Raw genomic sequence first — 48,119 nt, 5'->3', positions numbered from 1 at the left:
TGTTGAGTGGGGCGGCTTCGCCGCGGGCAGCTGCGCTGCTTTGCTTTTGCTTTTGCTTTTGTGGGAGCGAGCCTGCTCGCGATGACGGAGGAACATTCAAATTTAATTTGACCGATATACCGCTATCGCGAGCAGGCTCACTCCTACAAGGTTTTGCGTATCAACCGTCCATCCGTCGTCTGCCCTGAACCTCTGTCGCGCTGTTTTTTCTACCGGGTAAGTCCCTCAGGAGATACCCGTATGTTCGATCAGCAAAAGAAGGCATCACTGGCGGCATGGCGCAGGATGGCGGAGCAGGCCGAGGGCGATCTGGATCCGGAACAGCAATATGACGAGTTGCTCAAGGCTGCGGATCAGATGGAGGAGCAGGGCCTGATCACCAGTGCCGAATGGCGCCAATTGGTGCGTGACGCCGGCAATGTTTTTACCCTGAACGAGGAACAGCCACAGCGCTGACAGCTGCCATCGGAGGAGATCCCATGCTCAGTTATCTGTTTATCGGCGCCAACGATGTCGAGCGTTCGGCGGCTTTTTACAAGGCGATCCTGACGCCGCTTGGCTACCGGCATGACCGTGAAGAACACTACTGTTTCTACTTGCCCGATTGCGCCGACAAGTCCAACGGCCCGGGCAGTGTGCACATCTCGCAACCGTTCAATGGTGAGCCGGCGACACCCGGCAACGGCATGATTCCGGCGTTTCGCGCCGACTCGCGGCACCAGGTCGATCAGGTGCACAAGGCCGGGCTCGACAGTGGCGGCAGCAATGAAGGACCGCCGGGCACGCGCGAAGCCTATACGCCGGACTTTTACGTGGCCTATCTACGCGATCCTGAAGGCAACAAGCTGGCTGTGTTCTACAGCGGCTGATGGATGGAGCCTGTTGATTCGGCCCTGATGGCCGCCCGCGCCCAGTTCGCGATCACGATCAGCTTCCACATCGTGCTGGCGGCGTTCAGCATCGGTCTGGCGAATTTCCTCATGGTGCTGGAAGCGTTGTGGTTGAGGACCGGGCGCCAGGTTTATCTGGATGTCTATCGCTACTGGCTCAAGGTGTTTGCGCTAAATGTCGCAGTCGGCACGGCGTCGGGATTGATTCTGGAGTATCAGTTCGGTCTCAACTGGTCGCGGCTGTCGGTGCAGGCGGGTGATGTCATCGGCCCGCTGATGTTCTATGAAGTGATGGCGGCGTTTTTCATCGAAGCGGGATTTCTCGGCATCATGCTGTTCGGCCTGAAGAAGGTCGGCCCGCGTCTGCACTTTTTTGCCACGTGTGCGGTGGCGGTGGGCTCGCTGATCAGCGCGTTCTGGATTCTTTCCGCCAACTCATGGATGCAAACCCCCGCCGGCTATTCGATTGGCGCGGACGGGCGTTTCCTCGCTGAGGACTGGTGGGCAATCATCTTCAATCCTTCGTTCCCCTATCGCTTGGCGCACATGCTGCTCGCCGTGTTCATCGGCAGCGCGACGCTGATTGCCGGGATCAGCGCCCGGCAATTGCGCCAGGCCCGGGAAAACCCGCGTGCTCGCCTGCAATTCTCCATGGCGCTGTGGGTGATTGCGCTGCTGATGCCGGTGCAGATTGTTGTCGGGGATCTGCATGGCCGGCACAGTTTGCACGCCCAGCCGCAGAAAGTGGCGGCCATCGAAGGCTCATGGACGCGCCCGCCAGAGGGCGCGGGGGAGCCACTGCGCCTGTTCGCATGGCCGGATATGGACGAGCGGAGCAACAATTGGGAAGTCGCCATTCCTCGCATCGGCTCCCTCTACCTGCAGCATGATCTGACCAGCACCATCGCTGCGCTTGATGAGTTCCCGGCTAAGGACATCCCGCCCGTGGCGCCGGTGTTTTTCGCGTTCCGGCTGATGGTCGGGCTGGGACTGTTGATGCTTGGGCAGGGCGTGGTCAGCCTGATCCTGCGCCGACGTAATCGCCTGTACACGGCGCGTCGCTGGCTGGGCGCGTGCGTGCTGCTGGCGCCGGCCGGGTTTCTGGCGATGCTTAGCGGCTGGGTCGTCACCGAAGTGGGGCGACAGCCGTTTACCGTTTACGGATTAATGCGCACGGCGGACAGTCTGTCGTCGGTGTCGAGGGCTCAAGTCGTCGGGTCGACGTGGTTGATTCTGCTGTTTTATCTGCTGATCTTCGGCATCGGTCTGTGGGTGTTGCTGCGCCTGTTGCGCGAGCCGCCGCAGCAGGATCAACCCGGGCCGCAGCCCACGCTGGCCGACGAAACCGGGCACTGAGGAGTCGCAGACATGGACACCGACTGGCTGACTCTATTGTGCGCTGCCGCATTGGCGTTCTCGGTGATGAACTACGTGCTGCTCGACGGCACCGATCTGGGCGTCGGCATGCTCATGGGCCTCACGGCTTGCAGCAAGCAGCGCAGGGTGATGGCGGTGTCGATTCTGCCGGTGTGGGACGCCAACGAAACCTGGCTGGTGCTCGGCGGCGGCGGGCTGCTGGCGCTGTTTCCGCTGGCGTACGCGATCTTGCTGCCGGCCTTGTACGTGCCTTTTATCGTGATGTTCCTCGCCTTGGTCGCACGGGCCATGGCGCTGGAGTTTCGCGATTACGCACCGAACGAGCGACGCAAGCGCATCGTCGACGGCGTGTTGGCGCTGGCTTCGCTGCTGACCGGGTTTGTCCAGGGCATGGTGCTCGGCACTCTCGTGCAAGGCGTTGCCCATCAGGGCGGTCAGTACATTGGCGATGGCCGCGACTGGCTGAATCCGTTCCCTGTGTTTTGCGGTTTGGTGCTGGTGCTCGGTTACGTCTGGCTGGGGACGTGCTGGCTGTACTGGCGCACCCTTGATGAATTGCAGCAGCACTCGGCCCGCCAGGCCCGCGTGCTGTCGCTGGTCGTTGTGGCGTTATTGCTGGTGCTGATCGCATGGACGGCGACATTGCAGCCGCAATATGCCCGGAGGCTCGCCGATATTCGGCTGTGGTTGCCGGCAGGGCTGATCGTCAGCGCTCTAGGATGGGTGTTCAGCAAAGGTTTTCACGAGCGCTTTGACTGTGTGCCGTTGTTCGCCGCATTGGGCGTTTTAGTGCTGGCTTTCGCGGTGATGCTGGTCGCGCTGTATCCCTTCATCATTCCGCCGGATCTGACTTTGAGCGAAGCAGCCTCAAGCCCCACCAGCCAGATCTTCATGTTGGTCGGATTCGCCGTGCTGATCCCCATCACCCTGGCCTACAACACCTTCGGTTTCCGCGTGTTCAGCGGCAAGGTGCGCGTTGCCAACGATGGTTGAGATTCACGTCACCCGACCTTTTTTGCTCACCAGCGACAGTCGCGAAGCTCGTAGCAGATCAGCAAAAGCAACCTTGTCGATCGGCCGACTCATGAAATAACCCTGCACCTCGTTGCATTGATCCTTGCCGAGAATCGCCAGTTGCTCCTCGGTCTCGACGCCTTCGGCCGTCACCGTCAGCCCCATGGCTTTGCCCAGACCGATGATCGCTTGCACCACGGCACGGTCGTTGGTGCCGCTGCTGATCGAGGCGATAAAGCGTTTGTCGATCTTGATCCCGTCGAATGGATAGGCGCGTAGGTAACCGAGCGACGAATAACCGGTGCCGAAGTCGTCCATGTTCAGACGCACGCCGAGCTCCTTGAGCTGATTCATGGTGGTCAGCGCGCCGTCGGTGTCATTGAGCATCACGTTCTCGGTGATCTCCAGCTCCAGACGGCTGGCCGGGAAACGCGTATCCACCAGCACTTCACGAACATCCTCGACGACATCGCTGAGGGCGAACTGCGCAGGCGAAAGGTTGACCGACAGCAGAATGTCATGGGGCCATTCCAGCGCGGTTTCGCAGGCTTCGCGCAGCACCCAGCGGCCCAGCGGTACGATCAGGTCGGTCTGCTCGGCCAGCGGAATGAACACGTCCGGCCCGAGCAGGCCCTGGGTCGGATGCTGCCAGCGCACCAGCGCCTCCACCGAGACGATGTGTTTGCCGTCGACCTTGTAGCGCGGCTGATAGTGCAAGACGAATTCGTTGTGTTTTAGCGCATGGCGCAGGTCATCTTCCATTTGCCGGCGCGTCTGGATCTGGTCGCTCATGTGCGCTTCGAAATAGCACCAGGTGTTCTTGCCGTCGGATTTGGCCTGATACAGCGCGATGTCGGCATAGCGGATCAGATCGCTGGCGACGAAACCGTGCCGACGACTCAGGGCGATGCCGACACTGGCACCGATATGCAGTGGATGCTGCTCGTAGAGGATCGGCTGATGCAGGCTGCCGATCAGCCTCGTGCAGAATTTGTCGATCTCGTTATGGCTGTCCATGCCATTGAGCACCACGACGAATTCATCACCACCGAGGCGGGCGACGAGGTCATGTTCGCGGGTGCATTCGCGCAGACGCGTGGCGACTTCCTGGAGCACCGCGTCACCGGCAGGATGGCCGAGGGAATCGTTGATCGGTTTGAAGTTGTCCAGATCGATCATCAGCAGCGACAGCGGTGGCGAGTGCTCTTTCAATATCAGCACTTCATCCAGATAACGCGCCAGTTTGTTGCGGTTGGGCAGACCGGTCAGGGCATCGTGCATCGACAGATGCTGGATCTGCGCATGGGCGGCGACTTCGTCGGTGATGTCGCTGGCAGTGCCGCGATAGCCGACGACGCTGTCCTTGTCGAAAATCGGCCGCGCCGAGAGCCGGCAGTGGCGTGGCTGCCCGGAGTGATCGCGATAAGTGCAGCGCAAATCGCCGGCGCTGTTTTCTTCGCTGAGTTTGCGCAGCCATAGTTCCAGTGGCGTGGTGTCGCAAGTCAGTAATTCGCCGATGTCCTGGCCCAGCCACAGGGCTTGCGGGTAGCCGGTGACTTCGCTGAAGCGTGCCGACAGATAGGTCAGCGCCAACTGATCATCAACTTCCCAGATCCAGTCTGACGCCGCTTCGGCCACGGCGCGAAAGCGTTCTTCACTGGCTTCGAGGGCATGATTGGCTTTCTCGAGTGCCTGATTCGAGGCCTGCATGGCATGGATACTGTTGTCGACGTATTGCGAAGAACGCAGGGCGTGGCGGAAGAAGTATGCCGTCAGCAGCATCAGCACCAGAAACGTCGCGCCGAGCGGCGGCACCAGCGTCCATAGCAATTGCTGGCCGGGTCGTTGCAGGTCGGCAACCAGACTGTAGCCGGTGCTGTCGAGGGGCACGCTTGGATGGCCTTTCTCAATGGTGCCGTCCGGGACCAGGCTCAGGTTCGTCAGGCCATAACCGCTGCCGATCTTGCGCAGTTTGGTCGGGGTCAGCTTGTCGACGAACACCAGCACCGAGGTGTTTCTCAATTCATCCAGCGGGCGCTCGTCATTGGGAATGATCGCGGCAGCGGTGATCAGCGCCGGCCAGCCTTCGAACAATGAATAGCGGCTGATCGGCTTGGTCAGATCAGGCTGGCTCAGCACCTGCTCGACCAACGCCGAGGCGGGCGCTTGCAGTACGCTGGATACGTCGGTTTCAACCATCTGCCCGCGAATCACCGCGTACTTGGTGCGATTGCGATCAAGGACGAACACGCCGTCGTAGCCGTCGCTGGTGAACAGGGTCTTGCCCATGTTCTGTTCGGTGTAGGCCCAGTTGACGTCGATCGGCCCGCTCAAGGCCTCATAGGCGCGGGTCCAGTAGGCATAACTGGTGATGTAGTTTTTCGACGCGGTGATGCGGTTTTCCACGGCGCGCACGGAATAGAACTGGTTCTGTTCCAGATCCTTCGCGTCAAGGGTATTGGCGATGCCAAGCAGGGTGCTGATCGCGGCGATGACACCCGCAACGAACAGTGCGCCAACGGCGATGGCCAGGCGCCGGGTCACGGCGCGTTGCGGGGTCGGGATTGGCTGCGCAGGGAGAGTAACGGCCATGTGCTCGTCCTTGATCCGGTGTCTTCTGAATCTAGAACAATGGCGAGCGCACAATGTTCAGATTGTTGTTATTGGTATCGCCTGGATTTTTTCAAAGTGTAGCGAATCCGTTGGAATTTCCAGCAGCGCCGGCCAGCGGCGAATCCCGAAAGGGCGAGACTTCCCGCACAAAAACCGGATAATGGCCGCCATTCGTTTAGCCGTATTCTGGTAATCCCGCATGGAAATCAAGGTCAACTTTCTCGACAACCTTCGACTTGAAGCCAAGTTCGACGACTTCACGGTGATCGCCGATCAGCCCATCCGCTACAAGGGCGATGGCTCGGCACCGGGGCCGTTCGACTACTTCCTGGCGTCGTCGGCCTTGTGCGCGGCTTACTTCGTCAAGCTGTACTGCGACACGCGCAACATCCCGACAGAGAACATTCGCCTGTCGCAGAACAACATCGTCGACCCGGAAAACCGCTACAACCAGATCTTCAAGATTCAGGTCGAATTGCCCGCCGACATCTCGGACAAGGATCGCCAGGGCATCCTCCGTTCCATCGACCGCTGCACCGTGAAGAAGGTGGTGCAGACCGGCCCCGAGTTCATCATCGAAGAAGTCGACAACCTCGACGCCGATGCCCAGGCCTTGTTGATGCCGCAGTCCGATTCCCAGGCAGGCACCTACATCGCCGGCAAGGACCTGCCGCTGGAACAGACCATCGCCAACATGTCGAAGATTCTTGCCGACCTCGGCATGAAGATCGAAATCGCCTCGTGGCGCAACATCGTGCCCAACGTCTGGTCGCTGCACATTCGCGATGCGCATTCGCCGATGTGCTTCACCAACGGCAAGGGCGCGACCAAGGAAGGCGCACTGGCGTCGGCGCTGGGCGAGTTCATCGAGCGCCTCAATTGCAACTTCTTCTATAACGACCAGTTCTGGGGCGAAGACATCGCCAACGCCGAATTCGTCCATTATCCGGACGAGAAGTGGTTCAAGCCGGGTCCGAAAGACGAATTGCCTAGCGAAATTCTCGACGACTACACCCTCGGCATTTACAACCGCGACGGCGAACTGCGTGGCTCGCACCTGTACGACACCAACTCCGGCAACACCCAGCGCGGCATCTGCTCGCTGCCGTTTGTGCGCCAGTCGGACGGTGAAGTGGTGTACTTCCCGTCCAACCTGATCGAAAACCTCTACCTGAGCAACGGCATGAGCGCCGGCAACACCTTGGCCGAAGCGCAGGTGCAGTGCCTGTCGGAAATTTTCGAGCGCGCAGTCAAACGCGAAATCCTCGAAGGCGAAATGGCCCTGCCGGACGTACCGCAAGAGGTACTGGAGAAATACCCGAGCATCCTCGCCGGCATCAAAGGCCTGGAAGAGCAGGGCTTCCCGGTGCTGGTCAAGGACGCCTCGCTGGGCGGTGAATTCCCGGTGATGTGCGTGACCCTGATGAACCCGCGCACTGGCGGCGTCTTCGCCTCGTTCGGCGCGCACCCGAGCCTGGAAGTCGCGCTGGAACGCAGCCTGACCGAACTGCTTCAGGGCCGCAGCTTTGAAGGACTCAATGACTTGCCGCAGCCGACTTTCTCCGGGCAGGCAGTGACCGAGCCGAACAACTTCGTCGAGCACTTCATCGATTCCAGCGGTGTGGTGTCGTGGCGCTTCTTCAGCGCCAAGCCAGATTTCGAATTCGTCGAGTGGGACTTTTCAGGCCAAGGCGAAAACTCCAACGCCGAAGAAGCCGCGACCCTGTTCGGCATCCTCGAAGACATGGGCAAGGAAGTCTACATGGCGGTGTACGAGCACATCGGCGCCAAAGCCTGCCGCATCCTCGTGCCGGATTACTCGGAGATCTACCCGGTCGAAGACCTGATCTGGGACAACACCAACAAAGCCCTGCAATTCCGCGCCGACATCCTCAATCTGCACAACCTCAGTAAGGTTGGCCTGCGCAATCTGGTCCAAGGCCTGGAACGCAGCGAGCAGGACGACTACACCGATATCACCACGCTGATCGGCATCGAGTTCGATGACAACACACCGTGGGGCAAGTTGACGATTCTGGAACTGCGCCTGCTGATCTACCTCGCGCTGCAGAAGTTTGACGAGGCCAAGGATCTGGTTGAGGCATTCCTGCAATACAACGACAACACTGTTGAGCGCGGCTTGTTCTATCAGGCTGTGAATGTGGTGCTGGAGATGGAGCTGGACGAGGATCTCGAGCTGGAAGACTACGAGGCCAACTTCCGTCGGATGTTTGGTGACGAGCGTATGGATGCGGCGATTGGTTCGGTGAATGGCAGTGTGCGTTTTTACGGTTTGACGCCAACGAGCATGAAGCTGGAAGGGCTGGATCGGCATTTGCGCTTGATCGAGAGCTATAAAAAGCTGCATGCGGCGCGGGCGGGGGTGGCGGCTTTGTCGCGTTGAAGAGCTGGCTCAGAACGTTTCGCTTTCGGCTTGAGTGGGCTGCGTGACTTGAACCGCAGCCCCTCACCCCAGCCCTCTCCCGAGGGAGAGGGAGCCGATTTTCAAGCTTTTCAGAATTTGAGTTCGACTCGGTTTCCCAGGTCGGCCTATTTCCACCAGACACTGCGGTCAGTTCCCTCTCCCTTTGGGAGAGGGCTAGGGTGAGGGGCTTTGGCTTTTGCGGCCATGCGCTGCATCCGCCAACTGCCCCGTATCCACTCGCACAAACACCGAATCACCCACCGCTGTCAGCACTTCCCCCGCATACACTTCGCAAATCACCCGGGTCTTGCGCCCGACTTCGCCTTCGACCCGTGCGCGCAAGAGCAGCGGTACGCCCATCGGCGTTGGCTTGATGAACTTGATCCCGAGGTTACCGGTGACGCAGTCGATGCGCGGCAGGCTGCCGGCTTCGCGGTTTTCTGCGCGGTAGTGCCAGGCCATGGCGGTCCAGTTGGAGTGACAGTCGACGAGCATGGCGATCAGCCCGCCGTAAACCAGATCCGGCCAGCCGCAGTATTGGGCGTCGGGCAGATGCTCGGCGATGACGTGGTTGCCATCCTCATCCCACCGACTTTTCACGTGCAGGCCTTGCGGATTGCGGCCGCCGCAGCCGTAACAAACGCCTTCGGGGGCGGCGAGGTCTTGCAGCGGGGTGTCGTGGCTGGACATGGCGGGTTTCATCCTGGAGTGGCGAGGCCGGACAGGCGCAAGCGGTTGCGGCCGCCGCGTTTGGACTCATAGAGCGCGGCGTCGCCAAGTTCGATCAGCGCCGCGAGACTGGCCGGCGGTTTGTCGAACAGGGTGGCGCCGATGCTCAAAGTCACCGCAGCGGACGTGGGATAAGTGTGCGACGCCAAGGCCAGAAACTGTTCGCGCAAGGCATTGCCCAGTTCAAGGATAGCTTCGGCTGAGGCGTTGTTGAGCAGCATCAGAAACTCATCGCCACCCAGCCGCGCCGTCAACGCATGGGGAGGCAGCTGGGCGCGGATCATCTCGCTCAGGGCAATCAGCAAGCGATCACCGGCGATATGCCCGTACTGGTCGTTGACCAGTTTGAAGTTGTCGATATCGATCAACAGCAGCGCCCCTGGTTTTTGCGCGGAAACGCCGGCCAGCAGGCGAGGCGTGCGTTTTTCCAGGGCGCGGCGGTTGTAGAGGGCCGTGAGCGGATCGCGCTCGGCGAGGCGGGCGATCTGCTTTTCCCGGCGATAACGCTCGGTGCCGGTCATCGACAGGGCGATCAACATGATCGCCATCGCGCCTTCGACCAGCGAGATCTGAATGATCTCGCCACGAAACGCCGCCAGATCGATCAGCGTGCCGGGGATCACCACGGTCAGGGCCTTGGCCACATAAAAGATGCCGTGGCCGAGCAGCACATAGCGCAGTTGCACCGCGCCAACGCTCAACGACTTGCCGTGTGGACGCAGCAGCGAACTGGCCTTGAGTGTCGGGATCGCCACCAGCAGCGAGTTGGCCACCAGCATGGCCTTGGACCACAGCGGGCCGTCCGGCAACATCAACATGATCAGCCACGTCGCGAAAATCAGGTACCACGCCGGCGACAGTCGGGTCTGGGTGAAGCGCGCCACGCCGAGGAGGAAGAAGAAGTGCGCGGTCACCAGCAGGCCGTTGGCGAACCAGATGCCCAGCAGCAGAAAACCGCTGCTGCGCAGCAGAGCGAGGGTGGAACCGATGGTGATGGTGGCGAAACCGGCGCTCCAGAACAGTAGCGAAGGCTCACGGATGCTGCGCCACTCGACCGCCAGGTACAGCGCGGCAGCGGCTGCGAGGGCGATCGTGATGGTCAGCATCGTTGGCGGGTCGAGCGGCATTTCCGGGCAGGCCTGTCTGTATGGCAATAGGCCTGCGATTGTAAGCGTTTGGTCAGGTTTTTCGCAGGGGGCGCGTTGCCGGGCAGACCACTGGCGCTCCAGCGGTCACTCTTGCGGGCTTAGCCAGGTGTCTACCACGCGGCGATCGAGCTCTTCCCAATAGGCCATGCCCAGCACCCGCGTGGTGTTGAGCCCGCGCAGATAACCGCGCAGTTGCTGGGCAGTGTCGCGGATCAATTGCGCATCGCGGGCGTTTTTGTCCAGCAGGATGCTTTCGTACTGCATCAGGTATTCGGCTACGCGGTCGCGATATTCGGCCAGCACGGCGTCACGGATCAGATCAAACGTTCTCAAGGCGAGACCCTCATCATTTTTCTTGAATGTGCTCAGTGTGCATCAGTCTGCGCGACGCGCAACTATTGCTGGAAGTAATAGTGACCATCAAGAAACGCAAGTTCTGCTTTGCCGGCGATCGGCGGAAAATCGCCTCCATCGAAGACGCAGCTCAAGGAAATTGCGCGATGAACATTCTGACTCGACTGGCAATGATCGCCCTGCTGATGGGCGGGGTGGTTACTGCACCGGCTTACGCAGACGACGCCCGGTCGTGTCATCTGCAACCCATCGCCGCCAGCGCCTCGGCGTTGCAGCACACGCAGACCGTGGGTGTGTTGTTGAGCGAAAACACGTTGCAGAACCTGCAATACCTGGAGCGCTACCACGACATGGCGCTGAACGGTGCGAAAGACGCACTGGACTCGCGAATCCGCGACGCCTTTGTCGGCAGCTCCGACCCGGAACTGGCCCTCGACTGGCTGGTGAGTTCGCTGCAACAGCAGTTCGTCTCGGTGACCGTCTACGACAACCTCGATGCGCTGGTTCAGGCCCATCCGGACGTGGTGGTCAAGCTCGACACGTTCAACCGCTTGCTGACTCAGCGCAACAGCCTGGTCGAGGCGCGCTTCTCTGCACGGTTCTACGACGCCGATCTGCAGTACATCGGCAAGGCCGAGGGGGCGATCGAGCAAGAGTTGCCTTCGGTGTGGGTGCACAACCAGGCGGCGCCGCAGATCGCCGCCCAGATCAATCAGCAACGTGATCTGCAACTCAATGCGCTGAAGCAATTCGATGTGTCGCTCAAGGCCCTGGTGGCGTCGAGCTGATTTTTAAAACGTAAATGGCAACGGCGGCACCGTGAAGTCGAACCGTTGCCGGTTGAACCGGACCTTTATTTTTCAGGATTTACTCCATGCGTACTTTATTCGTGCCAGCCATGGCTTTTGTTTCCCTGTTGCTCGCCGGTTGCGCTTCGGCGCCGAACGATCCGACCCTGACCTTGCAGACCAGCAAGACGCCGGCGCAGTACGCCGATTGCGTGGTGCCGAAGTTGCAGGACAGTGCGTTGAATCCGACGGTTTCGCAGAGTCAGCGCAGTTATCGGATTGTGGTGCCGAGCAAGGTGTCGGCGGATAACGTGCTGGAGGCGTACAAGGCGGGGAAGGGCGGCAAGGTGTTCATTTATGAGCGGCATTTGCTGGCGTCGAATTTGTTGCCTTCGAGTTTTGAGCGGGCGGCTCAGGAGTGTATTTGATCTGAGCGCTTGACGGGTTTTGACAGAGCTCCTTTGGTTGGCCGCAACCAACCAATTTTTTCGCCCCACACTGGTTTTCGGTTGTGGGGTTTTTTTTGGGGACTTGGCGGCCTTTGGGCCGACCATGCTTCGGGGTTTTTGGGTGTATATCCTTTTTTGGTGGTGTTGCGGCTGGCGGTTTCGCCCTTACGGCGAGGCACTTTTTCCAGACGCCGAAAAAGTACCCAAAAAGGCTTCGCCCTGACGTTCGGCCCGCTCGCTGGAGCTCGGGGTTCCTTCGCTCCGGGATCGATCCGGGCGCAGCGGCTACGGTTTGCTTCGCTGCACCTCCTTCCGCTGTGTCTGGCTGCGCCAGACGGTCGCTGCGCTCCCACACCCGGATCAATCCCTCCACTCAGCCTGCCGACGGGCTCCAGGATCAAAAGCTACTCGAGCTTGCGCTCATCGTGTGTAGGAGCTGCCGAAGGCTGCGATCTTTTGATCTGGCCTTTGCTTTTGCTTTTCTGTTGAGAGCAAGCCTGCATTGGACGTTGGGTGTTGACCAATTCCTGTTCACGCCACAAAAACCTGTGGGAGCTGGCTTGCCAGCGAAGGCGGCCTGACAGACGCCCTATTTCTCACTGAATGTACGCAATCAAACCTGTGGGAGCGAGCCTGCTCGCGAAGGCGGTGTGTGCCGCGATCACGAACAGCGCTCCGGAACCCGTTCACCCCGTCACACACCCAACCGGCACTTTCCCCGCAAACGTATCAACCAGACTGGCCACCACCATTTCCCCCATCCGCGTGCGTGTCTGAAGCGTGGCGCTGGCCCGATGCGGTTGCAGCACCACTTGTTCATTAGCAAACAACGCTTCGGGCACATTCGGTTCATCGACAAACACATCCAGCCCCGCCCCGGCAATTTCCCCAGCCGAAAGCGCGGCAACCAGATCCGCTTCGTTCACCAGTTTGCCCCGGGCGACGTTGACCAGGTAACCGTCCTTGCCCAGCGCTTGCAGCACTTGCGCGTCAATGATCGCTTCGCCCTTGTCCGCCGCGGCGGCGAGGATCAGGGCGTCGCTGTCGCGGGCCAGTTGTTTGAGGTCGGCGACGAAGGTGTGGGGGACGTCGCTCATCGGTTGCAGGTCGGTGTAGCTGATCGGGCAGCCGAAGGCGGCGGCGCGGGTGGCGATGGCGCGGCCGACGCGGCCCATGCCGACGATGCCGATGCGCATGCCGGAGACTTGTCGGGCCAAGGGCAGCGGGGCGAGTGGGGTCGGGCTTTGTGGCCATTGGCCGGAGCGCACGTAGCGGTCGCTGGTGCACAGGCCGCGACAGACCGAGATGAGCAGGCCGATGGCGAGGTCGGCGACGTCTTCGGTGAGGGCGCCGATGGTGGCGGTGACGCGGATGCAACGATCGCGGGCGTAGGCCAGATCGACGGCGTCGGTGCCGACGCCGTTGACCGCGACGACTTCCAGGTTCGGCAGTTGCGCCATCAGCGCCTGGCTGATGCCGGTGTGACCGCCGGTGATGACGCCGCGAATGCTGGCGCCGTGTTCCTTTATGTAGGCGGGTTTGTCCGCTTGCTGGAAGTAGCGGCGTACGGTGAACAGTTGGTCCAGACGCGCGTTGATTTCCGGGATCAGGATCGGGCTCAGTTGCAGGATTTCTGGCTTCATGGCTACCTCGTTACGCAATAAAAAGGCCGGCTCAACCGCGGCCGGCAAACGGCATGGCGCTGGCCATGACGGTCATGTTCAGGACGTTGGCCGACAGCGGCAGGCCGGCGATGTAGCGCACCGCATCGGCGACGTGTTTGACGTCGACCATCGGCTCGACGGCGATGCTGCCGTTGGCCTGGCGTACGCCTTTGGTCATGCGCACCGACATTTCCGTCAGGGCATTGCCGATGTCGATCTGGCTGCAGGCGATGTTGAATTCGCGGCCGTCCAGCGCCAGCGATTTGGTCAGGCCGAGCACGGCGTGTTTGCTCGCGGTGTAGGCGCTGCTGAACGGGCGCGGTGTGTGTGCGGAAATCGAACCGTTGTTGATGATTCGTCCGCCCTGCGGCTGTTGTTTGCGCATCAGCCCGAAGGCGCCGCGAGCGCACAGAAAGACACCGTTGAGGTTGGTGTCGATCACGTTGCGCCACTGCTCGAAGGTCAGCTCGTCCAGCGGCACGGCGGGGGCGTTGACGCCGGCGTTGTTGAAGACCACATCGAGGCGGCCGTAGACCTCGGCAATGGTCGCGAACAGCACGTCGACACTGGCCGGATCGCGCACGTCGGTGGGTACCGCCAGCGCTGGGTGACCCTGGCTCTGCGCCAGTTCGACCAGCGCTTGCAAGGGCTCGGGCCGGCGTCCGGCGAGCACGAGGGTGAAACCATCGGCCATCAGGCCCAGCGCCACGGCGCGGCCGATGCCACTGCCGGCGCCGGTGACCAGCGCGACTTTCAAAGAGGTCGTCATATTGTTGTTCTCCTTTTTTCTCAATCCGCTGGAATCAGGGCCGTGGGCCGACGCGCATTTCCAGGTGGCCGATGCCGTCGATGCCGGCGCTGATCACGTCGCCCGGTTGCAGACTGTCAACGCCGGCGGGGCTGCCGGTCATGATCAGGTCGCCGGCGCGCAGGGCCACGGATTGCGAGATGCGCGCGATTACTTCACTGACCGACCAGATCTGGCTGTCGAGGTTGTCGCGTTGGCGTTCTTCGCCGTTGACGTTCAGCCACAACTCACCCTCGGGATGGCCGCTGCGGCTCACCGGGACAACGGCAGTCATCGGCGCGGCGCCGTCGAACACCTTGGCGCCTTCCCACGGCAAGCCGTTGCTCTTGGCCGCGCGTTGCACATCGCGGCGGGTCAGGTCGAGGCCGGCGGCGTAGCCCCACACGTAGGCGAGCGCTTGATCCTCGGGGATATTGGCGCCGCCTTCACCGATGGCCACGACCAGTTCGATTTCGTGAACGAAGTCCTCGCACACTGTCGGGAAGGCGATGTCGCCGACGGCATCGACCACGCAGCTCGGCGGTTTCATGAAAAACACCGGCGGCTGGCGCGACTGGCCTTGAGTGTCCGGCCATGGGTAGTTGCGGCCGACGCAGAACACCCGGCCAATGGGGAAGCGCTGCTCGGTGCCGAGTACCGGCAAGGTCACGGGCAGATCCGGGGTAAAGACGTATTCAGTCATGTTCATCCTGCGGGTCATCCTGTTTGAAAGGGCAGCGTACGGCGGCTGGCGTCGGTGAAGTTGGACGAAAGCCGCCTGCGTTTGGACAAATCCGGGTTCTTGCCTCAGCGCACCTTCAGCTCGATGCGATACAGGCGTCCGAGCAGTAACGAATAGGAGAGGGTGCCGATCAGCGCGACGCCGCCAATGAACCAGAAGGCATAGGCGAAGGAGCCGGTGGCGTGGACGATGGCGCCGATCACGATCGGCGTGACGATGCCACCGATATTCGCCGCCAGGCTGGTAATGCCGCCGGTGAGGCCGATCAGCTCTTTCGGCGCGACTTCCGATACCGCCGCCCACGACGAGGACGCGATGCCTTGGGCGAAGAAGGCGATGGTCAGCACGGCGATGCAGATCAGGTTGGAGTCAGTGAAATTCACCAGCACGATCGACATGCCCAGCATCGAACCGACCACCAGCGGCAACTTGCGCGCAAACGACATCGAGTAGCCGCGACGGATCAGCAAGTCGGAAACGATGCCGGCCAGCAGAATCCCCACCGTGGCACCGACGAAGGGCAGCACGGCGAAGATCCCGGCCTTGATCATGGTCAGTTTGCGTTCTTCGATCAGGTAGGTCGGGAACCAGGTGAGGAAGAAGTACAGCGCCGAGGTGCTGGCGAATTTGCCGATGCAGATCGCCCAGATCTGCCGATAGCTGAACAGCTCGGCAATCTGCCGCCAGTTGAAGCGGGTGCGCTCCTGGCTGCTCTTGACCAGACCGCCGCCGGTTTCGATGTACTTCAATTCTTCCTGGCTGACTTTCTTGCAGTTCAGCGGATCGCGATACAGGTACAGCCACAGCACACCGAAGACGATGCCGAGTGCGCCGGTGCTGTAGAACACGTGGCGCCAGTCAAAAGTGGTCGCCAGCCACAACAGCGCGCCGGTGAACAGCGCCGTGCCGAGGTACTGACCGCACACGTAAATGCTGCTGGCCATCCCGCGTTCCCGCGCCGGGAACCACACCGTCACCGCGCGGCTGTTGGCCGGAAAAGCCGGGGCTTCCATGGCGCCGACCGCCAGGCGCAGGCCGAACAGCGAGGCAAACCCCGTGGCGAAACCCTGGCAAACGGTGACGGTCGACCAACTGATCAGCGAAACGCCGTAGGTGAAGCGCGAGCCAAACCGGTCGGCAATGAAGCCGGCCGGCACCAGCGCCAAGGCATAGGTCCAGGCGAACGCGGAAAAAATCAGGCCCATCTCGATCTTGTCCAGGCCCAGGTCCTTGGCCATGAACGGCGCGGCGATCGAGATGTTCACCCGGTCGATGTAATTGATGATCGTCGCGATCAGCAGCAAAGACAGCATGAACCAGCGCCGCCGCGTAGGCAGGCGCTGCGCCGTAACGGCATCGCGTGCGCCGGCAATCACCGGCGGCACCGTGGCACTGGAAGAATGGGAGTTGGACATGCGGAGACCTCGTTATTGTTAGAAGAGTCGAGATTTTTCGAGCAGCCGATGCCGTTGCCCGCAATGTGTGGGGCAAGGCAATCGAACGGGTTGCAGCCTGGGTTTCAGACGTTCAGGAACGTCTTTGTGCGATTGATTTCAAGGGGAGGTCGGGCGGGGCGGCGAGGGGAAATAGCAGGATCATGACGTGCGCACCTTTGATTGTTTTTGAAAGAGGTTGGGCTGCGTTGGTCATTACAGTGGTCGTACAACGGTTCTAAATCAACCGATGGGTTAGAACGTTTTTTCTTGAAAAAAGTGGATTTGGCGAACGTGTCCAAAAAGATAAATACGATTTGTCTTGAGAATAAAGATCAGATTTAAATCGCAAGCAACTGAAAAATAACGATTATCACTGTTTTTAAGCTAATGCGATTTTTGGACAGGCTCATCGCGAGGCTTCTTTCAAAAAAGCCAATGTCATCGTATGACTCATTGCCGCCCACCGCCCAACCCTGCAAGATGACAGGCGCTACCTCACTGCCCGGAGGACCTTCTGCCCATGTCTTCACCCAGCCGTATCCCGACTTACGTCATGCAGCAACGCAGCGAATTAACCGATTTCTACATTCGCGACAAAAAGGGTCGTCGCGCCGAAACCGCGCCTCACCGGCACGAGTACTTCCAGATCCAGATCAACCTCGGTGGCGACACCGTGCAGCACATCGGCAGCGTGCAGCGGCCGTTCCCGCGCAACACTCTGGCGTTCATCCTGCCTCATCGGGTGCATGTGATTCCGCATCCCGAGGACAGCAATTTCATCGTCATCAATTTTTCCCAGACGTTTCTCTTGCCGCACCTGCAATGCGACCCGATGGATCTGGAAGAGGTGTCGATCCTGCTCGCGCCCGAGCTGTCGCCGTTCCGCTTTCAGGAACATCTGGATTTCATTTTGGGCGATGAGGATTTCGCTCAGGTCTGCGGCCTGATCGAACAGATGCGCGCACTCGATGAGAACCGTCAGTTCGGCACGCGGGAAATGCTCAAGGGCTTGTTGCTGCAGATGATCGGTAGCGTGTGTTTTCTCTACGCCGAGCCGCTCAAGCGTCTGGCGGAAGAGAATGCCGCCGAGAACAGTCGTCGCGACGCCTTGAGCCGCATGTTCGAGTATTTGCGGAAAAACATCGCCGATCCTGATCTCAACCTGATCAAAGTCGCCGCTGCGACCTATCTGTCACCGACCTACCTGACGCACTGGCTGCGCAAAGAGATCGGCAAGACCTTCACCGAGCTGGTGCTGGAGCGGCGCATGCACGCGGCGCGCAACTTCCTCCTCAACAGTACGCGCTCGGTGGGCGAAGTGGCGCGGTTGTGCGGGTTCGCCGATGAGGCCTATTTCTCCCGGCGGTTTCGCCAGATTCATGGCCAGCCACCGGGGCAGTTCCGCCGCCGCCAGCTCAACCCGGACACGCCGCAGACGCCACTGAATACTTAGAGCGGCGCTCAGACCCACTTGAAGCGGGCAGGGAAGCGCGCGACAAAACAGGTGCCCGTTTCACGGTCGGATGTCACGCTCAAGGTGCCGTTGTGCGCATTGGCAATCTGCCCGGCGATGTACAAGCCCAGTCCCAACCCTTCATGACGCTGGCCTGCTTCGGAACGGGAAAACGGTTCGAACAGCAGCGGCATCAGCGCAGGCGGGATCGGCGTGCCCTGATTGGTCAACGAAATAACGATTTCGTCGCCCTCGGCAAAGGCTTTGAGCACGATCGGTTCGGCGGTGGAGCCGTGGGTCACGGCGTTGCCCAGCAGATTCGACAACAACTGGCTGATCCGCAGCGGGTCGCAATAGACCCCGGCCGGCACCTCCAGCGAATCGATGAACTTCGCCTGCGGGTAGGCCACCTGGATTTCTTCCAGGGTCTGGCGCAGCGTTTGCTGCAAGTCATCGACCAGTTTGCGCTGTACCGGGATGCCACTGCCGAGCCGACCCCGAGCGAAGTCGAGGATGTTTTCGATCAGCACGCCCATGCGCACCGAGCTGGTGCGAATCGCCGACAGCAGCGTGCGCGAGCGCTTGTCCTCGACTTTGCTGTCCAGCAGATCGGCACTCATGCGGATGGCACTGAGTGGCGTGCGCAAGTCATGGCCCAGAACGGCGATGAACTGCTCGCGCAGACGGCCCATTTCGTTGGCATCGGCCAGCGCGGTTTTGGTCGCGTGCAAATGGCCTTGGGTATCCAGGCTCATCGCAATCAGTTGGGCGAAGAGGGTGAGGGTCTTTTCGATGGCCGGGTCGTCAAGGTTCGCCGGCACCGAATCAATGGCGCACAGCGTGCCGAAGAATTCGCCATCGGCCTTGATGATCGGAATGGAGATGTAGCTTTCCAGACCGTAGGTTTTCGGCGTGTGGTGCGTGGAGAACAGCGGGTGCTGGCTGGCATGGCCGAAGATCACCGGCTGATGGTGCTGACGGATCTCATGACAAATCGTCGATTCCAGCACCAGTTCGCCGCCGGGCAACAAGCCGAAGTCTATCGAGTCATCCACGGCGCAGGCGATCCACTTGCTCTCGGTGACCCGCGCTACGGCGGCGAAGCGCATACCGGTGATGTGCTTGACCATGCTCAGGATCACCGGCACAGCGTCGATGCTGCCGATGGCCTGGAGGTCGGAGGAGAAATCTGTCTGGGGCATGGCCGGTGCTTCGCGAAAGTGTCGCAAGAGACTATCGGTAAACGTTGGACATGCCTAATGAACCTGCAAAAAAGGGCACCGGGAAAACTCCCGGCGCCCTGTGTGGTGCTTGCTGAGCGCTATCGCCTCAGAACTTGTACTTGGCCGTCATCATGTAGCTGCGCGGGGTGCCGTAGTTATCGGTCGAGCCCCAGGTCACGTCGGTGCCGATGGAGGAATAGTACTTGCGGTCGAAAATGTTGTTGGCGTTGACCTGCAGGTCGAGGTGCTTGTTAACCTCGTAACCGGCCATCAGGTCGGTGACCGCGTAGCCGCCCTGTTCGAGGCGATAGCTGCCGCCATTGGCCAGAGCGATGTCGTTGTACATGCGGCTCTGCCAGTAGACGTTGCCGCCCACGCGCAGTTTTTCCAGCGGGCCTTTGAAACGATACACGGTGGAGACCTTGAACAGGTGCTCGGGCATGTCGGTGTCGAATTTCTGGTTATTGTTGGCCGGGTTTTCGTCCTTGATGTAGTGGGCGCGGGTGTAGGTGTAGCCGGCGCCGACTTGCCATTGCTCGGTCAGCGCACCTTGCAGTTCCATGTCCACGCCTTGGGCGCGAACCTTGCCGGAGGTTTCGTAACAGGTCAGTTCCGGGCAGCCTAGCTGGGTCGCTGCCTGAGTGGCGCGGTTGGTCTGGTCCATCTGGAACACTGCCACGCTGCCGTTCAGCGCGCCGTCGAAATATTCGCCCTTGATACCGACTTCGTAGTTTTCACCGACGATCGGCTCAAGCACTTTGCCGCCGAGGTCCTTCTGGGTTTGCGGGGTGAAGATGTCGGTGTAGCTGGCGTAGACCGAGTGATGGTCGTCGAGTTTGTAGATCAGGCCGGCGTAACGGGTCAGGTTGCGCGTGACCTTGAAGTCACCGTCGGCACTGCGATCGTCGTAGTCATACCAGTCCAGACGACTGCCGAGGATCAGCGTCAGCGGGTCGGCCAGGCTCAAGCGCGTGGTCAGGTAAACCGCGTCCTGGGTGGTGACGTTGCGCGACTTGCCGCTACGGACGAAGTCCGGCTTGGGCGCGGCGATCGGCAGGCCGGTGTCGTAGGGCGCGTATTCCTTGGTGGTGGCGTCGTACACCCGATTGCTGGCGCCGACTACCAGTTCGTGGGTACGGCCGAACGCTTCGAACGGGCCGCTGGCGAAACCATCGAAGGCGCGTTGCTTGTCGGTGTGGTGCGATTGGTAGGCGGTGGTTTCCAGCGGGCCGTCGTAACGCGACAGGTACGTGCCGGAGAATTCGCCTTCGGTTGTCGAAGTGGAACCGCCAACATGCAGTTTCCAGTCGTTGTCGAAACGGTGTTCGACTTCACCGAATACGGTGTCGACTTGCAGCTTGCGGTTTTCCCAGTCGGTGCCCGGGTAAGTGGAGCGGGGCAGATCAAGGTGGTGGCCGTCTTCGCCGATCGGCAGGCCGCCCCAGAAATAATTGGTCTGATCGTTCTGCCGGGAGAAACCGAGGGTCGCCGTGGTGCTGTCGCTCAGGTCGGCTTCACCGATGGCGTAGAACAGGCCGTGATCGTTTTCTTCCTTGTCGCGAAAACTATCGGCGCCCTGATACGACGTCACCACCCGGCCACGCAGGGTGCCGCTGTCGTTCAGCGGGCTGGAGGCGTCGACTTCACCACGGTAGTCATCCCAGCTGCCGGCGGCGCCGGTGAGGGTCACGCGCTGATCGGCGGTCGGGCGTTTGCGCAACATGTTGATCGCCGCCGACGGGTTGCCGGCACCGGTGACCAGGCCGGTCGCGCCACGGACGATTTCCACCCGGTCGAACATCGCCAGGTTCGGTTGCACGGCCAAAGTGAACGGCGAATACGAGCTGGGCAGGCCGTCGTACATGATGTTGTCGATGTCGAAACCGCGCGCCTTGTAAGTCTGCCGGCCCGGGCCGCTGGCCTCGCTGAGGAACAGCCCCGGCGTGCCGCGCACCACGTCGTTGACGCTGGTCATGTTCTGGTCGTCCATGCGCTGGCGAGTGATCACCGTCACCGCCTGCGGCGTTTCGCGCATGGTCAGCGACAGCTTGGTCGCGGTCTGCATCGGGCCGGTGGTGTAGGACTGCGTGTCTTCGGTGGTGCTGCTCATCTGCGTAGCGCCGATTTCGGTCGCTTGCAGTTCCAGCGGGCCATTGGTGGGCGCTGTGGCTGCGGTTTCTTCAGCCAACGCAGGAGCGATGCTGGCCATGCCGATGGCGATTGCGAGGAGGTTAGGTGAAAGGTTCGAGCGGCGGTGAATGGTGTGAAACGACATCTATCTGCTTCCCCAAGATTTACCCAAACGAAACGAATGCGAGTGCATGTAAGAATTATTCGCATTAGTATGTCGGAAGTTTCCGGGGGAATAAACCCGTACGAGTCAGTTAGTTAATGATTTTTTCACAATTGGATTCGATGGCTTTCGGACGCAAATGTGGGAGCGAGCCTGCTCGCGAAGGCGGTGGGTCATTCAACAGATTCGTTGTCTGATACTCCGCTTTCGCGAGCAGGCTCGCTCCCACAGGGTGATGCGTTTTTTCTGAAATCAGTCCAGATCCTTCGCCCCATGCCGCTCCGGCACCTGACTGTCTTCATCACCCCAGGTGCGATTCACTCGCTGCCCACGCATGACCGCTGGCCGCTTGGCGATTTCTTCCGCCCAGCGCTGCACATGGGTGTACTCATGCGCGGCGAGAAATTCCGCCGCCGAGTAAACGTTGTTGCGCACCAGTTGCCCGTACCAGGGCCACACGGCGATGTCGGCGATGGTGTAATCGTCGCCGGCCAGATAGGCGTTGTCGGCGAGACGGCGGTTGAGCACATCCAGCTGCCGTTTGGCTTCCATGGTGAAGCGGTTGATCGGGTATTCGAGCTTCTCCGGCGCATACGCGTAGAAGTGCCCGAAGCCGCCGCCCAAGTACGGCGCCGAGCCCATTTGCCAGAACAGCCAGTTGAGGGTTTCGGTGCGACCGGCCGGATCCTTGGGCAGCAAGGCGCCGAACTTTTCCGCGAGATACAGCAGGATCGAACCGGACTCGAACACCCGGATCGGCGGCTCGACGCTGCGATCCAGCAGCGCCGGGATTTTCGAATTCGGGTTGACCTCGACGAAACCGCTGGAGAACTGATCGCCCTCGCCAATGCGGATCAGCCACGCGTCGTATTCGGCCTCGCTGTGGCCGAGTGCGAGCAACTCTTCGAGCATGATGGTGACCTTGACGCCGTTGGGCGTGGCCAGCGAATACAGTTGCAGCGGATGCTTGCCGACCGGCAGTTCCTTATCGTGGGTCGGCCCGGCGATCGGCCGGTTGATGCTGGCGAAGTGGCCGCCGGAAGGAGCTTCGTGTTTCCAGACCTTGGGCGGAACGTAAGACGCTTTGCTCATGAAACGGACCTCGTCGATGCTGGGAGAGAACAGGTAGACACCGTAGGGAAAATTTCCGGCGGGTGCCAGCGGTGAGTGCGGTTATTCATATTGAATGATGCAAACCGATCTGCCGCCTTCGCGAGCAGGCTCGCTCCCACAGGGGTATGTATTGGACAGAGAAACAGGGTTCACCCGTATTCATTGTGGGAGCGAGCCTGCTCGCGAAGCGTCGGCAGGGTCGCCGCGCCTAACAGCTCCAATACCGCCCAACCGCACCCCCGAGTCCCTGCACCGGATCTGTCTCAGGAAACGCCAGCCCCGCAATCCGCGCCAACTGCGCATCACTCGGCGCGGCCCGGCAAATATCCGCCTGCTGCCCCGGCGGATAAGCACCCACCACCAGAAAATCCTCGCTCGAGCCCAGATTGCAGTGCCCGGTTCCCGCCGGCAGCAACAACACATCCCCAGCACCGACGTCGACGACTTGCCCATCAGGCCCGCCCAACATCAACCGCGCCTGACCGGCCGCCACGCCAAGCACTTCGTGGCCTTCAGTGTGATAGTGGTGATAGTCATAAATGCCGTAGCGCCACTGCGCCGGCCAGCCATTGGCGCCGAACGTCTGCTCGAAGCGCGCCGCCGGATCGTTGCCCTCGATGGCCACCGCGCGGCGGTAGATCAGCACCGGCAGACGCGGATTGTTCGGCACCCAGTCATTGCGTTCCAGCAGCAGGGTTTGCACTTCAGTCATGGCCAATCCTCCTTCGCTCGATTTATCAGTCGACCGCAGCGCAGGGCAATCGCCTCAAAAAATCATTGCCGCGCAAACACGGTGCCTGAGCCCATGCCCGGACAATCCAGCGAAACTTCATCGCGCACCGGGCTGTCCAGACCCTTATATGTCCATGCAGCGGTAAATGGCGAGGGTCAAGATGACGATGACAGTTGGTGATTTTCTGGTTGAGCGGCTCAGCGAATGGGGCGTCACGCGAATTTTTGGTTATCCGGGGGATGGCATCAACGGCGTGTTCGGCGCCATGAGCCGGGCCAAAGGCAAGATCGAATTCGTTCAGGCACGGCACGAGGAAATGGCTGCGTTCATGGCCTCGGCCCACGCCAAGTTCACCGGCGAGCTGGGCGTGTGCATCGCCACCTCGGGTCCCGGCGCCTCGCACCTGATCACCGGCCTCTACGACGCGCGCATGGATCACATGCCGGTGCTGGCCATTGTCGGTCAGCAGGCGCGTACGGCGCTGGGCAGTCACTACCAGCAGGAACTGGATCTGGTGTCGATGTTCAAGGATGTCGCCGGTGCGTTTGTGCAGCAGGCTTCGGCGCCGTCGCAAGTGCGCCATCTGCTTGATCGCGCGGTGCGCACTGCGGTCGGCGAGCGCCGCGTCACCGCGTTGATTCTGCCCAATGACTTGCAGGATCTGCCTTACGAACAACCGGCGCGCGCCCATGGCACCGCGCATTCCGGCGTCGGCTACAGCAAGCCGAAAGTCGTTCCTTATGCCGCCGATCTGCAACGCGCCGCCGAGGTGCTGAACAGCGGCGAAAAAGTCGCGATTCTGGTGGGTGCCGGCGCGCTGGAGGCGACCGATCTGGTCATCGCCGTGGCGGAAAAGCTCGGCGCGGGCGTCGCCAAGGCGCTGTTGGGCAAAGCAGCGTTGCCAGACGATTTGCAGTGGGTCACCGGCAGCATCGGCCTGCTCGGCACCGAGCCCAGCTACAAGCTGATGAGCGAGTGCGACACCTTGCTGATGATCGGTTCGGGCTTCCCGTATTCCGAGTTTCTGCCCAAGGAAGGCCAGGCGCGCGGGGTGCAGATCGACTTGCAGCCGGACATGCTCAGCCTGCGTTATCCGATGGAGGTCAACCTGGTCGGTGATTCAGCGGAAACCCTCGCCGCGTTGCTGCCCTTGCTGGAACAGAAAACCTCGAACAAATGGCGCAAGAAGATCGAAGGCTGGCGCAGCAGCTGGGAGAAAACCCTGGAAAAACGCGCCATGGCCAAAGCCGATCCGGTCAACCCGCAACGAGTGGTCTACGAGTTGTCACCGCGCTTGCCTGAGCAGGCAATCATCACTAGCGATTCCGGCTCCTGCGCCAACTGGTTCGCCCGTGACCTGAAAATCCGTCGCGGTATGAAATGCTCACTGTCCGGTGGCCTGGCCTCGATGGGCGCGGCGGTGCCCTATGCGATCGCGGCCAAGTTCGCCTTCCCGGAACGCCCGGTCATTGCCCTGGTCGGCGACGGCGCGATGCAGATGAACAACATGGCCGAGCTGATCACTGTCGCCAAATACTGGCGGCAATGGCAGAGCCCGAAATGGATCTGCGCGGTGTTCAACAATGAAGACCTCAACCAGGTCACCTGGGAGCAGCGGGTAATGGAGGGTGATCCCAAATTCGAAGCGTCGCAGAGCATTCCTGATGTGCCGTATCACCTGTTCGCGATTTCCATCGGCCTCAAGGGCATTTTCGTTGATCGCGAGGAAGAGGTCGCCGCTGCGTGGGAACAGGCACTCGCCTCGGAAGTGCCGGTGCTGATCGAGTTCAAGACCGACCCGAACGTGCCGCCGTTGCCGCCGCACATCAAGCTTGAGCAAGCGAAGAAATTCGCCACGACCCTGCTCAAGGGCGATCCGGACGAAGCCGGGGTGATCGTGCAGACCGCCAAGCAGGTGTTGGGCGCGGTGTTGCCCGGGAAGAAATGACGGTGTGCGCTTGAACGAGTCAACCATCTACATCGGTTGCGCCGGCTGGAGTCTCGGGCGCGAGCACTGGCCGGCATTCCCCGCCGAAGGCACGCACCTGCAACGCTACGCCGCGCGCTTCAACTGTGTGGAAATCAACAGCTCGTTCTATCGCCCGCATCGGCGTCAGACCTACGAACGCTGGGCCGACTCGGTAGCGCCGGACTTTCGCTTCGCAGTGAAAGTGCCGAAGCTCATCACCCATGAACAGCGGCTGGCGGACAGCGCGGCCGCGCTCGATGAGTTTCTCGGGCAATGCCAGGGCTTGGCTGATCGACTCGGCTGCCTGCTGGTGCAACTGCCACCCAAACTTGCCTTCGATGCGCCGGTGGCCGAGGCGTTTTTTCATGCCCTGCGCGAGCGGTTCAAGGGCAGTGTGGTGCTGGAACCACGACACGAATCTTGGACTGAGGCTGAGGCAATGCTGGTGGAGCTGCAGATTGCCCAGGCGGTGGTCGATCCCTCGCGGATCAGCAGCGACACCGCACCGGGTGGCTGGCAAGGCCTGCAGTATTGGCGCCTGCACGGCTCGCCACGGATTTATCACAGCGCTTATGAAGCGGCCTATCTGCAACAGCTTGCTCAGAACCTGCGGCGCGCAAATGCCGAAGACAGGGACATCTGGTGCATCTTCGACAACACCGCCAGCGGCGCCGCCACCGCCGATGCGCTGGCTTTGAGGGCGTTGATCGAAGGCGTTGAACGCTGAACGACGACGCTCTCGCCACCCACACAAACGATCCGGCTACAGGTAAACTCCGCGCACTTTTTCAAGGAGTTCACATGAGTTACTACCAGCCGGGCATTCTCGCTACCCCTGTTCCTGCGCAAGCACGTCATCTGTTTTTCGCCCTGGCGTCGGTTGAAGCCTTGCCGCAAGCGATCGACAGCCTGCTGATGCTGGTGGATGGCAAGTCGGCGGTGGTTGGCTTTGGTGAGTCGTTGACCAAGGCGCTGAATGTCGAAATCGCCGGCCTGCGCAGCTTCCCGGCGCTGACCGGCGTTGGCGTGAACAACCCGTCGACCCAGCATGCCCTGTGGATCTGGCTGCACGGTGTCGACCGTGGTGAACTGCTCAACCGCTGCAACGCTATCGAAGCCGCGCTGGCCCCGGCCTTGCGTCTGGTCGAGATGCAGGAAGCCTTCCGCCACATGGACGGCCACGACCTCACCGGGTACGAGGACGGCACGGAAAACCCGCACGATGATGCCGCTGTCGCCGCCGCGCTGCTGAGCAGTGGCGCGGACGGGCTGGTCGGTGGCAGCTTCGCCGCGATCCAGCAGTGGCAGCACGACCTCAAGGGTTTTCATCGCCTGTCTGCCGGCGCCAAGGACGACATCATGGGACGGCGCTTGAGCGATAACGAAGAAATCGACGACGCGCCGATCTCCGCCCACGTCAAACGCACCGCGCAAGAGAGCTTCGCCCCGGAAGCGTTCGTCGTGCGCCGCTCGATGCCGTGGATCGAAGGCGATCGTGCCGGTTTGATGTTCCTCGCTTTCGGTTTTTCGCTGGATGCCTTCGAGGCACAGCTGCGGCGCATGAGCGGCCTGGAGGACGGTATAGCCGATGGCTTGTACCAGATCAGCCGGCCAATCACCGGCGGCTACTACTGGTGCCCGCCGCTCAAGGATGGACGCCTTGATCTGCGCGCGCTGCGCATCGGCTGAGGACTGCCTATGAACGTGGTGCGCTGGGGCATGATCGGTTGCGGCAGTGTCGCTGAACGCAAGAGCGGGCCGGCCTTCTACAAGGCGCCCGGTTCGGCGCTGATTGCAGTGATGGGCCGTCGCCTCGAAGCGGTGACCGACTACGCCGCGCGCCACGGCATCAGCCGCGTCTATACCGATGTCGATGCGCTGATCAACGATCCCGAAGTGGACGCGGTGTACATCGCCACACCGCCCGACAGCCACCATGCCTACAGCCTGAAAGTCGCCGCCGCCGGCAAGCATTGCTGCGTGGAAAAGCCCATGGCGCTCAACGCCGGGCAAAGCCGCGAGATGCAGCAAGCGTTTGCCGCTGCCGGTCTGCACTTGTTCGTCTCCTATTACCGCCGCTCGCTGCCGCGCTTCGCTCAGGTGCGGCAATGGCTGGAGGAGGGGCGCATTGGTGATGTTCGCCATCTGAGCTGGACACTGACCAAAGCGCCGTCGCCGGCTGATCTTGAGGGTCGCGATAATTGGCGCACCGACCCGGCGGTGGCGGGCGGCGGCTACTTTGCCGACCTGGCCAGCCATGGCTTGGACCTGTTCCAGTATCTGCTTGGCGACATCGTTGAAGTCGCCGGTTTCACCGCGCGTCAGGCAGGTTTGTACGCGGCGGAAGATGCGGTCAGCGCCACTTGGCGATTCGCTTCCGGAGCGCTGGGCATGGGCTGCTGGAACTTTGTTGCGGACCGCCGTGAGGATCGCGTCGAGATTATCGGCAGCAAAGGGCGCATCGGGTTTTCGGTGTTTGACGAGCATCCGGTGCAGCTGGATGCCGATGAGCAGATCAGCCTGGAGATCGCTCATCACGAGCATATTCAGTGGCATCACGTGCTGGGGATGAATGCGCATATTCGGGGTGATTCACAGCATCCCGCCGTGGCCGAGCAAGCCGTCAAGACCGATTGGGTCATGGACGAGATCCTCAAACGCTGAATAGCTCACGATCCCCTGTGGGAGCGAGCCTGCTCGCGAAAGCGGTGTGTCAGTCACGGAGGTATTGACTGACAGAATGCTTTCGCGAGCAGGCTCGCTCCCACAGGTCTTCCGGCGCAACGCGCATCTAAGGTTATGCCCAAACAATATTTCTCAACCTCGCCATAACGTCTCTAAGATCACGTCATAACTCGTTATAACAAGTGATCTGACGATGACCGATAACGTTCTCTCCCTCAGTAGCGTTCCGCTGCACACCCAACTGCGCGACGTGCTCCGTGCGCGGATTCTCGACGGTGAATACCCGCAAGACAGTCAGATGCCTTCCGAAAGCGAACTGGGTGCGCTGTTCAAAGTCAGCCGCATCACCGTGCGCCAGGCACTCGGTGATCTGCAAAAGGAAGGGCTGATCTTCAAGATCCATGGCAAGGGCACCTTTGTCGCCAAGCCGAAAACCTTTCAGAACGTCAGCAGCCTGCAAGGCCTCGCCGAGTCGATGACCGGGCGCGGCTACGAGGTGATCAACCGCCTGCGCAGTTTCAAATTCATTCCGGCCGACAAGCGTGTCGCCGAGCGTCTGCAGGTGACCGAGGGTGAAATCGTCGCGCAGATCAAACGCGTACGGCTGATCAATCGCGAGCCGATCTCGCTGGAAATCACCTACCTGCCCAAAGCGGTCGGCGAGCGACTGGAGAAGGCGGATCTGGTCACCCGCGACATCTTTCTGATCCTCGAAAACGACTGCGGCATCGCCCTTGGCCACGCCGATCTGGCCATCGACGCAGTGCTGGCCGACAGCGATCTGACCCAGGCGCTCAACGTCGAAGCGGGCTCGCCGATCATGCGCATCGAGCGCCTGACCCATGACGCCCAGGGCCAGCCGCTGGATTTTGAACACCTTTATTACCGTGGCGATGCGTTCCAGTACCGCCTGCGGATCGACCGGCAAAAAGGGGAGCAGGCATGACCCGCAACGTTCTAGAACAGGAATACGACATCGTCGTGATTGGCGGCGGTACGGCCGGGCCGATGGCGGCGATCAAGGCCAAGGAGAAGAACCGCGATTTGCGCGTGTTGCTGGTCGACAAGGCCAACGTCAAGCGCAGCGGCGCGATCAGCATGGGCATGGATGGCCTGAACAACGCGATCATTCCCGGCCACTCGACACCGGAGCAGTACACCAAGGAAATCACCATCGCCAATGACGGCATCGTCAATCAGGCGGCGGTCTACGCCTATGCGACGCACAGTTTTGAAACCATCGAACAACTCGACCGCTGGGGCGTGAAGTTCGAGAAGGACGAAACCAGTGACTACGCGGTGAAAAAGGTTCACCACATGGGCGCCTATGTGCTGCCGATGCCGGAAGGGCACGACATCAAGAAAGTCCTGTATCGGCAGTTGAAACGTGCGCGGGTGAGCATCACCAATCGCCTGGTCTGCACGCGTTTGCTGACCGACGAGGAGGGCGCGGTCAACGGAGTGATGGGCTTCGATTGCCGCACCGCCGACTTCCATGTGATCAAGGCCAAAGCGGTGATTCTCGCCTGCGGCGCGGCCGGGCGCCTCGGTCTGCCGTCGTCGGGCTACCTGATGGGCACTTACGAAAACCCGACCAATGCCGGTGACGGCTACGCGATGGCCTATCACGCAGGCGCCGAACTGGCCAATCTTGAGTGCTTTCAGATCAACCCGCTGATCAAGGACTACAACGGTCCGGCCTGCGCCTACGTCACCGGCCCGCTGGGTGGCTACACCGCCAACAACAAGGGTGAACGCTTCATCGAGTGCGACTACTGGAGCGGGCAGATGATGTGGGAATTTCACCAGGAACTGGAAAGCGGCAACGGCCCGGTGTTCCTCAAACTCGATCACCTGGCCGAGGAAACCATCCAGAACATCGAGGAAATCCTGCACAGCAACGAGCGCCCGAGCCGTGGCCAGTTCCACGCCAACCGTGGCACCGACTACCGCACGCAGATGGTCGAAATGCACATTTCGGAAATCGGTTTTTGCAGCGGCCACTCGGCGTCCGGTGTGTGGGTCAACGAGCGAGCCGAGACGTCGGTCAAGGGCTTGTACTCGGCCGGCGACATGGCTGCGGTGCCGCACAATTACATGCTCGGCGCGTTCACTTACGGCTGGTTCGCCGGGCACAACGCCGCGGAATTTGTCGCCGGTCGCGAGTTTTCCGCACTGGACAGCGAGCAGATCGCCAAGGAGAAAGCCCGGGTCTACGCGCCGCTCGATCGCCAGGACGGTCTGCCGCCGGCGCAGGTCGAATACAAACTGCGGCGCTTCGTCAACGACTACCTGCAACCGCCGAAAGTGACCAAGAAGATGCAGATCGGCCTGCAACGCTTCAGCGACATCGAGCGCGATCTCGAGCAGATGAAAGCCAACAACGCTCACGAACTGATGCGAGCGATGGAAACCAGCGTGATCCGCGACTGTGCCGAAATGGCCGCCCGCGCGTCGTTGTTCCGCGCCGAAAGCCGCTGGGGCCTGTACCACTATCGCGTCGATCATCCGCAACGCAACGACGCCGAGTGGTTCTGCCATTGTCATCTGAAGAAGGGCGAGGACGGCAAGATGACCAGTTTCAAGAAAGCCGTCGAGCCTTACATCATCCCGCTCGACGCCGAGGAAATGCAGGCCTACGACCGCCTGCGCGTCGGCGCTTTCGCCGCTTGAGACATCATTTTTCAGAGAGTCCGAACCATGGCTTACCAAGCTCAGGAAATCTTCTTCCGCTCCAACGCCCCGGTCACCGTCGACGAGGACAAATGCATCGCCGAAAAGGGCTGCACCGTGTGTGTCGACGTCTGCCCGATGGACCTGCTGGCGATCAACCCGGCCACGCAAAAGGCCTACATGGCGTTCGATGAATGCTGGTACTGCATGCCGTGCGAGAAGGATTGCCCGACGGGGGCGGTGAAGGTCGACATCCCCTATTTGTTGCGTTGACCCCAAATCCATTGTGGGAGCGAGCCTGCTCGCGAAAGCAATCGTTCATTCAACAATGATGGTGACTGACCCGCCGCCTTCGCGAGCAGGCTCGCTCCCACGTTGCAATTGTGATTATCCAATAGCCATCCGGTGAACCCCGGACGCTGAATGCAAAACACCCCTCGTTTCCCACCGCGCCCCGATCGCGGCGGAGACGAACTTCAAACCAATGATTCGAGGGGAAACACTCATGTTGCGTGCAGCACTCGCTGGGCTGGTCCTGGCCTCATTCACCTTGTCGGCCTCGGCCGAAACCATCCGCATCGCCATCGGCACCCAGGACACCACTATCAATTGCGCCGCCGGTGGCCTGTTGATCCGTGAACTCGGTCTGCTGGAAAAATACCTGCCCCACGATGGCGCCTACAAAGACGCGAAGTACGACGTGCAGTGGAAAAACTTCACCAGTGGCGCGCCGCTGACCAACGAGATGGTCGCCGGCAAACTCGACTTTGGCGCCATGGCCGATTTCCCCGGTGCGTTCAATGGTGTGGCGTTCGAAACGGCGGGCAAGCACAGCCTGTTCATCAGCGTGCTGTCGGGCAGCATCAAGGGCAGCGGCAACGGCATCGTCGTGCCGAGCGCTTCGTCGGTGCAAAGCCTCAGCGAACTCAAGGGCAAGACCATTTCGGTGCCGTTCGCCTCGACGGCTCACGGCATGTTGCTGCGCGCCGTGGCAGAGCAGGGCTGGGACCCGCTCAAGGATGTCAACATCATCGCCCAGCCACCGGAAGTCGCCGGCTCGGCATTGCAGGCCGGCAAGATCGACGCCCACGCCGATTTCGTGCCCTTCGCCGAGCTGTTCCCGAGCCGTGGTTTCGCCCGCAAGATCTACGACGGCGCCCAGGCCAACGCGCCGACTTTCCATGGCGCACTGGTCGATCAGGCCTACGCGAAAAAGTATCCGGAAATCGTCGTCGCCTATCTGCGTGCGAGCATCGAAGCCAACCAACTGCTCGCCGCCGAACCGGAGAAGTACAGCGAACTGATCGCCAAAGTCACCGGGGTCGATGCCGAGGTCAACTACCTGTTCCATGGCCCGCTCGGCGTACAGACCCGTGACCTGAGCTGGAAGCCTGAATATCGCCAGGCCGTCGGTACCGCCATCGATACCCTGAAGCTGCTGAAGAAAGCCGATCGCGGGCTCGACCTGAACAGCTTCATCGACGACCAGTACATCCGCGCCGCGTTCAAGGCTGCGAACCTTGATTACACCGCGCAACTGGCCAACTACGCGCAGACGCCGTTGCCGGGTGTGGATGCGGCGACGGGCAAAGCCATCACCGATGTCAGCCATGTCGCGGAGATCTGGGTGCGTGGCGAGGAAAAAGTCCGCCGTTATGGCTCGGCTGAAGCGGCGTTCACCGCGTTGGCGGCGTTGAAGCAGGAGGGCAAGAACATTCGTGCGGTGTATGCGCAGGCCAGCGACAGCGGGATCAAGTTGCTCGCTGAACAGGCGTGGTTTGCCAGCGACGCCAAGGGCCGCCTCAGTGCATTTCTGCTCAAGGGCCAGGCCCAGCAATACGCTGCGGGGCAGGGTGGCAAGGTGTTCGACTTCAGCGATGCCACTGCGCAGGTTGTTGCTGCGCGCTGAAGATCAAAAGCCCCTCACCCTAACCCTCTCCCGGAGGGAGAGGGGACTGACCGAGTTGTTGGTAAGAGATACGCCGACGTGAAGTACCGAGTCGAACTCAGGTCTGCAAGCGCTGAAGATCAAAAGCCCCTCACCCTAACCCTCTCCCGGAGGGAGAGGGGACTGACCGAGTTGTTGTTGAGAGATACGCCGACGTGAAGTACCGAGTCGAACTCAGGTCGTGAAAAGCACGCAAATCGGCTCCCTTTCCCCCTCGCCCCCCTGGGGGAGAGGGCTGGGGTGAGGGGGTAAATCACAGCCATCACACAGAACCCGAACTGGAAACCGGACTATGAAAACACCGTTGCGCTGGATATCAAGAGCCGCCTCACTGCTGCTCTGCCTGCTCTTCTGGCAACTCGCCGCCAGCCACCACTGGAACCTCGGCCTGGTCACCTTTGCCAACGTGCCGACGCCACTGGCGGTGATCGAAGCCGCGCTGGGCCTGGGCGACTCGGGCAAACTCTGGCAGCACCTGAGCAGCAGCCTCGGCCGCGTCTTCGCCGGTTACGTGGCGGCGTTGATCATCGGTATCGCCCTGGGCCTGGCCATCGGCCGGTCGAAATGGGCCGAAGACATTCTGCTGCCACCACTGGAGGTCCTGCGCCCGATCCCCGCCGTGGCGTGGATTCCGCTGGCGATCCTGATGTTTCCATCCTCGGAATTGTCGATGGTCTTTATCACCTTCACCGGCGCGCTGTTCCCGATCCTGCTCAACACCGTGCACGGCGTCGAAGGCGTCGATCCACGCCTGATCGCCTCGGCAAAAAGCCTCGGAGCAGGGCGTCGGGCGATTCTGCTGGAGGTGATTCTGCCGGGCGCTGCGCCGAGCATCATTACCGGCCTGGCGATCGGCATGGGCACTTCGTGGTTCTGCCTGGTGACGGCGGAAATGATCTCCGGGCAGTTCGGTATCGGTTACTACACCTGGGAGTCCTACACCATTCAGAACTACGCCGACATTGTCGTCGGCATGCTCCTGATCGGCGTGTTGGGCATGGGCAGCAGTTGGCTGATCAAACGCCTGGGCGGCTTGTTCACGCCTTGGCATCGACCGCGAGGCAAAGCCTGATGAGCGTCATGCAAACCCCGGAAGGGCGGATCGACATTCGCCAGTTGTCCATCGTCCTCGGCCAGGGCCGCGAAGCCTTTGAAGCGGTGCAGGGTCTCGATTGCCAGATCGAACCCGGCCAGTTCGTGTGCATTCTCGGCCCGTCCGGTTGCGGCAAGTCGACCTTGCTTGGCGCCCTGGCCGGACACTTGAATGCCAGTACCGGCAGCTTGAAAGTCGACGGCAGCGCGGTGACCGGCCCGTCGCCGCAACGCGGCATGGTGTTTCAGCACCACACGCTGTTCCCATGGCGTACGGTGCGCGACAACGTCGCCTTCGGCCTGAAGATGCGCGGGGTCGGCAAGGCTGAGCGGCATCGAGCCGCTGACGACATTCTCAAACTGGTCGGCCTCGAAGGCTTTGCCGAGCGCTGGCCCGATCAGCTCTCCGGGGGCATGCAGCAACGGGTAGAAATCGCCCGGGTGCTGGTCAATCGCCCGCGCCTGTTGCTGATGGACGAGCCGTTCGGCGCGCTGGATGCGCTGACCCGCTTGAACATGCAGGAACTGCTGCTGGACATCTGGACGCGCATCCGCACCACGGTGGTTTTCGTCACCCACGACATCGACGAGGCGCTGTTTCTAGCCGATCGCTTGCTGGTAATGAGCGCCCGGCCCGGGCAAATCATCGAAGACCTGCGTCTGGACTTTCCACGCCCGCGTACCAGTGAACTGGTGACCAGCCCCGAGTTCGCTCGCCTGAAACGCCATTGCCTCGACCTGCTGCGCCACGACAACGACCGACCGCTGCCGCGCCTCAATCCGCTCGGCCTGCCTCCTGAAAACCCTTTGCCGCGATTTGCCCTATGACCTCTATTTTTGCTGTGACCGACAACGAAGACATCCTCGCCCTGCAACCGCGCCTGACGGCTGAAGACGCTGGCGTGCGGCGCATTGCCCTGATTGATCTGGCTGATCTGGAGGAACCGGATGGTTTGCTCTGGCTGGTTGATCGACTTCGTCAGGATCCTGCCGAGGATGTTCGCGCTGAAGCTGCGCGATTGCTTGAAGCGTGGGAGGATGAAGCGGTCGTGCAAGCCTTGTGCGAAGCGCTGACGGATCCGGCGCCCGCCGTGCAATCGGCGGCGGCGCAAAGCCTGAGCCTGCTCAAGACTGCAGCGGCGGGGCGGGTCATTCTGCCGTGGACCGCACATGCCGATGTCAGTGTGCGCATCGCCGCCTTTCGGGCGTTACGCGAATTGCGCTTCGCCGAGGCCGCGTCGGCTGCCGTCGCCGCGTTGGAGGACACCGATGCCAATGTCCGTCGCGAAGCGGTCGGTGTGCTCGGCTGGCTCAAGCAGCTCGACGCGCTGCCAGCTCTGGCGCAACTGGCCAGCGACGACCCGGACACCGAAGTGCGCCGCGCCGCGACAGGTGCGCTGGGTCTGGCCAGTGGCGCCGAAGTCTTGCCGGCGTTGCGCCAGGCTTTGCGCGACCCTGCCTGGCAAGTGCGCGAAGAAGCTGCGACCACGCTGGGCAAGGTTGGCCACAGCGACGCCGGCCCGACCTTGGTCGAAGCGCTGAGGGATGATTACTGGCAAGTGCGCCTGCGCGCCGCTCGCAGCCTCGGTCGTCTGCGTTTCGTCCCGGCGCTGGACGCGCTGATCGACACCCTCGGCCACCGCATCAGCAACCTGCGCAAGGAGGCCGCGCTGGCGCTTGGAGAGTTGAACGATCGCGGCGCCGTGGCCGCGTTGCAGGCAGCGCAGGACGACGGCGACCCGGAAGTGCGCAAAGCCGTGCGCATCGCTCTGAGTCAATTGCAATGAGTCCGCTGGCGGTGGGCAACTCGCAGAGTGCACGCACGTTGCGCCTGAGCTGGCCGGACGGGCGCGAATCGTTGCTCAGGCATGCCGATCTGCGCCGGCAATGCCCATGCTCGCAATGCCGCGCATTTCGCCTGCGCGGCGTCACGCCGCTGGTTGATGATCGCGTGCGCCTGATCGAGGTAAATCCACAGGGTTATGGTGTGCAACTGGTGTTCAGCGATGGCCATCAACGCGGGATTTACCCGTGGGAGTACCTGGCGCAACTGGCTTACTGACCTTATCCGATGATCGTTCCCACGCTCCGCGTGGGAATGCAGCCCGTGACGCTCCGCGTCACTGGACGCGGAGCGTCCCTTGAGTCATTCCCAAGCAGAGCGTGGGAACGATCAGATCGCAGCCTTCGGCAGCTGCCTGCGTCGGCTTGCGCCGACTGGCGGTTCTTGTCAGGCATTTCCCACAGGAGTACAAATGTACTCCATGACAAACCTCACTCCCCGCCGTACCGCCATTCTGACCTTTATCCGCGATCGCATCGCCGAGCACGGTCAGCCCCCAAGCCTCGCTGAAATCAGCGAGGCTTTTGGTTTTGCCTCGCGCAGCGTGGCGCGCAAGCATGTGCTGGCGCTCACCGAAGCCGGTTTCATTGAGGTCAATCCGCATCAGGCCCGGGGCATTCGCCTGCTCGGTCAGCCACCGCGTCCGGAGTTGCTGGAGATTCCCGTACTCGGTCGCGTGGCTGCCGGCGCACCGATTGGCGCCGATGCCGATATCCATAACCGTTTGCTGCTCGACCCGGCGCTGTTCTCCCGCACCCCGGATTACATGCTGCGGGTGCAGGGCGACTCGATGATCGAAGACGGCATTCTAGATGGCGATCTGGTCGGTGTGCGGCGCAATCCCGAGGCGCTGAACGGCCAGATTGTCGTTGCGCGTCTGGACGGTGAAGTCACCATCAAACGCTTCGAACGGGTCGAAGATGAAGTGCGCCTGCTGCCGCGTAACCCGGCGTACAAGCCGATTGTCGTGCGTAACGATCAGGATCTGGCCATCGAAGGCGTGTTCTGTGGTCTGGTGAGGCAAGGCTGATGGGCGCCGTCGTTGCGTTGGATACGCTGTTCAATGGCGGCCAGGTCTGGCGCGGCAGGCCTGCGCCACCGGCGGCGAGTCCGCAGCCGACCGGGCATGCGGGACTGGACGCAGCTCTGCCCAGCGGCGGCTGGCCGGAAGCGGCGCTGAGCGAAATCCTTCTCGCCGGCCCCGGTGTCGGCGAGCTGCAACTGGTCTGGCCAACCCTGGCGCGATTGTCCGCGGCCGGTGAGCGCATCGTGCTGGTGGCGCCGCCGTTCGTGCCATACCCGCAGGCCTGGGCCAATGCCGGAGTCGATCTGCGCCAGTTGTCGGTGATTCAGGCCAGCAAGCGCGATGCCTTGTGGGCGGCGGAGCAATGCCTGCGCTCGGGCAGTTGCGGCGCGGTGCTGTGCTGGCCGAACAAGGCCGATGACCGAGCCTTGCGGCGTTTGCAGGTAGCGGCGGAAACCGGCCAGACCCTGGCCTTTGCCTGGCGCCCGTTGAGCGAAGCGGTCAACCCGTCACCGGCAGCGTTACGGATTGCCATCGATGCCAAACCGGCGCAGCTACGCGTACTCAAATGCCGTGGCGGGCTGGCGCGTGCTACGCCGATTGCCTTTGCCGTGGGGCACTGATTGTCATGCGCTGGGTATGTATCCTGTTTCCGCAATTGGCCCTCGATGCCGTGCTGCGTCAGCGGCCCGACCCTGAAGAGCCGCTGGTCCTGCTCAGCGGCCCGGCCCAGCGGCGGGTGCTGCAAGCGGTAAATCCGGCGGCACGCAAACTCGGCCTGCGCCCTGGCATGTCGATGACCGCCGCGCAAGCCATGAGCAAAGGCTTTGCCACCGCCGATTATGAGGTGGCCGAGGTCGAGCACTGGCAGCAGTTTCTCGCCGCGTGGGCCTATCGCTTCAGCGCTCAGGTCAGCGTGCATTACCCGCGTACCGTGGTCTTCGAGATCGAATCCAGCCTCGGACTGTTCGGTACCTGGCCGCAATTTGAAGCTCGCCTGCGCCAGGAATTGAAAGATCTGGGCTTTCGCCATCGAATCGTCGCCGCGCCGAACCCGGTGGCGGCGCGAGTGCTGGCCAATGCCTACGATGGCCTGGTGGTGCCGGACGGCGAGGCTCTGCAGCATCATCTCGGGCAATTGCCGGTCGACCGCGTCGGGCTGGAACCGAATGTCGCTACGGCGTTGTCGCGCATGGGCCTGCGCAATCTCAGCCAGGTGCAAAGCCTGCCACGCCAGGCACTGGCCCGGCGTTTCGAAGCGCAGATGCTCAAGCACTTGGATACGCTGTTCGGCGCACGCCCTCTGGCGCTGGCGTTCTATCTGCCGCCCGACCGTTTCGATATCCGCATCGAACTGAATTTCGACGTGCAATCCCATCAAGCCTTGCTGTTCCCGTTACGGCGCTTGACCGGCGATTTGTCGGCGTTCCTCTGCGGGCGCGACAGCGGTGTGCAGCGCTTCGATTTGCTTCTGGAACACGCCGGGCTGCCGGACACAGTGATCAAGGTCGGCCTGCTCAGCGCCGAGCGTGACGCGGCGATGCTCTTCGAACTGGCCCGTGGCCGGCTGGAGCAAGTCCAGGTCGAAGCACCGGTGCGTGGTTTTCGCTTGCGCGCCGAAGACCTGCCGAGTTTCGTTCCGCAGTATCAGGAGCTGTTCGACGACCGCCCGCAGCAGACCTTGCCCTGGGAGCAATTGCGCGAACGTCTGCGCGCACGGCTGGGTGATGACGCGGTGCAGGGGCTGCGCTTTCAGGCCGATCATCGCCCTGAGTGCGCGTGGCAGAACGCTGCCGATAAACAGCTTTGCACGGGGTTGCCCAGCGTGCAGCGTCCGGGCTGGCTGCTCAACGAACCGCAAAGTGTGCCGGAAGGTTCGGCGCGGATTCTCATGGGGCCAGAGCGCATCGAATCCGGTTGGTGGGACGGTGGCGACGTGCGGCGTGATTACTACCTGATCCAGAACCGCGCCGGTCAGCAGGGTTGGGCCTGGCGGGCGGTGGGTGAGGGCGGTCCGCTGTGGCTGCAAGGCTGGTTCGCATGAGTGCCGATTACGCCGAACTGCATTGCCTGTCGAACTTCAGTTTCCAGCGCGGAGCCTCGAGCGCGCTGGAACTGTTTCAGCGGGCGAAAAAGCACGGCTATCAAGCGCTGGCGATCACCGACGAATGCACCCTGGCCGGCATCGTTCGTGCGTGGCAAGCGGCGAAGTCCGTTGAGTTGCCGTTGATCATCGGCAGCGAGATACGCATCGACAACGGCCCGAAACTGGTGCTGCTGGTGGAAAACCTTGCCGGTTATCAGGCCTTGTGCGGCTTGATCACCCAAGCCCGGCGGCGTACGCAGAAAGGCCAGTATCAGGTGCTGCGCGAAGACTTCGCCGAAGCGCTGCCGGGTTTGCTGGTGTTGTGGGTGCCGGATTCAGTGGATGACCGGGAAGAAGGGCGCTGGCTGAAACGAACCTTCGGCGACCGCCTGTGGCTCACGGTGCAACTGCATCGCGGGCAGAACGATCAGCAGCGACTATCGGCATTGTTGGCTCTGGCGGCTGAGTTGCAGATTCCAGCCGTGGCCAGCGGCGATGTGCACATGCACGCCCGGGGGCGCCGTGCCTTGCAGGACACCATGACCGCGATCCGTCATCACGTCCCCGTGGCCGAAGCGGGTCTGCGCCTGCACCCCAATGGCGAGCGGCATTTGCGTTGCCTCGATGAGCTGCGCGCCCTGTATCCGCCGGACTTGCTCGAAGCGTCGCTAAAACTGGCCAGACGCTGCACCTTCGATCTGAGCGAGCTGCGCTATCAATATCCGAAAGAGCTGGTGCCCGAGGGCCACAGTGCCAGTTCCTGGTTGCGCCATCTGACCGAGGAGGGCATTGCCTGGCGCTGGCCGCAAGGGCCTCAGGCCAAGGTGCTCAAGCAGATCGATGACGAGTTGCAATTGATCGCCGAGCTCGGCTACGAAAGCTATTTCCTCACCGTGCACGACGTGGTGCGCTTTGCCCGCACACAGAAAATCCTCTGTCAGGGCCGTGGTTCGGCAGCCAACTCGGCGGTGTGTTATGCCTTGGGCATCACCGAAATCGACCCGGAGCGCACCACGCTGTTGTTCGAACGTTTCATGTCCAAAGAGCGCAACGAGCCGCCGGACATCGATGTCGATTTCGAGCACGAGCGCCGCGAAGAAGTCCTGCAATACGTGTTCAACCGTTACGGCCGGGGACGTGCGGCGCTGACGGCGGTGGTCAGCACCTATCACGCCACCGGCGCCGTGCGCGATGTGGCCAAGGCCCTCGGCCTGCCGCCGGATCAGATCAACGCGCTGGCCGACTGCTGCGGGCGCTGGAGCGATGAGACGCCGCCGCTGGAACGTTTGCGTGAAGGCGGCTTCGACCCGGATAGTCCGGTGCTGCGCCGGGTGCTGAGCCTGACCGGGCAACTGATCGGCTTCCCCCGGCATCTGTCGCAGCACCCCGGCGGTTTTGTGATTTCCGAGCAGCCGCTGGACACCTTGGTGCCGGTCGAAAACGCGGCGATGGCCGACCGCACCATCATTCAGTGGGACAAGGACGACCTCGATGCGGTCGGCCTGCTCAAGGTGGATATCCTCGCCTTGGGCATGCTCAGTGCGATTCGCCGCTGCTTCGACCTGCTGTGCCGGCATCGTGATCTGAACCTGACGCTCGCGACGATCCCCGCCGAAGACAAACCGACCTACGAAATGATCAGTCGCGCCGATACCGTCGGCGTGTTCCAGATCGAGTCGCGGGCGCAGATGTCGATGCTGCCGCGCCTGAAGCCTAAGACCTTCTACGATCTGGTGATTGAAGTGGCGATCGTCCGGCCCGGGCCGATTCAGGGCGGCATGGTTCATCCGTATCTGCGCCGACGTAATAACGAAGAGGCGGAAACCTATCCATCGCCGGCGCTCGAAGTCGTACTCAAAAGAACCCTGGGCGTGCCGTTGTTCCAGGAACAGGTCATGCAGATCGCCATCGTCGCTGCCGACTATAGCCCCGGCGAGGCCGATCAGTTGCGCCGCTCGATGGCGGCGTGGAAGCGCCATGGCGGACTGGAGCCGCACAAGGAGCGCCTCGCCGCCGGCATGAAAAAGAACGGCTACACACCGGAATTCGCTGCGCAGATCTTCGAGCAGATCAAAGGCTTCGGCAGTTACGGCTTCCCCGAATCCCACGCCGCCAGTTTCGCCTTGCTGACCTACGCCAGTTGCTGGCTCAAGTGTCACGAACCGGCGGCGTTCGCCTGTGCACTGATCAACAGTTGGCCGATGGGCTTTTACAGCCCGGACCAGATTCTGCAGGACGCGCGGCGGCACCAATTGCAGATCCGTCCGGTGGACGTGCGCGCCAGTGACTGGGATTGCAGCCTCGAGCCGCTGAGTGCCGGGCAACCGGCGATTCGCATGGGCCTGCGCATGATCAAGGGGTTTCGCGAAGAAGATGCCCGGCGCATCGAAGCCGCGCGCCGCCACGGGGCGTTTGCCGATGTTGCCGATTTGGGCGAGCGCGCCGCCCTCGACAGTCGTGCGCAGGCCTTGCTGGCGGACTCCGGCGCCTTGCGCGGTCTGGCCGGGCATCGTCATCGTGCGCGTTGGGAAGTGGCCGGGGTGCAGAAACAACTCGGCCTGTTCGCCGGCTTGCCCAACGAGGAAGAAGTCAAAATCGTCCTGCCCAACCCCAGCGTTGGCGAAGACTTGCATGCTGATTACGCCACGGTGGGGACGACGCTGGGGCCGCACCCGTTGGCATTGTTGCGTGGCGAGTTGCAGGCCCGGCGCTGCCGCAGCTCGCGCGAATTGATGGATATCGAACATGGCCGGCCGGTCAGCGTGGCCGGGCTGGTCACCGGCCGACAGCGCCCCGGTACGGCCAGCGGGGTGACGTTCGTGACCCTGGAAGACGAGTTCGGCAACGTCAACGTGGTGGTCTGGCGTGACCTGGCCGAGCGTCAGCGCCAAGTGCTGGTGGGTTCGCAATTGCTCAAGGTCGACGGCCGCTGGGAACGCGAAGGCGATGTGCGCCACCTGATCGCCGGGCGCATGAGCGACCTGAGCCCGCTGCTCAATGGCATTCATGTGCAAAGCCGCGATTTTCACTGACCTTTGTGGCAGCGAGCCTGCTCGCGAAAGCGCAGTGTCAGGCGATGACGATGTTGAATGTGCCGCCGCCTTCGCGAGCAAGCTCGCTCCCACAGGGATTTTGGTTGCGATGAAGATGGTCGATCTGCCCCGTATCAGTGTGGGAGCGAGCTTGCTCGCGAAAGCGGACTGTCAGGCAATGACAATGTTGACTGTGCCGCCGCCTTCGCGAGCAGGCTCGCTCCCACAGGGGTTTTGGTTGCGATGAAGATGGTTGATCGGCCCCGGATCAGTGTGGGAGCGAGCTTGCTCGCGAAAGCGGACTGTCAGGCAATGACGATGTTGAATGTGCCGCCGCCTTCGCGAGCAAGCTCGCTCCCACAGGGATTTTGGTTGCGATGAAGATGGTCGATCTGCCCCGTATCAGTGTGGGAGCGAGCTTGCTCGCGAAAGCGGACTGTCAGGCAATGACAATGTTGACTGTGCCGCCGCCTTCGCGAGCAGGCTCGCTCCCACAGGGGTTTTGGTTGCGATGAAGATGGTCGATCTGCCCCGTATCAGTGTGGGAGCGAGCCTGCTCGCGAAAGCGCAGTGTCAGGCGATGAAGATGTTGAATGTGCCGCCGCCTTCGCGAGCAGGCTCGCTCCCACAGGTTTTGGCTGTCTATTCAAAATCGAGATAAATCAAAAGGCTGCACCTTTGGGCCGAAGGCAGATATTCTGCGCTTCACACCGGTACGGGAACCCGATCAACTCCATGGCGAGCCACTGCCAGGATGAATTGCCCGACGCCAAAGGAGTGTTCGAATGAGCGAAAAGAAGCTGGAAACCACGGTCGATCGCGTCTACCAAGGGGTTTATGCGGCGATCAGCAAGCGTTCGTTGCGCCCGGGCATGAAGCTGGGCGAGGCCTCGCTGGCCGAGCTGTTCAATGTCAGCCGCACCTCGGTGCGGGCTGCGCTCAAGCAATTGGAAGCCGATGGTCTGGTCACCACTGAGCCCAACAAAGGTGCATCGGTGTCGCTGCCCAGTGACGCAGAGCTGCGTTCGTTGTTCGAAACCCGGCGGCTGATCGAGATCGGCATCGTCACCGAACTGTGCCGGCGTAGAGACAGCGTTGCCATGCAGGATCTGCGTGAGCACTTGTTACTGGAAGATGCCGCGCATGCTGCCGGCGACCATGAACGACTCATCCATCTGCTCGGCGAGTTCCACCTCAAACTGGCGCGCAGCCTGAACAATCCGGTACTGCTCGACTGGTTCCAGAAGCTGATCTCGCGGGCTTCGCTGTATGCCGCCGCGCTCGATGATGACCGTCATCAAGCCTGCCGCGACGATGAACACCTGCGTTTGCTCGAGTACATCGAAGCCGGCGATCAGAGCGCCGCGATCGAACTGACCTGTACGCACCTCAACGGAATCGAGAAGGCGATCCTCGACGTCGCGGCAAAAATGAAAACCGGCTATCACCCACTCAAGCACTTGATCGGCGTCTGAATGGCTCTGCGTCGTAAATCGGCTATACCTGCGATGAAACCAATGCGTTTTCACAGCCTCGAAACACACGGGCGTCGCGTCGTTGTAGCGTTGCGATAGATCGGAAAACCGCAAAAAAGGACACTGAGTCAGGCGATGCAGTTTTTATCCGAAAGCCACGGCTGTGAGGGCTGGAAAGGCGAAATGGCCGAGCGCATCCGTGCGTTCGACTGGAGCCACACGGAACTTGGCGCGCTCGTCGAATGGCCGGCCAGCCTGTGCAACACCGTGCAACTGATGCTGGCTTCGCCGTTGCCCATGGTGATGCTGTGGGGGCACGCCGGCTACATGATCTACAACGACGCTTATTCCGAATTTGCCGGTGGCCGCCATCCTTATCTGCTTGGCGTGCCGGTTGAGCTGGGCTGGCCGGAAGTCGCCGAATTCAACCGCCACGTCGTTGACACCTGCCTGGCCGGTGGCACCTTGTCCTATCGCAACAAAGAGCTGGTATTGCTGCGCGACGGCGTGCCTGAAGACGTCTGGATGGATTTGTATTACAGCCCGGTGGCCAACGACGAAGGCGTGCCCGGCGGCGTCATGGCGATGGTGGTCGAAACCACCGAACTGGTGCATTCCGAGCGCCTGCGTCAGGCGGCCGAAGATGCCTATCGCGCCGACAACGAGCGCGTGCGTCTGGCGCTGAATGCCGGCGCACTGCTTGGCTCGTTTGTCTGGGACATCAAGAACAATCGCTTCTCCGCTGACGAACGTTTCGCCCGCACCTTTTCCTATCCGCCGGATCAGGACTTGAGCGATCTGCAACAAGAGATCGCCGAATCGCGCATTCATCCCGACGACCACCCATGGGTCCAGGAGCGCGTCGCCCATTGTGTGCGCACTGGCGAGCCCTACAACGCCGAGTACCGCGTACAGCGCGGCGATGGCCAATATCTGTGGGTGCTGGCCAGTGGTGCCTGCGAGTTCGATGAAGACGGAAGGCCGTTTCGCTTCCCCGGCGTGCTGATCGATATTCATGAGCGCAAGAATGCTGAAGAGTCGCTGCTCAAATTCACCCGCAACCTCGAACAGCGCGTGGCCGCCGAAGTGGATGCGCGGCTGGCGGCTGAGGAACAGCTTCGCCAGTCGCAGAAACTTGAAGCCATCGGCGGCCTGACCGGTGGCGTTGCCCATGACTTCAACAATCTGCTGCAAGTGATCGCCGGCAACCTGCATTTGCTCGCTCGGCATGAGCCCAACAATGCCAACGTGCAGCGCCGGGTCGGGGCTTCGCTGGCGGCGGTCGAGCGCGGGGCCAAACTGTCTTCACAATTGCTCGCATTTGCCCGGCGGCAACCGCTTTCACCCGCCGTGTGCAACCCAGAACAGATTTTCGAAGGCGTCGGCGAGTTGCTGCAACGCGCCTTGGGCGAAACCATTCAGATCGACGTGCAGTTGCCGCCGCAGCCGTGGCATATCAATGTCGACCGCAACCAACTGGAAAACGCGATTCTCAATCTGGCGATCAACGCCCGCGACGCGATGAAGGGCGAGGGCGTAATCGGCCTCAGTGCCGCCAATGTCTGCCTGGACAGCGAATATTGCGCCGGCAAGGGCATAGCGGCCGGTGAGTATGTTCGCGTGGCGGTCACCGACACCGGCGTGGGTATTGCCCCACAAATGCTGGAACAGGTCTTCGAACCGTTCTTCACCACCAAGGCCGACGGCCAGGGCACCGGGCTCGGTTTGAGCATGGTGTTCGGCTTCGTCAAACAGAGTGGCGGCCACGTCGAGATCGACAGCAAGCTCGGCGAAGGCACGCGGGTGCAGTTGTATTTCCCGCGCAGTCTGCGCCCGGTTCGCGAAGAGACCGCCAGTGTTGGCGAACGCAAGAGCGGCGGCCACGAAACCATTCTGGTGGTGGAAGACAATGACGCGGTGCGCGCTTCGGCGGTGGAGTTGCTGCGCGAGGAAGGCTATCGGGTGATGACCGCGTGCAATGGCGACGTGGCCATGCAGATGTTGCTGGAAGGCATCGAGATCGATCTGATCTTCACCGACGTGGTCATGCCCGGCCTGATCAAGAGTTCGGATCTGGCCGCGTGGGCCAAGGTGCAGACACCGCCGGTGCCGGTGCTGTTCACTTCCGGGCATACCCGCGACATCATTTCCCGCGACCACCAGCTCAGCCCCGATACCCATCTGCTCGGCAAACCCTACAGCCCGCAAGCGTTACTGCAGATGATTTGCGAGGTGCTCGGCACCTGATGCCGAGCGCTGCCCAGTTTTTCAATCAAGGCAGGCCGATGATTTCCAAGCGCAATTCCAAAGCACCCGCCGGCATGGTTCGTGTGCGCGGCGCCCGCGAACATAACCTGAAGAACGTTGATGTCGATATTCCGCGCGATGCGCTGGTGGTGTTCACCGGTGTCTCCGGTTCGGGCAAGTCGTCGCTGGCGTTTTCCACTCTGTATGCCGAGGCCCAGCGGCGGTATTTCGAATCGGTGGCGCCGTACGCGCGGCGGCTGATCGATCAGGTCGGCGTGCCGGATGTCGATTCCATCGAAGGACTGCCGCCCGCCGTCGCTTTGCAACAGCAGCGCGGCACGCCGAGCGCGCGTTCGTCGGTGGGCAGCGTGACGACGTTGTCGAGCCTGATCCGCATGCTCTATTCCCGCGCCGGCAGTTATCCGCCGGGGCAGCCGATGTTGTATGCCGAAGACTTTTCACCGAACACGCCGCAGGGCGCCTGCCCGGAGTGTCACGGACTTGGCCGCGTCTATGAAGTGACCGAAGCGCTGATGGTGCCGGACCCGAACCTGACCATCCGCCAGCGCGCCGTGGCGTCTTGGCCCTTGGCGTGGCAGGGGCAGAACCTGCGCGACATCCTGGTGACCATGGGCATTGATGTCGATATTCCCTGGAAGAAACTGCCGAAAAAGCAGCGCGACTGGATTCTCTTCACTGAAGAGACGCCGACGGTGCCGGTGTACGCCGGGCTGACCCCGGAAGAAACCCGCGTCGCCCTCAAACGCAAGATGGAACCGAGTTATCAGGGTACCTTCACTGGCGCGCGGCGCTACATCCTGCACACCTTCACCCACTCGCAAAGTGCGCTGATGAAGAAGCGTGTTTCGCAGTTCATGCGCGGCAGCCCGTGCCCGTTGTGCGAGGGCAAACGGCTCAAGCGCGAGGCGTTGTCGGTGACCTTTGCCGGCTACGACATTGGCGAGTTGTCGCAGATGCCGTTGCTGCAAGTGGCCGAAGTGCTGCGGCCTGTAGCAGCAGCAAATTATCTGGAACAGGCCGAGGAGAGCGGCGACACCCTCAGCCATGCGCAAACCCGCGAGGCGCGTCAGCAGCGGGTCGCCCATGGCGCCAGCGGGCATGCCAGCGCACCGGACGTGCGCCACACGCCGAACCTGTCGCTGGAAAAACGCTTGGCGGCGCAGCGCATCGCTGAGGATTTGCTGGAGCGGGTCAGCACCCTGACCGATCTCGGCCTGGGGTATCTGGCGCTGGAACGCAGTACGCCGACCTTATCGTCGGGCGAGTTGCAGCGTTTGCGCCTGGCCACGCAATTGGGTTCGCAGCTGTTCGGGGTGATTTATGTGCTGGACGAACCGTCTGCCGGTCTGCATCCGGCGGATGGCGAGGCGCTGTTCGAGGCGTTGCAGCGCTTGAAGGCCGACGGCAACACGCTGTTTGTGGTCGAGCACGATGTCGAAACCATGCGCCGTGCCGACTGGCTGATCGATGTCGGCCCGGCGGCGGGCGAAAAGGGCGGCCGCGTGTTGTACAGCGGTCCGCCTGCGGGACTTGCTGATATTGCAGACTCGCAGACCCGCGCTTATCTATTCGCGGAAAACCAGCGCCCTGAGCGCGCCGCACGCAAGCCGAGCGGGTGGCTGAAGCTGGACGGCGTGACGCGCAACAACCTGAATAATCTCAACGCCGAATTCCCCTTGGGCTGCTTCACCTCGGTGACCGGCGTATCGGGTTCTGGCAAATCGAGTCTGGTCAGTCAGGCCTTGCTGGAACTGGTCGGCGCGCAGTTGGGCCGGCCAATGGCCGAGGCCGAGTCGGAAGAACCGAGTCTGGAAGATGACACGCCGTCGCCCAGCACCGGGCAGATCAGCGCCGGCCTGGAGTCGATCAAACGCTTGGTGCAGGTTGATCAGAAACCCATTGGACGCACGCCGCGCTCCAATCTGGCGACTTACACCGGTTTGTTCGACAACGTGCGCAAGCTGTTCGCCGCGACACCTGAGGCACAAGCGGCGGGCTATGACGCCGGGCAGTTTTCCTTCAACGTCGCCAAGGGCCGTTGCGCCACGTGTGAGGGCGAAGGTTTTGTCAGTGTTGAATTGCTGTTCATGCCCAGCGTGTATGCGCCGTGCCCGACCTGTCATGGCGCGCGGTATAACCCGCAGACGCTGGCGATTCTCTGGCAGGGCTTGAGCATCGCTCAGGTGCTGCAACTGAATGTCGATGAGGCGGTGTCCGTGTTTGCCGAGCAGCCAGGGATTCGTCGTTCGCTAGAGGTGCTGCGCGATATCGGTCTGGGTTATCTGCGTCTGGGGCAACCGGCCACGGAACTGTCCGGTGGTGAGGCGCAACGGATCAAACTGGCGACCGAGTTGCAGCGCAGCCAGCGTGGCGCGACCTTGTATGTGTTGGATGAGCCGACCACGGGATTGCATCCTAGGGATGTCGATCGCTTGCTGGAACAGCTGGATACGCTGGTGACGGCGGGGCACACGGTGATTGTGGTCGAACACGAAATGCGTGTCGTCGCGCAGAGCGACTGGGTGATCGACATCGGCCCTGGAGCGGGCGATCAGGGCGGCAGTATCGTCGCCGCCGGCACACCGCAGAAAGTCGCCACCAGCAAGAAGAGCAAGACTGCGCCGTTTCTGGCTCGGGCATTAAGCCGATGATGGCAGCGACCTGCCGAACGCCTTCGCGAGCAGGCTCGCTCCCACAGTTTTGAATGGTGTACCCAGACAGGTCGTCACACACCAGATCCCCTGTGGGAGCGAGCCTGCTCGCGAAAGCGGAATGTCAGCCGCAGATGAGCTG

Annotated in this window: 39 protein-coding genes and 3 pseudogenes; 27 read left to right on the top strand and 15 right to left on the bottom strand. The window is 61.6% G+C overall.

Features of this window, described 5'->3' with window-relative positions:
* Positions 1 to 240 precede the first annotated feature (240 nt).
* The 4 genes from D8U61_RS06720 to cydB are packed head-to-tail and all read left to right on the top strand — an operon-like array spanning position 241 to position 3,260.
* Positions 241 to 456: a hypothetical protein gene (locus D8U61_RS06720; RefSeq protein WP_016774424.1), complete on the top strand. Its 216-nt coding sequence runs from the start codon at positions 241 to 243 to the stop codon at positions 454 to 456.
* Between the two features lie 23 nt (positions 457 to 479).
* The gene (locus D8U61_RS06715) at positions 480 to 869 is read left to right on the top strand and encodes a VOC family protein (RefSeq protein ID WP_130926639.1); all 390 of its coding nucleotides are present in this window, start codon (positions 480 to 482) and stop codon (positions 867 to 869) included.
* A gap of 3 nt (positions 870 to 872) precedes the next feature.
* Positions 873 to 2,246 (top strand): cytochrome ubiquinol oxidase subunit I, encoded by a 1,374-nt coding sequence (locus D8U61_RS06710; RefSeq protein ID WP_130926638.1) that lies wholly within the window; start codon positions 873 to 875, stop codon positions 2,244 to 2,246.
* 12 nt (positions 2,247 to 2,258) lie between these two features.
* On the top strand, positions 2,259 to 3,260 hold the full coding sequence (cydB, locus tag D8U61_RS06705; RefSeq protein ID WP_130887983.1) for a cytochrome d ubiquinol oxidase subunit II: 1,002 nt from the start codon (positions 2,259 to 2,261) through the stop codon (positions 3,258 to 3,260).
* A gap of 3 nt (positions 3,261 to 3,263) precedes the next feature.
* Here cydB and D8U61_RS06700 read toward each other — a convergent pair whose 3' ends face one another.
* On the bottom strand, positions 3,264 to 5,873 hold the full coding sequence (locus tag D8U61_RS06700) for an EAL domain-containing protein (protein ID WP_130926637.1): 2,610 nt from the start codon (positions 5,871 to 5,873) through the stop codon (positions 3,264 to 3,266).
* Between the two features lie 220 nt (positions 5,874 to 6,093).
* Here D8U61_RS06700 and D8U61_RS06695 point away from each other — a divergent pair, with 220 nt between their 5' ends.
* Positions 6,094 to 8,298 (top strand): OsmC domain/YcaO domain-containing protein, encoded by a 2,205-nt coding sequence (locus D8U61_RS06695; protein ID WP_016774429.1) that lies wholly within the window; start codon positions 6,094 to 6,096, stop codon positions 8,296 to 8,298.
* 195 nt (positions 8,299 to 8,493) lie between these two features.
* Here the strand turns inward: D8U61_RS06695 and D8U61_RS06690 are convergent, their stop codons facing one another.
* From D8U61_RS06690 to D8U61_RS06680, 3 genes are all read right to left on the bottom strand, one after another.
* Complete coding sequence (locus tag D8U61_RS06690; RefSeq protein WP_130926636.1) at positions 8,494 to 9,009, bottom strand: PaaI family thioesterase; 516 nt, start codon at positions 9,007 to 9,009, stop codon at positions 8,494 to 8,496.
* Positions 9,010 to 9,017: 8 nt separating this feature from the next.
* On the bottom strand, positions 9,018 to 10,175 hold the full coding sequence (locus D8U61_RS06685; RefSeq protein ID WP_130926635.1) for a GGDEF domain-containing protein: 1,158 nt from the start codon (positions 10,173 to 10,175) through the stop codon (positions 9,018 to 9,020).
* 105 nt (positions 10,176 to 10,280) lie between these two features.
* Positions 10,281 to 10,529 (bottom strand): hypothetical protein, encoded by a 249-nt coding sequence (locus D8U61_RS06680; protein ID WP_130926634.1) that lies wholly within the window; start codon positions 10,527 to 10,529, stop codon positions 10,281 to 10,283.
* A gap of 167 nt (positions 10,530 to 10,696) precedes the next feature.
* Between D8U61_RS06680 and D8U61_RS06675 the strand changes: the two genes are divergently transcribed.
* Complete coding sequence (locus D8U61_RS06675) at positions 10,697 to 11,338, top strand: class II glutamine amidotransferase (RefSeq protein ID WP_051600691.1); 642 nt, start codon at positions 10,697 to 10,699, stop codon at positions 11,336 to 11,338.
* A gap of 86 nt (positions 11,339 to 11,424) precedes the next feature.
* Positions 11,425 to 11,766 (top strand): hypothetical protein, encoded by a 342-nt coding sequence (locus D8U61_RS06670; protein WP_024012691.1) that lies wholly within the window; start codon positions 11,425 to 11,427, stop codon positions 11,764 to 11,766.
* Positions 11,767 to 12,473: 707 nt separating this feature from the next.
* Here D8U61_RS06670 and D8U61_RS06665 read toward each other — a convergent pair.
* The 4 genes from D8U61_RS06665 to D8U61_RS06650 form a co-directional block, all read right to left on the bottom strand.
* Entirely contained in the window at positions 12,474 to 13,430 is a 957-nt protein-coding gene (locus D8U61_RS06665) for a 2-hydroxyacid dehydrogenase (RefSeq protein ID WP_130926633.1), read from the bottom strand.
* Between the two features lie 31 nt (positions 13,431 to 13,461).
* Positions 13,462 to 14,220 carry an SDR family oxidoreductase gene (locus D8U61_RS06660; protein ID WP_095179705.1) on the bottom strand — a complete coding sequence of 253 codons (759 nt, stop codon included), beginning with the start codon at positions 14,218 to 14,220 and terminating at the stop codon, positions 13,462 to 13,464.
* Positions 14,221 to 14,254: 34 nt separating this feature from the next.
* Complete coding sequence (locus D8U61_RS06655; RefSeq protein WP_130887980.1) at positions 14,255 to 14,947, bottom strand: fumarylacetoacetate hydrolase family protein; 693 nt, start codon at positions 14,945 to 14,947, stop codon at positions 14,255 to 14,257.
* A 98-nt stretch (positions 14,948 to 15,045) separates the two neighbouring features.
* Entirely contained in the window at positions 15,046 to 16,395 is a 1,350-nt protein-coding gene (locus D8U61_RS06650; RefSeq protein WP_130926632.1) for an MFS transporter, read from the bottom strand.
* A 541-nt stretch (positions 16,396 to 16,936) separates the two neighbouring features.
* Here D8U61_RS06650 and D8U61_RS06645 point away from each other — a divergent pair.
* The gene (locus D8U61_RS06645; protein ID WP_039758730.1) at positions 16,937 to 17,869 is read left to right on the top strand and encodes an AraC family transcriptional regulator; all 933 of its coding nucleotides are present in this window, start codon (positions 16,937 to 16,939) and stop codon (positions 17,867 to 17,869) included.
* An 8-nt stretch (positions 17,870 to 17,877) separates the two neighbouring features.
* On the opposite strand, the gene D8U61_RS06640 is transcribed toward D8U61_RS06645, so the two are convergent.
* The 4 genes from D8U61_RS06640 to D8U61_RS06625 form a co-directional block, all read right to left on the bottom strand.
* On the bottom strand, positions 17,878 to 19,071 hold the full coding sequence (locus D8U61_RS06640; RefSeq protein ID WP_016774442.1) for a GAF domain-containing sensor histidine kinase: 1,194 nt from the start codon (positions 19,069 to 19,071) through the stop codon (positions 17,878 to 17,880).
* Positions 19,072 to 19,198: 127 nt separating this feature from the next.
* Entirely contained in the window at positions 19,199 to 21,367 is a 2,169-nt protein-coding gene (locus tag D8U61_RS06635) for a TonB-dependent siderophore receptor (RefSeq protein WP_130926631.1), read from the bottom strand.
* A 270-nt stretch (positions 21,368 to 21,637) separates the two neighbouring features.
* A complete protein-coding gene (gene yghU / locus D8U61_RS06630; RefSeq protein WP_130926630.1) occupies positions 21,638 to 22,477 on the bottom strand; it encodes a glutathione-dependent disulfide-bond oxidoreductase in 840 nt (279 codons plus the stop codon).
* 229 nt (positions 22,478 to 22,706) lie between these two features.
* A complete protein-coding gene (locus tag D8U61_RS06625) occupies positions 22,707 to 23,210 on the bottom strand; it encodes a cupin (RefSeq protein WP_130926629.1) in 504 nt (167 codons plus the stop codon).
* Positions 23,211 to 23,391: 181 nt separating this feature from the next.
* Here D8U61_RS06625 and D8U61_RS06620 point away from each other — a divergent pair, with 181 nt between their 5' ends.
* The 16 genes from D8U61_RS06620 to D8U61_RS06545 all read left to right on the top strand — a co-directional run bounded on the left by D8U61_RS06620 (position 23,392) and on the right by D8U61_RS06545 (position 41,583).
* Positions 23,392 to 25,179, top strand: coding sequence for a thiamine pyrophosphate-requiring protein (locus tag D8U61_RS06620; RefSeq protein ID WP_024012702.1), 1,788 nt, complete (start codon positions 23,392 to 23,394; stop codon positions 25,177 to 25,179).
* 10 nt (positions 25,180 to 25,189) lie between these two features.
* A complete protein-coding gene (locus D8U61_RS06615; RefSeq protein ID WP_177433309.1) occupies positions 25,190 to 25,927 on the top strand; it encodes a DUF72 domain-containing protein in 738 nt (245 codons plus the stop codon).
* A gap of 74 nt (positions 25,928 to 26,001) precedes the next feature.
* Positions 26,002 to 26,889, top strand: coding sequence for a Dyp-type peroxidase (locus D8U61_RS06610; RefSeq protein ID WP_071172020.1), 888 nt, complete (start codon positions 26,002 to 26,004; stop codon positions 26,887 to 26,889).
* Between the two features lie 9 nt (positions 26,890 to 26,898).
* Positions 26,899 to 27,864, top strand: coding sequence for a Gfo/Idh/MocA family oxidoreductase (locus D8U61_RS06605; protein ID WP_130926628.1), 966 nt, complete (start codon positions 26,899 to 26,901; stop codon positions 27,862 to 27,864).
* 214 nt (positions 27,865 to 28,078) lie between these two features.
* Positions 28,079 to 28,831 carry a GntR family transcriptional regulator gene (locus D8U61_RS06600; protein ID WP_130926627.1) on the top strand — a complete coding sequence of 251 codons (753 nt, stop codon included), beginning with the start codon at positions 28,079 to 28,081 and terminating at the stop codon, positions 28,829 to 28,831.
* Positions 28,828 to 30,558, top strand: a complete 1,731-nt coding sequence (locus D8U61_RS06595) for a fumarate reductase/succinate dehydrogenase flavoprotein subunit (RefSeq protein ID WP_130926626.1) — start codon at positions 28,828 to 28,830, stop codon at positions 30,556 to 30,558. The genes D8U61_RS06600 and D8U61_RS06595 overlap by 4 nt, the downstream gene beginning before the upstream one ends.
* Positions 30,559 to 30,585: 27 nt before the next feature.
* Positions 30,586 to 30,831, top strand: coding sequence for a ferredoxin family protein (locus tag D8U61_RS06590; protein WP_003225615.1), 246 nt, complete (start codon positions 30,586 to 30,588; stop codon positions 30,829 to 30,831).
* A gap of 211 nt (positions 30,832 to 31,042) precedes the next feature.
* A complete protein-coding gene (locus D8U61_RS06585) occupies positions 31,043 to 32,467 on the top strand; it encodes an ABC transporter substrate-binding protein (RefSeq protein WP_177433308.1) in 1,425 nt (474 codons plus the stop codon).
* A 331-nt stretch (positions 32,468 to 32,798) separates the two neighbouring features.
* Entirely contained in the window at positions 32,799 to 33,578 is a 780-nt protein-coding gene (locus D8U61_RS06580) for an ABC transporter permease (RefSeq protein WP_130926624.1), read from the top strand.
* Positions 33,578 to 34,426: an ABC transporter ATP-binding protein gene (locus tag D8U61_RS06575; protein ID WP_130926623.1), complete on the top strand. Its 849-nt coding sequence runs from the start codon at positions 33,578 to 33,580 to the stop codon at positions 34,424 to 34,426. The genes D8U61_RS06580 and D8U61_RS06575 overlap by 1 nt, the downstream gene beginning before the upstream one ends.
* Positions 34,423 to 35,385 carry a HEAT repeat domain-containing protein gene (locus tag D8U61_RS06570; RefSeq protein WP_130926622.1) on the top strand — a complete coding sequence of 321 codons (963 nt, stop codon included), beginning with the start codon at positions 34,423 to 34,425 and terminating at the stop codon, positions 35,383 to 35,385. The genes D8U61_RS06575 and D8U61_RS06570 overlap by 4 nt, the downstream gene beginning before the upstream one ends.
* Positions 35,382 to 35,660, top strand: coding sequence for a DUF971 domain-containing protein (locus D8U61_RS06565; protein ID WP_130926621.1), 279 nt, complete (start codon positions 35,382 to 35,384; stop codon positions 35,658 to 35,660). Before D8U61_RS06570 ends, D8U61_RS06565 begins: the two co-directional genes overlap by 4 nt.
* 193 nt (positions 35,661 to 35,853) lie before the next feature.
* Positions 35,854 to 36,471: a transcriptional repressor LexA gene (gene lexA, locus D8U61_RS06560; RefSeq protein WP_130926620.1), complete on the top strand. Its 618-nt coding sequence runs from the start codon at positions 35,854 to 35,856 to the stop codon at positions 36,469 to 36,471.
* Complete coding sequence (gene imuA, locus D8U61_RS06555; protein ID WP_130926619.1) at positions 36,471 to 37,088, top strand: translesion DNA synthesis-associated protein ImuA; 618 nt, start codon at positions 36,471 to 36,473, stop codon at positions 37,086 to 37,088. Before lexA ends, imuA begins: the two co-directional genes overlap by 1 nt.
* 5 nt (positions 37,089 to 37,093) lie before the next feature.
* Positions 37,094 to 38,509: a DNA polymerase Y family protein gene (locus D8U61_RS06550; RefSeq protein ID WP_130926618.1), complete on the top strand. Its 1,416-nt coding sequence runs from the start codon at positions 37,094 to 37,096 to the stop codon at positions 38,507 to 38,509.
* The gene (locus D8U61_RS06545; protein ID WP_130926617.1) at positions 38,506 to 41,583 is read left to right on the top strand and encodes an error-prone DNA polymerase; all 3,078 of its coding nucleotides are present in this window, start codon (positions 38,506 to 38,508) and stop codon (positions 41,581 to 41,583) included. The genes D8U61_RS06550 and D8U61_RS06545 overlap by 4 nt, the downstream gene beginning before the upstream one ends.
* Positions 41,584 to 41,726: 143 nt before the next feature.
* Here D8U61_RS06545 and D8U61_RS28050 read toward each other — a convergent pair.
* The 3 pseudogenes from D8U61_RS28050 to D8U61_RS28040 form a co-directional block, all read right to left on the bottom strand.
* Positions 41,727 to 41,852 (bottom strand): annotated as a pseudogene (locus tag D8U61_RS28050) (metal ABC transporter ATP-binding protein); the annotation flags it as partial.
* Between the two features lie 8 nt (positions 41,853 to 41,860).
* A pseudogene (locus D8U61_RS28045) lies at positions 41,861 to 41,986 on the bottom strand (metal ABC transporter ATP-binding protein); the annotation flags it as partial.
* Positions 41,987 to 41,994: 8 nt separating this feature from the next.
* Positions 41,995 to 42,120 (bottom strand): annotated as a pseudogene (locus tag D8U61_RS28040) (metal ABC transporter ATP-binding protein); the annotation flags it as partial.
* A gap of 248 nt (positions 42,121 to 42,368) precedes the next feature.
* On the opposite strand from D8U61_RS28040, the gene D8U61_RS06525 reads away from it, so the two are divergent.
* From D8U61_RS06525 to D8U61_RS06515, 3 genes are all read left to right on the top strand, one after another.
* The gene (locus D8U61_RS06525) at positions 42,369 to 43,058 is read left to right on the top strand and encodes a GntR family transcriptional regulator (RefSeq protein ID WP_130926616.1); all 690 of its coding nucleotides are present in this window, start codon (positions 42,369 to 42,371) and stop codon (positions 43,056 to 43,058) included.
* A gap of 135 nt (positions 43,059 to 43,193) precedes the next feature.
* Positions 43,194 to 45,305: a PAS domain-containing hybrid sensor histidine kinase/response regulator gene (locus tag D8U61_RS06520; RefSeq protein ID WP_130926615.1), complete on the top strand. Its 2,112-nt coding sequence runs from the start codon at positions 43,194 to 43,196 to the stop codon at positions 45,303 to 45,305.
* Between the two features lie 38 nt (positions 45,306 to 45,343).
* Positions 45,344 to 47,977: an excinuclease ABC subunit UvrA gene (locus D8U61_RS06515; RefSeq protein ID WP_130926614.1), complete on the top strand. Its 2,634-nt coding sequence runs from the start codon at positions 45,344 to 45,346 to the stop codon at positions 47,975 to 47,977.
* Positions 47,978 to 48,119: the final 142 nt, after the last annotated feature.

This window comes from Pseudomonas sp. Sample_14, from assembly GCF_004307515.1.
GTDB lineage: Bacteria > Pseudomonadota > Gammaproteobacteria > Pseudomonadales > Pseudomonadaceae > Aquipseudomonas > Aquipseudomonas atacamensis.
This window is presented reverse-complemented; position numbering and strand designations above follow the sequence as displayed.

Bases quoted from the DNA above. Each gene is read 5' to 3' on its own strand.
- D8U61_RS06720 (WP_016774424.1), top strand. From the start codon at position 241: ATGTTCGATCAGCAAAAGAAGGCATCACTGGCGGCATGGCGCAGGATG.
- D8U61_RS06715 (WP_130926639.1), top strand. From the start codon at position 480: ATGCTCAGTTATCTGTTTATCGGCGCCAACGATGTCGAGCGTTCGGCG.
- D8U61_RS06710 (WP_130926638.1), top strand. From the start codon at position 873: ATGGAGCCTGTTGATTCGGCCCTGATGGCCGCCCGCGCCCAGTTCGCG.
- cydB (WP_130887983.1), top strand. From the start codon at position 2,259: ATGGACACCGACTGGCTGACTCTATTGTGCGCTGCCGCATTGGCGTTC.
- D8U61_RS06700 (WP_130926637.1), bottom strand. From the start codon at position 5,873: ATGGCCGTTACTCTCCCTGCGCAGCCAATCCCGACCCCGCAACGCGCC.
- D8U61_RS06695 (WP_016774429.1), top strand. From the start codon at position 6,094: ATGGAAATCAAGGTCAACTTTCTCGACAACCTTCGACTTGAAGCCAAG.
- D8U61_RS06690 (WP_130926636.1), bottom strand. From the start codon at position 9,009: ATGTCCAGCCACGACACCCCGCTGCAAGACCTCGCCGCCCCCGAAGGC.
- D8U61_RS06685 (WP_130926635.1), bottom strand. From the start codon at position 10,175: ATGCCGCTCGACCCGCCAACGATGCTGACCATCACGATCGCCCTCGCA.
- D8U61_RS06675 (WP_051600691.1), top strand. From the start codon at position 10,697: ATGAACATTCTGACTCGACTGGCAATGATCGCCCTGCTGATGGGCGGG.
- D8U61_RS06670 (WP_024012691.1), top strand. From the start codon at position 11,425: ATGCGTACTTTATTCGTGCCAGCCATGGCTTTTGTTTCCCTGTTGCTC.
- D8U61_RS06665 (WP_130926633.1), bottom strand. From the start codon at position 13,430: ATGAAGCCAGAAATCCTGCAACTGAGCCCGATCCTGATCCCGGAAATC.
- D8U61_RS06660 (WP_095179705.1), bottom strand. From the start codon at position 14,220: ATGACGACCTCTTTGAAAGTCGCGCTGGTCACCGGCGCCGGCAGTGGC.
- D8U61_RS06655 (WP_130887980.1), bottom strand. From the start codon at position 14,947: ATGAACATGACTGAATACGTCTTTACCCCGGATCTGCCCGTGACCTTG.
- D8U61_RS06650 (WP_130926632.1), bottom strand. From the start codon at position 16,395: ATGTCCAACTCCCATTCTTCCAGTGCCACGGTGCCGCCGGTGATTGCC.
- D8U61_RS06645 (WP_039758730.1), top strand. From the start codon at position 16,937: ATGTCTTCACCCAGCCGTATCCCGACTTACGTCATGCAGCAACGCAGC.
- D8U61_RS06640 (WP_016774442.1), bottom strand. From the start codon at position 19,071: ATGCCCCAGACAGATTTCTCCTCCGACCTCCAGGCCATCGGCAGCATC.
- D8U61_RS06635 (WP_130926631.1), bottom strand. From the start codon at position 21,367: ATGTCGTTTCACACCATTCACCGCCGCTCGAACCTTTCACCTAACCTC.
- yghU (WP_130926630.1), bottom strand. From the start codon at position 22,477: ATGAGCAAAGCGTCTTACGTTCCGCCCAAGGTCTGGAAACACGAAGCT.
- D8U61_RS06625 (WP_130926629.1), bottom strand. From the start codon at position 23,210: ATGACTGAAGTGCAAACCCTGCTGCTGGAACGCAATGACTGGGTGCCG.
- D8U61_RS06620 (WP_024012702.1), top strand. From the start codon at position 23,392: ATGACGATGACAGTTGGTGATTTTCTGGTTGAGCGGCTCAGCGAATGG.
- D8U61_RS06610 (WP_071172020.1), top strand. From the start codon at position 26,002: ATGAGTTACTACCAGCCGGGCATTCTCGCTACCCCTGTTCCTGCGCAA.
- D8U61_RS06605 (WP_130926628.1), top strand. From the start codon at position 26,899: ATGAACGTGGTGCGCTGGGGCATGATCGGTTGCGGCAGTGTCGCTGAA.
- D8U61_RS06600 (WP_130926627.1), top strand. From the start codon at position 28,079: ATGACCGATAACGTTCTCTCCCTCAGTAGCGTTCCGCTGCACACCCAA.
- D8U61_RS06595 (WP_130926626.1), top strand. From the start codon at position 28,828: ATGACCCGCAACGTTCTAGAACAGGAATACGACATCGTCGTGATTGGC.
- D8U61_RS06590 (WP_003225615.1), top strand. From the start codon at position 30,586: ATGGCTTACCAAGCTCAGGAAATCTTCTTCCGCTCCAACGCCCCGGTC.
- D8U61_RS06585 (WP_177433308.1), top strand. From the start codon at position 31,043: ATGATTCGAGGGGAAACACTCATGTTGCGTGCAGCACTCGCTGGGCTG.
- D8U61_RS06580 (WP_130926624.1), top strand. From the start codon at position 32,799: ATGAAAACACCGTTGCGCTGGATATCAAGAGCCGCCTCACTGCTGCTC.
- D8U61_RS06575 (WP_130926623.1), top strand. From the start codon at position 33,578: ATGAGCGTCATGCAAACCCCGGAAGGGCGGATCGACATTCGCCAGTTG.
- D8U61_RS06570 (WP_130926622.1), top strand. From the start codon at position 34,423: ATGACCTCTATTTTTGCTGTGACCGACAACGAAGACATCCTCGCCCTG.
- D8U61_RS06565 (WP_130926621.1), top strand. From the start codon at position 35,382: ATGAGTCCGCTGGCGGTGGGCAACTCGCAGAGTGCACGCACGTTGCGC.
- lexA (WP_130926620.1), top strand. From the start codon at position 35,854: ATGTACTCCATGACAAACCTCACTCCCCGCCGTACCGCCATTCTGACC.
- imuA (WP_130926619.1), top strand. From the start codon at position 36,471: ATGGGCGCCGTCGTTGCGTTGGATACGCTGTTCAATGGCGGCCAGGTC.
- D8U61_RS06550 (WP_130926618.1), top strand. From the start codon at position 37,094: ATGCGCTGGGTATGTATCCTGTTTCCGCAATTGGCCCTCGATGCCGTG.
- D8U61_RS06545 (WP_130926617.1), top strand. From the start codon at position 38,506: ATGAGTGCCGATTACGCCGAACTGCATTGCCTGTCGAACTTCAGTTTC.
- D8U61_RS06525 (WP_130926616.1), top strand. From the start codon at position 42,369: ATGAGCGAAAAGAAGCTGGAAACCACGGTCGATCGCGTCTACCAAGGG.
- D8U61_RS06520 (WP_130926615.1), top strand. From the start codon at position 43,194: ATGCAGTTTTTATCCGAAAGCCACGGCTGTGAGGGCTGGAAAGGCGAA.
- D8U61_RS06515 (WP_130926614.1), top strand. From the start codon at position 45,344: ATGATTTCCAAGCGCAATTCCAAAGCACCCGCCGGCATGGTTCGTGTG.